The organism is Streptomyces sp. NPDC005262 (assembly GCF_042872425.1).
Taxonomy (GTDB): domain Bacteria; phylum Actinomycetota; class Actinomycetes; order Streptomycetales; family Streptomycetaceae; genus Streptomyces.
This window is the reverse complement of sequence record NZ_JBIAKK010000010.1, coordinates 1-56,334: the sequence shown is the minus strand read 5'-3', so window position 1 is coordinate 56,334 and position 56,334 is coordinate 1. Positions and strand designations below refer to the sequence as shown.

Genomic DNA, 56,334 nt, shown 5'->3' with positions numbered 1-56,334 from the left:
AGCCGCGCCACCGTTGTCAGCCGCGCCACCGTTGTCAGCCGCACCGCCGTTGTCAGCCGCACCGCCGTTGTCAGCCGCACCGCCGTTGTCAGCCGCACCGCCGTTGTCGGCCGCGCCACCGTTGTCAGCCGCGCCACCGTTGTCAGCCGCACCGCCGTTGTCAGCCGCACCGCCGTTGTCAGCCGCACCGCCGTTGTCAGCCGCGCCACCGTTGTCGGCCGCACCGCCGTTGTCAGCCGCACCGCCGGTGTCGACACCGCCGGCCACATCGCCGCCCTGGACACCCAGGCCGACATCGAGACCGTCCTCATTGGCCTCGGCCGTGGCCGAGAGCCCGCCGATGTTGACACCGATGCCGACGGCCTGCGCCGCACCGGCAGCGGTCAGCGAAGCACCCGCGGCGATTACCGCACCCGCGGCTATCCGCGCGACGCGGACTCGCGTCTTCTTGGTCATCTGCTGCTACCCCCAGTAGCTGTTCTCGTCAATGGAGCAGCCATATGCGGGCTCACGGCTCTGCCAGGGGTTGCGCTCTCGGCCTGCCGGGCCACGTAGTGCCGTAGCCAAGCCGCCCTCCCCCGCCCACACCCGTCCCAGACATACGCATGCTGCAGTAGCACCCTGTCCAGAGTTAAGGACTACGTCAAGCCTGTTCCGTGCAATGTGCACCGTTTTGCGAGCAGTTGACCGCCAATCAGAATCACGACTGTGACGCACCCACCACGGTGCCTAAGCAACTCGCGGCCCCAACTCCCTTTCGGGCGACGGAATTCCGCACGCGCCACGGTGTCCGCCGGGTACCGAAAACGGCGGTGCCGGAACCCTGTGGGGCCCCGGCACCGCCGTACACGCGCGAACTGGTTGTTACTTCTCCCGCTGCTTGCGCCAGCGGATGCCCGCCTCCAGGAAGCCGTCGATCTCGCCGTTGAAGACCGCTTCCGGGTTGCCGATCTCGAACTCCGTACGCAGGTCCTTGACCATCTGGTACGGGTGGAGGACGTACGAACGCATCTGGTTGCCCCAGGAGTTGCCGCCGTCGCCCTTGAGCGCGTCCATCTTCGCCTGCTCCTCCTGACGGCGGCGCTCAAGGAGCTTCGCCTGGAGGACGTTCATCGCGGACGCCTTGTTCTGGATCTGCGAGCGCTCGTTCTGGCAGGAGACGACGATGCCGGTCGGCAGGTGGGTCAGGCGCACCGCCGAGTCGGTCGTGTTGACGCCCTGGCCTCCGGGGCCGGAGGAGCGGTACACGTCGACGCGCAGCTCGGACTCGTCGATCTCGATGTGGTCGGTCGTCTCGACCACCGGCAGCACCTCGACGCCCGCGAAGGACGTCTGGCGGCGGCCCTGGTTGTCGAAGGGTGAGATCCGGACGAGCCGGTGGGTGCCCTGCTCGACGGAGAGCGTGCCGTAGGCGTACGGCACCTGCACGGCGAAGGTGGTCGACTTGATGCCGGCCTCTTCCGCGTACGACGTCTCGTAGACCTCGGTCTTGTAGCCGTGCCGCTCGGCCCAGCGGATGTACATGCGCTGGAGTTTCTCGGCGAAGTCGGCGGCGTCGACGCCACCGGCCTCGGCCCGGATGTTGACCAGCGCCTCACGGGAGTCGTACTCGCCGGAGAGGAGGGTACGGACCTCCATCTCGTCGAGCGCCTTCCTGACGGACTCCAGCTCCGCCTCGGCCTCGGCGAGCGTGTCGGCGTCGGCCTCGTCCTGGGCGAGCTCGAAGAGAACCCCGAGATCGTCGATGCGGCCGCGCAGGGCCTCGGTCTTGCGGACCTCGGCCTGGAGGTGCGAAAGCTTGCTGGTGATCTTCTGTGCCGCGTCCGGGTCGTCCCAGAGGGACGGCGCCGCCGCCTGCTCCTCGAGCGCGGCGATGTCCGCCCTCAGCGCATCCAGGTCCAGGACGGCCTCGATCGACCCCATGGTCGAGGAGAGGGACTTCAGCTCTTCGGAAATATCGACGACTGCCACGGGTCCAGCGTAACGGCTGTCGGCGCGGACCTGCCCCGGGCTGCTTGATCACCGCCCGGAATCCTTGCGCACGGGGCCGCCGGGCCGCCCCGGCGGCCGGCCCCAAGGTGTCCGGGACCACAGCGGCCGGACCCGTTCGGTCTTCCGGATGCCTACGGCACCGCCGGTGCCGAGTTCCCCGGGTCCTGTGGTGTCGCGCCCGCGTCGTCACCGCTCAGAGCCATCCAGCCGCCGACGCCCAGTGCCGCGCACAGCACTATCGCCGCCGCGCCGAGCGTGATGCGGCGTTTGCGGATGGCGGCTGATTTGTTGCGGGCCGAGCCGGGGCGGGGCTGGCCCGGGGCGCGCGGGGCCCGGGCTGTTCCCCTGGGGCCGCCGGAGAGTTCGTCCGGGGCCGGGACGCGCATGCTCGTGTGGGTGTCGCGGTTGGAGTCGGGAGCCGCGCCGGGGACCAGCGGGACCGCGCCGCGGCGGCGCGGTTCCTCGGGGTTGGGGGTGTACTGCTGCTCGTCGTACGGCTGCGGCTCCGGTTCGGTGTCCGGCTCGTCGACGTCGAGGGGCGGGATGCCGGCCAGGTGCGGGAGCTGTTCGCGCAGGCGGGCCGCGAGCTCGGAGGCGCGCAGCCGGGAGGCCGGGGCCTTGGCCAGGCATTGGACCAGGAGCTGCCAGAGTTCCTCGGGGATGCCGGGGAGCGGGACCACCGTCTCCGTGACATGGCGGCGCAGCACCGCACCGGGGTGGCCGCCGCCGAACGGCGTGAAGCCCGCGAGCAGCTCGTACAGGACCGTCGCGAGGGCGTAGATGTCCACGGCTGCGCGCGGCGGGAGACCCTCGACGATCTCGGGGGCCAGATAGTCCGGCGTACCGATGATCTTCGTGGCCTTGGTGCGGCGCGGGGTGTCGATGAGCTTCGCGACGCCGAAGTCCGTGAGCAGGGCCGGATGCGAGCCGCCCGGGCCGAGCGGGCCCTCCATGTCGAGCAGGATGTTCTCCGGCTTGACGTCGCGGTGCACCACTCCGGCGGCATGCGCGGCGGCCAGGCCGTCGGCCACGTCCGCGATGATCGCGACCGCTGCCTCGGGGGCGAGGCGGCGCTCGCGGTCGAGACGGGTGCGCAGATCCGTGCCGCGTACCAGGTTCATGACCAGCGCCAGGTCGTTGCCGTCCACGACGAGGTCGCGGACGCCGACGATGTGCGGATGGTCGAGCTTGAGCAGGGCGGCGCGCTCCTGGACGAAGCGTCCGACCAGCTCCTGGTCGGACGCGAGGTCCTCACGGAGGAGCTTTATGGCCACGGGGCCCTCAGGACCCTCACCGAGCCACACCGTGCCGGCGCTGCCGCGCCCCAGGATCTGGTGGGCGGTGTACCGGCTGCCGATATTCCGTGCCAAGACTGCTCCCTCAGCGGCTGGCGATGGACCTCGCTCACTAACCCCCGGTCGACAAAGTTACGCGTCGATCGGGGTGCTGCGTGCCCTGCATGGCGCCAACCTTCACTTCTACGGGCGAAATTGCCCCGCAGAAGTCGACAAAGCCACGAAGTCGGGTTGCGCGCGCTCTCAGTTGGCGCCGCTGTCGCCCAGTTTGGAGAGCCAGTCGGTGGCGGCCGAGATCCCGTCACCGATCGCCTGCCAGTAGCTCTTGCCCTGGGCCACCCAGTCCTGCAGCGGCGTCAGTTCCCAGATGAGCCAGCTTGCGACGAACAGCAGCACCAGGGTGAACAGACATCCCTTGAGGCAACCGAGGCCCGGGATCTTCGTCGGGTTGGCGCTGCGCTGCCTCGGCTCGCGGGGCTGGCGCGGGGCCGGCTGCTGGGGCGGCGGCTGCTGCGGGGGCGCGTACTGCTGTCGTTGCGGCTGCTGTTGCGGGTATTGCTGCTGGTGGCGCTGAGGGTACTGCTGCTGGGGCTGCTGCCCGTACTGCTGGTGCTGCGGCCGCTGCTGCTGGGGCTGCTGGGACCGCGGCTGCTGGCGCTGGGGGCGGCGGCGCAACGGGTCCTGGCTCGGGTCGAGGTACTGGACCTGCGTCTGCTCGTTGCGGTCGCGGGCCGCCTGCAGCTGGGACTGCCACGGGTGCGGGCCCTCGGGCTGCGGCGGACCTTCCGGGCGCGTCGGCACGGGCGGCATGACCGCGGTCGGGTCGGCGTACCCGCCCTGGCCCTGCCCGTATCCCTGGCCGGGGGCGTGCTGCATCACACTGGTCGCGGCGTTCGGGTCGTACGCACCCGCGTTGCTCGGCAGCACCTGTGTCGGGTCGGCCGCACCCTGGGTCCCCGGGACGGCCGGGGGCGCCGGGTCGGGGGCGAGCAGGGCGCCCACCCCGTCGGCGGCGGCGATCTGGGCCGAGTTGGCGTGCACGCCGATGCCGGCCGCGACGGTACGCAGTCCACGGGCCAGGTTCTCGGCGCTGGGCCGCCGGTCCGGGTCCTTGCTCAGGCAGCGCTCTATGACCGTCCACAGCGGCGCCGGGACGGTGGTGGGGCGGCGGGGCTCCTCGCTGAGGTGCCGTTGCAGCACTTCGAGGGCGGTGCCGCCGGCGAACGGCGGTCGCCCGGTGACCAGCTCGTACAGCAGGATGCCCGCACCGTAGATGTCGACCGCGGACGTCTGCGGCCGGCCCTCGGCGGACTCCGGTGCCACATAGGCGGGCGTGCCGACGAACTCATGGGTCCGGGTCAGTCCCGGGGAGTCGGCGAGCCGCGCGATGCCGAAGTCGGTGAGCATCGGGTGCATCTGGCCGTCGCGCTCGGAGAGCAGGACGTTGGCCGGCTTCAGGTCGCGGTGGACGACGCCGTCGGCATGGCTGGCGGCGAGCGCGTCCGCGATCTGGGCGGTGAGGAGCGAGGCGGCGACCGGGGTGAGCGGGCCGTTCTCGCGGAGGTAGCGGTGCAGGTCGGGGCCGTCGACCAGGTCCATCACAAGGGCGAGGAGATCGCCCTCCACGACCAGGTCACGGGTGCGCACGATGTTCTCGTGGGTGAGCCGCAGCAGCACGGAACGCTCGCGCAGGAACCGCATCACGACGTCCGCGTCGTTGGCGAGCTCCTCCTTGAGGACCTTGATCGCGACCGTCTCGCCGGGCTGCCCCGCGACGGCCGCCTCGGAACCTGCGGTCTCCCGCTGGCGGGCGCGCCAGACGGTGCCCGTGGCGCCGCGTCCCAGCGGCTCCTCGAGCAGGTACTTGCTGCCTACCGGCCGCACGTCATGCGCTCCCTGCTGATCGTGGTGCTTGCGGTCCCCCGGGGGCCGCCCGGGAGTTCCGGCCCACTCTAGTGCCGCTCAGCGGCCTTCGAACGGGACACCGCTCGGTCGTTCTCCGGTCGTGAACGGCGAGTGAGCCGTCGTGTCCGGAACGTGTGATTCGTCGTGTCCGGAAGAAGACGCGCACGCCGGACGGATGGTTGCCGCGGCGTTGCCGCACAAACGTGCCCATGACCGGTCCCGGGCAGCCGGCCGGTTCTCGTGCGCGGCACCCGGGAACGCCCCAAGCAGGCACTTTTGGGACCACAGCCGTCGCTCCAAGATCAATTCCAGGTGGCCCCCGGGCGTGTTGTCAGTGGCAGGTGCGAGGATGCCTCCAGCACGGAACTGTGGGGTCGCGATCCTCGCGGTACGTGACGACCTGTACCGGACGACGCGTCCGTGCCGGGTGGGGGGAATCACAGGGCGTTTCCCCTGCCGGGCACCCCGCGCAGAAGGGACCGCTGACGGCGATGCAGATCCGGCTGACCGTCCTCGCGCCGCCCAGCGGCCAGACCCCGGCTCGCACCTGTGACGTGCTCGTCACCGCCCCTGCGGGGACGGCGCTCGCCACTGTGGCCTCCAACCTCGCAGCGGCCGTCACCGGGCCGGACGGCTCGCTCGGCGGCGGTGCGGTCGTGCTGTTCGCCGGGCGCGAGCGGCTCGACGCGCAGCGGTGCGCGCTGGGTGAGCCGCCCCTGGTCGACGGGGCGGTGCTGTCGCTCCAGGTCCCGGGCGAGGACGAGGCGGCGGACGATGCCGTACCGGCCCAGCTCCATGTGGTGGCGGGCCCCGACGCGGGCGGCGTCCATCTGCTGCACGGCGGGCAGATCCGGATCGGCCGCTCCGCCGACGCGGACGTTCCGCTCGACGACCCCGATGTGTCCCGGCTGCACTGTGCGGTCACGGTCTCCGAGGACGGCCGGGTCTCGGTCGCCGACCTGGGCTCCACGAACGGCACCTCGCTGGACGGCACGGAGGTCCACGACAGCCCAGTCCGGCTGAAGCCGGGTGCACTGCTGCGGCTCGGCGAGTCGACGCTGCGGCTGGCCTCGGGAGCGCGTACCCCGACGCTGGCCACGACGCCGGACGGCGAGGGCCATCTGCGGGTGGCACGGGCAGCGGGCGGCGCCGGCGAGGACGGGAACTTCCCGGAGGATGCGGAGTCGGAGAAGTCGAGGCCGGGGTCGGGCGGGTACGGCTCCGGTCATGCGTACAGCGCGGGTGTCTCGCCCGGCTTCGGGTCCGGCGAGGGCGTCGCCCATCCGTACGGGAGGGGTACGCCGGCCGAGGCCGGTGACCGGGGCGGGCATGGTCCGGCCGGCCGGGTCACGGACGACGAGGCACCCCGGCGCGGCGGGATAGGAGCCTGGGCCCGCAGGCTGGCGGGCAACAAGGCCGAGCCGGTGCACGAGGCCGCGCCCGATGAGGCGCGCCCGGTGGGCCGACCGGCCCCGTCCTCCGTCGCGGCTTCGCGCCCGTCGTCCGGCTCGCCGGTCGGGGACACCTGGCCCGATCCGGCGGCCGTTCTGCTGACCGCCATAGGACCGGGCCTCCGGCTGTGGGAGCGAGACGCCGAGCATCCGGAGGCTCTGGTGGTCCGGCTCGGCACCACCGACCGGGCCGAGCTGCCCGCGGTACCGGTGACCGTGGGACTGCGGGAGGCCGGTTCGCTCGGGCTCGCAGGACCGCGGGAGCGGCTGACCGGGCTGGCCCGCTCGGTGGTCGCCCAGCTCGCCGCGCTGCACTCCCCGGCCGACCTGGAGATCGTGCTCATCAGTACCGACCGCGCCCGCGACGCGGACGAGCGCAGGCGTCGATGGGCGTGGCTCGGCTGGCTCCCCCATCTGCGGCCGATGCACGGCCAGGACTGCCGGCTGCTGCTCGCCTACGACCGGGAGCAGGCCACCGCCCGTACGACGGAGCTGGTGCGCCGGCTGGACGACGGGCCGCTCGGCACCGGCTGGGCCAGCGTCGACCGGAGCATGGTCACCGAGGCCGCCCGGCGGTACGTGGGGCCGCACACCGTGGTGATCGTCGACGGCGACCCCGGTTCCGCGGTTCTGCGCGAGACCACGGCCCGGCTGGCCGCCGCGGGTGCGGCCGCCGGGATCCATCTGATCTGTCTGGCCGAGACCCCGGCCGCGTCACCCACCTCGCCGGTCCCGGCGACGTACGAGGCGGCCTGCCATGCGTCGATCGCGTTCCGCGAGTGCGGGGCGGTGGCGATGCTGAGCGGCGATGTGGCGACGGCACTGCGGCTGCTGCGCACGGCGGGCGGGCAGGCCGCCGGCCATGGCACGGTGGCGGCGGTGGACGCGGTGTCGGCGGCCTGGGCGGAGCGGTTCGGGCGCGCGCTGGCCCCGTTGCGTACGGACGGTTCGGCGACGGGACCGGGCCGCCGGACGGCTGTGTCCCTCCCGCCGTCCGCCCGCCTGCTGGACGAGCTGGGCCTGGCCAGGGCCACCCCGGCCTCACTGATGGCCCGCTGGGCGTCGACGTCGGACGACCAGCCCGGGGCGACGGTGCACGGGCTCGGCAGTATGAACATGCCGGCCGTCGACACCCACGGTTCCGGCCGCGCGCAGCACCCCGACAGCCCGGGTCCCCGTGTGGGCGCGCAGCGCACGGCCGACGGCGGGCCAGGCGCGCCGTTGCCGCCCGCACGCCCGGCCGGTGCGGGTGCGATCGGCGCCCTGGGGACGGACGACGTGTACGGACCCGGGTCGGGGCGCACGCCGTACCCGGGCGGCGAGTCGTCGCAGTCGGGGCGCACCCCGTACCCGGGCACCTCCGGCTCCGGCGGCACCCCGTACCCCGGCGCGAGCAACGACACCCATGCGGGCACACCACGGCATACATCGGTGCGCGGCGACGGTAGCCTGTCGGGCACCGGATCGGGACGCACCCTGTACCCGGACCCGGACACCCCAGGCCGCACGCCGTACCCAGGAGCGGATGCCTCCGGTTCGGGCCGTACCCCGTACCCCCGCATCGAAGCGACGGACTCCGGACGTACCCCGTACCCCGGCACGGACAACCGCGACTCGGGCCGCACCCTGTACCCCCGCGCCGACGCGTCGGATTCCGGACGCACCCCGTACCCAGGCACGGACACCCCCGGCTCGGGTCGCACCCCGTACCCAGGCACGGACAGCCACGGCTCCGCCCGAACGCCGTACCCCGGGACGGACACCCCGGGCTCAGGCCGCACGCCGTACCCGCGGTCGGATTCCTCCGGTTACGGGCGGCCCCCGTACCAGGCCGGCGACCCGTCCGCCTCGAGCCGCACCCCGTACCCCCGCACCGACGCGGACTCCGGGCGCACCCCGTACCCCGCCGCCCCCCGGATCGGCGCGCAGCGTCACGACCGTGCGGTCGGCGACTCCTCCCGTACTCGGACCGGTCCTGGTGCCGAGCCCGCCGAGCGTGCCGCAAGCCGGGTGAGCGGACCCCGTGGCGGCGATGCGCCGCAGGTCGCCGCTCGGGTGACCGAGGGCGCGAGCTCGGTCGGGGCCGCTGCAGCTTGCACCGCCCCAGCCCCCGACGCCACGGCCGTCGCAGTCGCCGCCCGGCCCGTCGTCGTTCTCGGCGCCGGGCCCCGGGGTGCGCTCAGCGTCGATCTTGTGGACGAAGGGCCCCATCTCCTCATCGAGGGCCCAGCCGGCAGTGGACGCACCGAGTTGCTGCGCGCCGTCGCCGCCTCGCTCGCCGCCGCGGCGCGGCCCGACCGGCTCGGACTGCTGCTCGTCGACGGCGCCGGTGGCGAGCGCGGCGAGAGTCTGCGGCCCTGCGCCGAACTCCCGCACGCGTTCATGAACTTGACGGCGTCCGATCCGCTTAGGATGCGTGAGTTCGCCCAGGCCCTGGGCGGCGAACTGAAGCGGCGGGCCGAGCTGCTCGGGCGGCTCGACTTCGACGACTGGCACGTCCGGCACGAGGTGGCGCAGCGGATGGTCGGCCAGCGGGCACCGAGCGCCGCCGAGCAACGCGGCGATCTGGACCCGGCGACGAGCGGCACGCTCCGGTTGCGGCCGGCCGCCGCGCGGTCCGTGGATCCCGGCCCGTCTCCGCTGCCCCGGCTCGTCGTCCTGGTCGACGACTTCGACGCGCTGGTCGCACCGGCCCTCGGCAGCCCGGGCCGGCCCGCCGCCGGTTCGGTCGTCCGGGCGCTGGAGGCCGTTGCGAGGGACGGCGGCCGACTCGGCGTGCATCTGGTCGCGACGTCAGCCCGCGCCGACCGCACCGAGGACACGGAGCTGGCCCGTGGGGCGCGGCTGCGCGTGGTGCTCGACGCACCCGTCGTGCCGCCCTCGCCGGAGGACCCGCTGCCCGGCCGGGGGAGGCTGGGGCATCCGGACGGGCGCGTGACGCCGTTCCAGGGGGGCCGGGTGACGGGCCGCATTCCGCGTACCGCGACCCTGCGGCCCACCGTCGTCCCGCTGGAGTGGGAGCGGATGGGCGATCCGCCCACCCGGCGCCCGGTCCGCGAGCTGGGCAACGGACCGACGGACCTGGCGCTGCTGGCCAGTGCGCTGGAGCGGGCGGCCCGTTCGGTCAACGCCGAACGAATAGCTCCCCTCGTGGCCCACCACTCCTGAGGCACCCTCACCCCGTCCGGGGCATCCTCGCCGCGGGCGCGATTGCAATTGTTCAGCTATTTCGTCATTTCGTCCTCGATCGCCGGACGGGCTGGGACATGGAACCCGCCCGGCGATCGAAGAGGACTGACCTCACGTCACGAGCCCATCACGATCAACGAGTTGACACCGAGAGCGGTATTGCGGCGCCCGTGCACCCGGCGTAGGACTGTGCGCAAAGGAGCAGACACCCACACGTACAGGCAGGCGCACAGGAGAGACGGGGCACGGATGCGCACAACGCTTCGGATTCGCAGGGCCGCCATGGTGTTCACAGCCATCGGCGCACTGGCCCTCACCGGTTGCGGTGACGACGGTGGCAGCGGAAAGGGAAAGACGGGCGGAGGTTCCAACAGCTCCGAGGAGACGCCTTCGGGCGTCTCACTGCCCAAGCTGGACGGCGAGAAGATCTCGGTCGCGGCGGTCTGGACCGGCCCCGAGCAGGCCAACTTCGTCAAGGTTCTCAAGGAGTTCGAGAAGCGCACGGGCGCCACGGTCACCTTCGTCCCTGCGCAGGACCCGATCGTCAACTTCCTCGGCACGAAGATCGCGGGCGGTCAGCCGCCGGACGTCGCGATGATCCCGCAGGTCGGCGCGATCAAGCAGGCCGCGGAGAAGAAGTGGGCCAAGCCGGTTGGCGCCGACGCCAAGGCCCAGCTGGACAAGAACTACTCGAAGGTCTGGCAGGACCTCGGCGCGGTGGACGGCACCCAGTACGGCGTCTACTTCAAGGCCGCCAACAAGTCCCTGATCTGGTACAACACCAAGGCATTCGAGAACGCGGGGGCGAGCGAGCCGAAGACCTGGAAGGACTTCATGGCGACGGCCGAGACGGTCTCCGCCTCGGGTGTCACGCCGGTCTCGGTCGGCGGGGCGGACGGCTGGACCCTCACCGACTGGTTCGAGAACATCTACCTCTCCCAGGCGGGCCCGGAGAAGTACGACCAGCTGGCCCAGCACAAGATCAAGTGGACTGACCCGTCCGTCAAGGACGCGCTCACGACGCTCGCCGGGCTCTTCGGCAAGCCGTCGCTGATCGCGGGCGGCGCGGACGGCGCGCTGCAGACGGAGTTCCCGGCCTCGGTCACCCAGACGTTCACCGGCGGTGACCAGCCCAAGGGCGCCATGGTCTTCGAGGGCGACTTCGTGGGTATCAACATCGCTCAGACCAAGGCGAAGATCGGTACGGACGCCAAGGTGTTCCCGTTCCCGGCGGTCGGCGCCGAGTCCCCCGTGGTGACGGGCGGCGACGCAGCGGTGGCCCTGAAGGACAGCAAGGGTGCCCAGGCCCTGCTGACCTGGCTGGCCTCGACGGACGCGGCGAAGATCTGGGCCGAGCAGGGCGGGTTCATCTCGCCGAACAAGGCCCTGGACACCGCCGCGTATCCGAACGAGGTGCAGCGCACCATGGCGAAGGCGCTGATCGCCGCCGGTGACGCCGTCCGGTTCGACATGTCCGACCAGGCCCCGCAGTCGTTCGGCGGGACGCCCGGGAAGGGCGAGTGGAAGACCCTCCAGGACTTCCTGAAGAACCCGAAGGACATCGCGGGGACCCAGGCGAAACTGGAGTCCGACGCGGCCAAGGCGTACAAGAGCTGACGGGATGACGACAGCGACAGCGGGGGGCGCCGACGAGGTGCCCCCCGCCGACAAGCGCCCCCCTGAGCGCTCCGAGCGCACTGCGCAGCCGCGCCCCGGCAGAAGCGTGACCGGCACCCGCACGATGGTCGCGACGGCTTTCCTGCTGCCCGCGCTGGTGCTGCTCGGCGCGCTTGTGCTCTATCCGATCGGCTACTCCGTCTACCGGTCGTTCTTCGACCAGTCGGGCACGGGCTTCGCCGGTGTCGACAACTACAAGGCGCTGTTCACGGACGACACCATCCGAACGGCGGTCAAGAACAACGCGATCTGGGTCGTCTTCGCACCGACGATCTCCACCGCGCTCGGGCTGATCTTCGCGGTGCTGACCGAGCGGATCCGCTGGGGTACGGCGTTCAAGCTGATCGTCTTCATGCCGATGGCGATCTCGATGCTGGCTGCGGGCATCATCTTCCGGCTGGTGTACGACCAGGCCCCGGAGCGCGGGGTCGCCAACGCCGTATGGGTGGGTGTGCACGACACGTTCGCCGAGTCGGCCGGCTACCCGAAGGCGCACCCGCTGCCCGTCCACCCGCTCAAGGCGGGCGGTGGCGGATCGTTCGTGACGAAGGTGCCGGTACGGGCCGGCGAACCGGTCCGGTTGCCGCTGGTCGGGGTGGCGCCCGCGAAGATGCCGACCGACGCGAAGCCGGCGAAGGCGGCCACCGCGCAGTCCGGGAAGGTCGCCGGCACCGCGTGGCTGGACTTCACCAAGGGCGGCGGCGGCAAACCCAATGTCATCGACACCAAGGAGCTCGGTCTCAAGGGGCTCGAGGTCGAGGCGGTCAGGAACGGCAAGGTGGTCGCCTCGGCGAAGGCCGCCGCGGACGGTACGTTCGCCCTGCCCGCCTCGGCCGACGGAGCCCTGCTCCGGCTCCCCGCGTCGAACTTCAAGGAGCCGTACAACGGGGTCGACTGGCTCGGCCCGACCCTGGTGACGCCCGGGATCATCGGCAGTTACGTCTGGATGTGGGCGGGCTTCGCGATGGTGCTGATCGCGGCCGGACTCGCGGGTCTGCCGCGTGAACTCCTCGAGGCGGCCCGGGTGGACGGTGCCAACGAGTGGCAGGTGTTCCGCCGGATCACCGTGCCGATGCTCGCGCCCGTGCTCGCGGTCGTGCTGGTCACGCTGATGATCAACGTCCTGAAGATCTTCGACCTGGTCTTCATCATCGCCCCGGGTTCCTCCCAGGACGACGCGAACGTCCTGGCCCTCCAGCTGTACCGGTCCTCGTTCGGCACGGATGCGGACCTCGGGATCGGCAGCGCCATCGCCGTACTCCTGCTGCTGCTGGTGATCCCGGTGATGATCTTCAATATCCGCCGGATGCGGAGGGAGGGGCGCCGATGACGACCCCGTCGACCACGGTCACCTCCGACCGGGGGGCCGAGGGTCGCCCCCCGGAGAAGCACGGCGATGTCCGCCGGATACGGAAGGAGGGGCACCGATGACAACCCCGTCGACGACGGCCGCGGCCACCCGCACGGCTTCGGTCCTGGGCAGCGGCGCGGAGCAGGCGAAGCAGTCCCTCGGTTCACGGATCGCGGCCCGCGCCGGCGGCGGCGTGATGCGGGTCTTCCTCATCCTGGTGGGCCTGTTCTGGCTGATGCCGACCATCGGACTGCTGCTCTCCTCGCTGCGCAGCGGCGAGGAGATCGCGGCGACCGGCTGGTGGAAGGTCTTCACCGCCCCGTCCCAGCTCACCTTCGACAACTACTCCCGGCTGCTGGACAATTCGACCATCACCCACTCCCTCCTGAGCACGGTGATGATCACCGTCCCGGCGACGGTCCTGGTCGTGGTGATCGGCTCGCTCGCCGGGTACGCCTTCGCCTGGATGGACTTCCCGGGCCGCGACTGGTGGTTCCTGCTGGTCGTCGGGTTGCTGGTGGTCCCGGTGCAGGTCGCCCTCATCCCGGTCTCCAAGCTCTTCGGCGAGATCGGGATCTTCGAGACCACCTTCGGTGTAATCCTCTTCCACACGGCGTTCGGCCTGCCCTTCGCGATCTTCCTGCTGAGGAACTTCTTCGCGGAGATCCCGCGCGAACTCCTGGAGGCGGCCCGACTCGACGGGGCGGGCGAGATCCGGCTCTTCACCCGGGTCGTGATGCCGCTGGGCGGTCCGGCGATCGCCTCGCTCGGGATCTTCCAGTTCCTCTGGGTGTGGAACGACATGCTGGTCGCGCTGATCTTCGCGGACTCCGACTCGCCGCCGATCACTGTGGCGTTGCAGCAGCAGGTGCGGCAGTTCGGCAACAACATCGATGTACTGGCGCCCGGCGCCTTCGTGTCGATGGTGATTCCACTTGCCGTGTTCTTCGCCTTCCAGCGCCAGTTCGTCTCCGGCGTGATGGCGGGCGCGGTCAAGTAGCGGCCTCGCACAGAAATCCGTCAACTGTACGTCGACCTGATGTGCGTCAACATGGGGCGTGTCCCGTTACTCCCAACGGGCACGCCCCACCTGGCACTTCGCGCGAATGCCACGTTTCGGCGTAACCATCACGCCCCATCGGCCGTTTGCGGACCACCCGCCCGCACCAGCGAACGACCGATGGATGTGTTGTGCCCAGGTTCAGTGTCATCGTGCCCGCGTACCGGGTTCAGGCGTATCTGCACGAGAGCCTGGACTCGGTGCTGAGCCAGTCGTACGCGGACTTCGAGATCATCGCGGTCGATGACTGCTCCCCCGATTCCTGCGGCGCGATCATCGACGGGTTCGCCGACCGCGACAGCCGGGTGCGAGCCCTGCACCTGCCGGAGAACGTGGGCCTCGGCCTCGCCCGCAACGCCGGGATCGCGCAGGCCACCGGCGACTACCTGATCTTCCTGGACAGCGACGACACCCTCGCCCCCGGCGCCCTGTGGACCATCGCCGACCGGATCGCGCGGACCGGGGAGCCGGACGTCCTGGTCTACGACTACGCCCGTACCTACTGGACGGGCGAGAGCGTGCGCAACGCCTTCGCCGGGCATCTCGCCGAGACCGGCGCCGCCACCTTCGCCCTCGCCGACCGGCCCGGTCTGCTGAAAGTCCTCATGGTCGTCTGGAACAAGGCGTACCGCCGCGAGTTCGTCGAGGCCGAGGGGTTCACCTTCCCGCCCGGCTACTACGAGGACACCCCCTGGACCTATCCGGTGCTGATGGCCGCCGGTTCGATCGCCGTCCTCGACGAGGTGTGCGTCCACTACCGGCAGCGGCGCCAGGGCAACATCCTGTCCACCACCAGCCGCAAGCACTTCGACATCTTCGACCAGTACGACCGGGTCTTCGCGTTCATCGACGCCCGCCCCCGGCTCGCCGGCTGGCGGCCGGTGATCTACCGCCGGATGCTCGACCACTTCTCGACGCTGTTCACCACCCGCGGCAGGCTGCCGCGCGGCAGCCGCGGCGAGTTCTTCCGCCGCGCCCGTGCCCACTGCGGCCGCTACCGCGTCCCCGGCGCCCCTGCCCCGGGCCGCACCCGGCTGCGCCACGGACTGATCCGGCTGGGCGCGCACCGCACCTACCGCGCCCTGTGGACCGCGCGGATGGTGCGGGGGCGGCTGCGCCGGATCGCCGGGGCCGCGCGCCGGGTGGTGCGGGCCGGCGCGCTCCAGGCGTACTACCGCGCTCAGCTCCGGCTGCCCGTGCGCGCGGACCGGGCGGTGTTCGCCGCGTACTGGCACCGCGGCTACGCCTGCAACCCGGCGGCGATCGAGGAGAAGGCCCGCGAACTGGTGCCCGGGCTCCAGACGTCATGGATCTGCCGCGCCGAGGACGAGCACACCGTCCCCACCGGAATCCGTCGGCTCACCCCGGGAACGTACCGCTACTGGCAGGCGCTGGCCCGCTCCAAGTACCTGGTGAACAACGTCAACTTCGACCGGCGGCTGGTCAAGCGGCGCGGCCAGGTGCTGCTCCAGACCCATCACGGCACCCCGTTGAAGACGATGGGCCTGGACCTTCAGGACCGGCCCGCGGCGGCCGGCGCGATGGACTTCGAGCAGGTGCTCGCCAACGTCGACAAGTGGGACTTCTCGCTCTCCGCGAACCGGCACTCCACCCTCGTGTGGGAGAAGGCCTACCCGTCGGGATCCGCCGGCTTGGAGACGCTGGAGTACGGCAGTCCGCGCAACGACCTCTTCCGGCGGGCCACCGTCGCCGATGTGGCCCGGCTTCGCCGGTCGATCGGCATCCCCGAGGGTGCCACCGCCCTGCTGTACGCCCCCACCCACCGCGACTACCGGCGCACCCAGCATCTCGGCCTCGACCTGGAGCGGGTGGTCCGGGCGCTCGGCCCCGACTTCGTGGTCCTGACCCGCGCGCACTACTCGTACGAGGCCCCGCTGGTCCGCGGCACGCACCCGCGGATCATCGACGTCAGCGACCATCCCTCGGTCGAGGCGGTCGCGCTCGCCTCCGACGCACTGGTCACCGACTACTCGTCGCTGATGTTCGACTACGCCAGTCTGGACCGGCCTGTCGTCATCCACAACGGTGACCGGGAGGCGTACGAGGCAGCCCGCGGCACCTACTTCGATCTGCGCTCCTGTCCACCGGGGGCGATCGCCCACAGCGAGGACGAGCTGCTGGACATCTTCGCCACAGGCCACTGGCGCGGCTCCCGCTCCGCGCAGCTGCGGGCGGCGTTCCGGGCGCGGTTCTGCCCGTACGACGACGGACACGCGGCGGAGCGGGTGGTACGCCGGGTGTTCCTGGGCGACACGACCGTGCAGGTGCCGGCGATGTCCGCGGCCTCCCTCGCGGAGCGGCAGCCGGGGCCCGCGCCGGTCCCGGCGTCCGTCCCCGTACCGGCCCTCCTGAGCGGGCCCTCGCCGGGACGCAGTCCGTCAACCGGACCCGACCGCCCGGCCACCTGACCCAGCGGTCTTCCGACTTCCTGTTGTCCCCCGTCTCCCCCGCTGTCTGCGCCCACGGGCGCCAGTGACCGAGAAAGAGCGTGTATGCCCCGGCTGAGTGTCATCATCCCCGTCCGTCGCGCCCGAGGACATCTGCGCGAGTGCCTGGAGTCGGTGCTCTCGCAGTCGTTCACGGATATCGAAGTGATCGGCGTCGACGACGGGGCACCGGACGGCTCGGGCCTGCTGCTGGACGAGTTCGCCGCCCGGGACGACCGGGTGCAGGCCATCCACCTCCCGGTGGGCGAGGGCGTGGGACCCGCCGGGCGGCGCAACGCCGGGGCCGAGCGGGCCGTCGGGAACCATCTGCTCTTCCTGGAGGGGAACTTCATCCTGCTGCCGGGTGCGCTGAAGGCCGTCGCCGACGCGCTGAACGCGGCGGGCGACCCGGAACTGCTGCTGTTCGGCCATCACAAACGGACGTTCCGCGGCAGGCCGCGGCCGACCCGGTCGCTGGAACTGCTGCACGAACTGCCCGCGGGTCCCCTCACCCTCGCCGACCATCCCGAGCTCCTCGACATCGCGCAGGTCTCCTGGAACCGGGCCGTACGCCGCACCCTCCACGAGTCCGAGAAGCTGGCCTTCGGCCCCGGAACGCACGGCGAGCGGATGTACGCGCTCCAGACGCTGGCCGCCGCCGAATCCGTCGCCGTCCTGCCGGTCGCCTGCGTCGAGCACCGCCAGCAGCGCTATCTGCCGGAACTCGCCGACGAGTCGGAGCCGACCGACGGCACGACACCGCTCCAGCTCGTCGAGGCCTACGCGGGGCTGATGACGTTCCTCCGGGACCGGCCGGCCCTCCATCCGCTGCGGGCGCTGCTCTTCGAGCGGGCCGCCCAGGAGCTCCTGGCCGGATACCCGTCGGTGGAGCGACGGCGCAGGCGGTACGTGCGGTCCGTGGCCGCGTTCCACCGCACGCACCGGCCCGAGGGGCACCGGTTCCCGGGCGGCGCCAGGGGGCTGCGGCCACAGCTGATCGGCGGCGGCCGGTTCGCCGCACTGGGCGCCCTCGACATCGCGCTCGCCCTGCGCCGGACGATGCGCTCCGTGCCCGCCGCGCTCCGGGCGCGTGCGAAGCGCACGCTTTCCGCGCGCTACTACTGGTGGCAGCGCAGGCGTCCGCTGGACCGCGGGCTCGCCGTCTACGCCGCTTACTGGAACCGCGGGGTCAGCTGCAACCCGGAGGCGATCTTCCGCAAGGCCCAGGAGCTGGCCCCGCAGGTCCGCGGGGTGTGGGTGGTTTCGAAGAACCAGGTGGACACGGTGCCGCCCGGCATCGACCACGTGGTGCCGGGGACCCGCCGCTACTGGGCCACGCTGGCCCGTGCCACGTACTTCATCAACAACGTCAACTTCCCTGACCACCTGGTCAAACGCCCCGGTCAGATCCATGTGATGACCCACCACGGCACCCCGCTGAAGATCATGGGTCTGGACCAGCAGGACTATCCGGCGGCGGCGCAGGGGCTGAATTTCGACCGGCTGCTGCAGCGCGTCGACCGGTGGGACTGGAGCATCTCCGCCAACCCGCACTCCACGGAGGTGTGGGCCCGCGCCTACCCGAGCGCCGCGCGCTCGCTCGAGACGGGCTACCCGCGCAATGACGTCTTCACCACGGCGACGGCCGGGCAGATCGCTGAGATCCGGGCCGGGCTGGGCATCCGCCCCGGTCAGCGGAGCGTGCTCTACGCGCCGACCCACCGCGACTACGAGGCGTCGTTCACCAGCAGGATCGATCTTGAACAGCTCGCCGAAGCACTCGGCCCCGACACCGTGATCATGGTCCGGGCGCACTACTTCTACGACGGTGCAGGGCTGCCGGACCGTCCGTCGATCGTCGATGTCTGCGACCATCCGCGGATCGAGGAGCTGTGTCTGGCGGCCGACGCGCTGGTGACGGACTACTCGTCGGTGATGTTCGACTACGCCGCTCTGGACCGGCCCATCGTGGTGCACGCCCCGGACTGGGAGATGTACCGCACGGTGCGCGGGGTCTGCTTCGACCTGCTGTCCGGGGAACCGGGAGACACCCCGGGGGCCGTCTCCACGAGCACGGACGAGCTGGCCCGGATCTTCCTCGACGGCAGCTGGAACAGCCCGGAGAACGAGGCACTGCGGGCCGCGTTCCGGGCGAGGTTCTGTCCGTACGACGACGGGCGAGCGGCGGAACGGGTGGTCCGGGCAGTGCTGCTGGGGGAGGAAGGGGCAGCCGGCGGGCGTTAGTCCTCAATCGCCGGACGGGCTCGTTCCTGCCGCCCGGCGATTGATCGCGCACCCGTTCCCGGGACACGTCTCAGCGTTGCTGGCCCGCCATGACCGTGACGAGGCCGATGACCACGAGCAGCGAGCCGCCCCAGGTCCACATCGAGGTCCGCTCGTGCAGCACCGTCGATCCGGCCAGCACGATCAGCAGATAGCCGAGCGCGTTGAACGGGTACGCGATGCTCAGCGGCACCTTGGCGAGCGTCGCCATCCAGGCGAGCGCGGACACCGCGAAGACGAGGAGCCCGAGGACGACCCACGGGCTGGTCGCCGCGCGCATCGCCAGGGATCCGCCCTCACGCCCGACGGTCGCCGCGGCGCCCTTCATCCCGTGCTTGAGCATGATCTGGCCCCCCGCCGACGCGAACACGGCGAACAGCAGCAGCGTCAGACTGGGCAGGGTCAAGGTCTTGCTCCTGACGGGGGCGGCGGGCACCGGCTCGGGGGCACGTGCGGAGTCGGACACCGAGGCGGCGGTGGCCGTCTCAGACTCCGACCCGGCCGGCAGGGACGTACTGTCGGTTGAGGATGTCCTGTACATCGACGTGCTCTCCAGCGATGATCGTCTCGGCCGCATGCGGGGTGAGCAGTGCGACGTGCTGATAGCCGAACAGCGTCGGCCGGACCCTGGTCAGCAGCTTCGACAGGCCGCCGAGGGTCGTGGCGAGCGGTCCGCGACCGCCGAGCAGCGACCAGAACGGCGCCCCGGTGGACGCGATGTCGAGGACGTCGTAGCCGGCGTTCCGGACGGTGCGGCGCAGGCTGGCCCGGGTGAAGAAGCGCAGATGCGTCTCGTCGAGGATGCCGCGCCTGTCGTAGTCGAAGACTCCGAGCGCGACCCGCAGGCGTGAGTACCAGTGACTGAAATTCGGTACGGACAGCAGCACATGGCCGCCCGGCCGGAGCACGGTCGCGGCCTCGGAGAGTACGCGTTCGGGACGGGAGAGGTGCTCGATGACATCGCCGGCGACCACATAGTCGAAGTCGGCGCCGATCTCGTCGGGCAGCCCCTCCTCCAGGTCGGCGAGGTGGAAGTGCGTGCACTTCTCGCGGACGCCCGGGACCTCGATGTAGTCGACGCCGGTCACTTCGTGGCCGAGCGCCTCCAGACGCTGCGCGAACAGACCGCCGGAGCAGCCGAGGTCGAGTACGCGACCGGGCGGCAGAGCTCGCATCTTCTCCAGGATGACGGCGTGCGAGGAGCCGTCGCCCTCCTTGAAGGCGTACTCCACGGGCTTGGGGATCCAGGCGCAGGTGCCGAACCCCTTGATGGCGAGGCGGTATTCGAGGACGTCCTTGACGACGTCCTTCGCGTACTTCAAGCCGTTGACGTAACAGATCTCGTCGCCGTAGTACGTCGGGACGGGGATCTCCTTGATCCGCATCCCTTCGTTGAGCAACTGGACGATGATCTGGGTGTCGAAGTCGAACGCGTCGGTGTTCCGGGCGATGGAAAGTTTCTTGAGGGCCGCGACGCTGTAGGCGCGGTAGCCGGAGTGGAATTCGGTGAGCTTCGAGCCGAGGAGCCGGTTCTCCAGGCGGGTGAGAATGCGATTTCCGAGCCACTTGTACATCGGCATGCCGCCCTTGAGGGCGCTGCCGGACTTCATCATCCGCGAACCGAACACGGCTTCGCATTCACCGCGCTCGATCGGCGCAACCATATCGGGCAGCAGTTCGGGGGCGTACTGTCCGTCGCCGTGCAGCAGCACGATGATGTCCAGTCCGTGTTCGGCGGCCAGCGCGTATCCGGCCTTCTGGTTTCCGCCGTATCCGAGATTCTTGGTGTGCCGCATCACGACGGTCCGCGGCATTCCTTCCGCCAGCGACCAGCGGCATCCTGCGGTGAAGGTCGCATCATGGCTCGCGTCGTCGAGAATGAGGATCTCGGAGACCCGGGACCGGAAATCCTCCGGAATCCGGTCGAGGGTCTTCTCCAGCGTCGTCTCGGCGTTGTACGCGACCACCAGGATGCCGATCCTGGGGCTCGTGCTTTCCTTCACGGGACGTTCTCCAGTGTGCTCGGGTGTGGTCAGTTGACGGCGGAACCGAACGGATGCGAAGTGCGGGGCGCAGAGACCGATGCCGGTTCGGCGGGGGACGCCGGGGGCCCGTCCGGCGGGGCGGCGAGGATCCTGCGGACGCCTCTGACCAGGCAGACCGCGAGCACGAACCAGCCGGCAGTGCCCAGTTGCAGCACCGTCTCGCTCCAGCGCACGGGGGAGCGTCCCTGGTAGCCGAGGATGGCCGTCCAGCCGAGCAGGCAGCTGTACGCCAGCCCTTCCCAGAACCCGATGACGAACATCGCGGCGGCCGCCCAGGTCAGGTACTGCAGGCCGGACGCGGTGGAGAGCAGCAGCAGGAGGCCCGATGTCACGGCGACGACAACGGGCAGCTGCCCGGGCCGCACCCAGGCCAGCCAGACACCGACGGCCACACAGATCAGCACGAAGAGGAAGTGGCCGTCGCCGCGGATGAAGGCGATGAAGGACTCCGGCAGGCCGAGCACATCGGCGAACCGAACGAGGCCCCAGAGGCGGTAGCCGCCCCCCGTGTACTCCAGGACGTTCTCGTTGAGGTTCCCCGGCACGGTCACCAGCACGGGTCCCCAGACGAGCGCGACCAGCACAGTGAACCCCGCGGTGAAGCGGACGAACACCGGCCGGCCGGCCCGCAGCGCGACGACGAAGAGCGCCGGGATCACCACGACCGGGACGAACTTGACGCTGATCGACAGCGCGGCGGCCACCCCGGCGGCCAGCGGCGACCTCCGGTCGGCCAGTAGATACGCGGCGGCGAAGGCGAAAGCGATGGCGACCGCGTCGGTGTTGCCGTGGTAGCCCGAGGTGGCGATCAGCACAGGGCTGAGGGCCACGCCGATCCCGCAGGCGACCGCGGTGCGCAGACTGCGACGCCGCCGGACAATTTCGAACACGATGAGTGTGCAGAAGAAGTCGGCGATCGAAGCAGGTGATCGGATCAACGTTCCGAACGGAATTCCGACTTCAGCGAGTTCGTTCAGCCCGAGGAGCATCCAGCCGGCCAGCGGCGGATGATTGTAGACGGGCAGGCCCGGCAGTGGGTGCTCATAAATACGAACGGGACCGTAAACGGCGACGGCCTTGGCGAAACCCTTGAAGAAGCGCACATCGGCGGGGCCCGACGTGTTCGCCGCGATCAGCATTCTGACCAGCAGCCCTATGGCTGCGGCGACGAACACGACAGCTCTTGCGCGCCGCACGCTCCAGGCGTCGCACCACGTTCGGATACCCATGAAAACGAACGTAGCAACCCGCGGCCGCTATCCAGTGCACCGATCAACATACTTAAGCGAACGAGTGAATCGCTCCCCGCCCATCTGCACGTACACCGGACGGTGCGAATCACTCGAACGGTTCGCTCATCCCCCATTGCGCGGGCACTACCGGTCGTTCACCACCGCTTCACCCGGAGTCCGGTTCCGGTCCCCACGGGCACAGGCGCGGGGACCGGAACTGGAGTCCGGGGTGGACTACCGGGGGTCGGGCTGCAGCATCCGGTCGACCACCCGCTGCGCCGCATGCCCGTCGTCGAGGTCACAGAAGTCCCGGCGAAACGCCTCGTACGCCTGCGCGTGTCCCGCGGTGGCCCGGACCGGGTCGCGCAGCGCCTCGACGAGATCCGCCGAGTCCGGGATCAGCGGACCCGGGGCGCGGTTCTCGAAGTCGAAGCAGAAGCCGCGCAGGGTGTCACGGTAGAGAGCGAGATCGTACGTGTGGAACAGCATCGGGCGGCCGGTCTGGGCGAAATCGAACATCAGCGAGGAGTAGTCGGTGACGAGTGCGTCGCTGATCAGCATCAGCTCGCCGACGTCCCCATAGCGCGAGACGTCCCGCACGAAGCCGCTGCCGGTGTCCGGGAGCCGGTCGGTGACCAGGTAGTGGCGCCGCACCAGCAGCACGGTGTCGGAGGCGAGTTCGCGTTCGGCGGCGGCCAGGTCGAGCTGGAGGTCGAGAGCGTATCTGCCGCCGCCCTGCGGCCGGTCCTCACGCCATGTCGGCGCGTACAGCACGACCCGCTTGCCCGCGGGGATCCCCAGCCGCTCCCGTACCGCGGCGGCCACCTTGGTGCGGTCCGAGGCGTGGAAGAGGTCGTTGCGGGGATAGCCACACTCCAGCATCTCCCCCCGATAGCCGAAGGAGCGCCGCAGGACGGGGGTGGAGAAGCTGTTCGGGGAGACCAGGACGCTCCACTGGCCGGCGCGCTGTTCGATGGTGGCGATGTAGGCGGCATTGGCCTGCGCCGTGCCCGCGAGGTCGAGGCCGATGCGCTTGAGCGGCGTGCCGTGCCAGGTCTGGACGACGGTCTGGCCGTCGCGCCGTTCGAACCATTCGGGCAGCTGGGTGTTGGTGACGATGTGGCGGCTGCGGGCCAGCGCCTCGTGCCAGGCGGCGGAGCCGTGGACGACGGCGGTGGCACCCGCGGGGATCCGGGCCTGCTGATCGCGTACCACCCACAGGTGCTCGAACGCGGTGGTACGGGCGGCCAGTTCCTCGTAGATCGCGCGCGGCGAGTCGGAGTACTGGCGGCCGTCGAAGCTGCTGTGCAGGACGGTGTCGCGCAGGGGGGCGGTGCGCCGTCCGGCGTACGCCTCGCGCAGCAGCCGCTTGCCACGGGCGCCACGCTCCGCCGGAGTGAGCATGGACGCGGCGTTGACGAGCAGCTGGTCGTGGTAGCGCCGCTCGATGACATAGGTACGGCCTGCGAGCGTACGGGCGGCGGGAAGGGTGCGGTGGGCGGCGGCCGGGATGCGCAGCGGCATATCGCCCGTGTCGTCGGCTGAGCCCTTCGGGCGGAGGAAGAAGTACCAGTGGCCCTCCCCCAGCGGCAGCGGGCCGCCGGGCGCTTCGACGGCGTCGGGCCGCAGCTCGGCCCGGAACCGCCGGGCCTGCGCGGGCCCGGAGAACACCACCGGGAAGACGGCCTCCTCGTGATGACCGCTGTGCCGGGCCACCAGCTCGACGGGCCGGTCGGGGTCGGCGGGGAAGGTGCCCTCCAGGAGCAGCAGCCCGTCCTCCGTCCAGCTCGCCAGCTCGCAGGCGGGCTGCACGGGCCGGTCGCTGATCAGCAGATTGCCCCGGGAGCTGGCGGTGAGCGCGAGCTCACGCGGCTCGTCGCCGCCCGCTTCCGGTGCGGGCGAACCGATCGGGTAGCGGCCCGGCGGAACGGGCCCCGGCACGTCGACCGGTGTCCTGCGGCCGTCCGGTCCGACCAGATGCAGGCTGTACGCGACGGAGGCCGCCTCCGTCGTCGGCCGTGCGTCGGTGACCGCTGCGAGCGGGATCGCGGCGGTGAAGCGACGCCAGCCCGACGCCGACGGCACGGCGCCCTCGTGCACGGTGGCGGGGAAGTCGAGGGAGGTGCCGGAGGGACGGTGGGTGAGACCGAGGCGGAGCGGCCCCTTGCCGAGACGGTCGCGGATCATGCCACTGATCACCACGGTGGCGGTCCCGTCGCCCGCGTCGCCCGCCCGGTGCGTCTCGAACCGGGCGTCGATCCGCTCCGCGTGCACCACCAGCTTGCCGCTCTCGAAGACGGGGACGATGCGGTGGTCGCCGTCCGGCCGGTGCACGGGCGGCGCCGCCGCGGCCACGTCGGTGGAGACGTCGGAGCGGCGCAGCATCCCGTGTCCGGCGATACCGACTTCGAGGCGCCAGGTGAGCCGTTCGGTGTCACCGTCGGCGGAGATCCGGAGCCGGGCCGGGTCGATGACCGTCTCGAAGCCGGACCGGTCGTAGTCGTGCAGGCTCTGCCGGGAGCGGGCGGTGGCCTCCGGCTCGTCGACCGTACGCAGCCGCAGCGGCACCACGTGCCGGCGCCCGGCCCGCAGCCAGCCGGCCCGGAACTCGCTGTGCCACGAGTCGGCGGGCAGGTTGCGGATGTACGCGTACCCCCTGAGGTGCAGCTTGCCGCCCTGCCAGTGCGCCTCGCGCAGCCGGGCGGTGAGCGGCAGGTCCCGGTCACCGACCCGTAGCACCGAGCGCGGTACCGGCCCGGTGAGGGCCGGGTACGAGGCGATGTGGCGCCGCACGCCCCGTACCTCGAAGGCACCCGGTTCGGCCTTGTCGTGGGCGAGCAGCTCCAGGAGTTCGCCGGTGCGCCGTTCGCGTACGAGATGCCACATCAGCCGTAGCCGCAGCGGCAGCCCGTCGAGGACGGCCGGGTCGACCTGGTCGGTGAACTCGTTGGCGTACGTGAGGAAGGCCCGGCGGTACTCGTCGTCCCCGTCGGGCAGCGCCTCCATGAAGTACCAGAGGTCGTTGGCGAGGACATGCGCCTCGTATCGGCGTTTGTCGGCGGCGCTGCGGTGCTCTTCGAGGAAGGTGGAGACGCCCAGTACGTGCGAGGCCCGGTCCCGGATGCCGCGGACGACGGCGCGGCGGGTGGTGATCGAGCCGGCCCGGTCGCGCCAGTGGTAGACGGCGTCCTTGACGACGTCGACGGAGCGGGCCAGGAAGTGGGCGGGGAGGACGACGGGGATGTCCTCGTACAGGGTGCCGACCGGGAAGGCGAAGGCGTGTTCGTCCCAGAAGGACCGTCGGAAGACCTTGTTGCAGGCGATCCGGTCGGCGGCGAGGTCCCAGTCGCGGGAGATGTGGGTGCGCAGCCGGGTGGTCGCCATGGGCTTTCGGAAGTTGGGCGACTGCTGGAGCTTGCCGGAGGCCCGCAGCCGGAGCACGTTGCCGGATGCGATGTCCGATCCCGTCTCGTCGAGCGCGCCGACGAGGAGTTCATACGCCCGGGGCGGCACGATGTCGTCGCTGTCGACGAAGGCGACGTAGCGGCTGTCCGGGTCGCAGTTGCGGACCCCGCTGTTGCGGGCGTGCCCGAGGCCGCCGTTCTTCTGGCTCACCAGCCGGAACCGGCTGTCCTGTTCGGCGAAGGCAGCGGCCAGGGCGGCGCTGCCGTCGGTGGACCCGTCGTCGACCATCACCACCTCCAGGTCGTCCATGGTCTGCTCCGCGAGGGACTTCAGGCAGTCCGTCAGATAGAGCTCCACGTTGTACACGGGGACGACGACACTGAGCCGTGGCGGCATGTTGAGCACGTCCGTTCATCGGGGGCCTGGTTGTCCGTATGGCTCAACCGCGTGAACGGCCGGGGGTCACCGGTTACGGCCTCGAACGAGTGACATCGCGAGCCGTTCAGGAACACCATCGCACCACGCGGTCGGCGACGTGGCCGCCATGGTGCGGACGGAAGGGCTCCCGGACACGCCCCGGGGGCCCGGCCGCCCGCTGTGACCTCCGCTCCCCGGTCGGCAGACCCCAGCAGCTCGCCCCCGGTGGAGGCGTCAGCTCCGGGGGTGTCGCCGGGGTGCGGGGCCGGGCAGCAGGCCGCGTACGCGCCGTGCCGGCCCGGTGGGCGGACCGGTCCCGACGCAGCCGATGGCCAGGCGGTCAGTTCTTCTTGAGGGCGGCGACGGCCGATTCGGCCAGATCGTCCAGATAGCCCTTGGGCAGATCGCCGCGGACCACGGCGAGCCGCCAGTAGAGCGGGCCGACGATCAGATCCAGGGCGCGGTCCGGGTCACTGTCGTCAGGCAGCTCACCGCGGGCGACGGCGTCCCGGACGACCACGGCGGCGATGCCCTGCTGCGGGTCCAGCAGGGCCGACTTGATCGTGTCGGAGATCTCCGGGTTGCGCGCCGCCTCGACCAGCAGGTCCGGGATGACCTGCGAGGCGACCGGGTGGCGCAGCGCATAGGCGGCCAACTGGAGCACGGCGCGGACATCCCCGTACAGCGAGCCGGTGGCCGGCGCCGGCATGCCCTGGACCGCGACGGCGGAGACCAGGTCGAGGACGAGGGCCAGCTTGGACTTCCAGCGGCGGTAGACGGCGGTCTTCCCGACGCCCGCGCGCCGGGCGATGCCCTCGATCGACATCCGGGCGAAGCCGACCGCCGCCAGCTCCTCGAAGACGGCGCTGCGGATGGCATCGGTCACGTCCTCGCGCAGCACTGCGGCTCCGGCGGGGACGCGACGGCGGGTTCCCGGGTCGGTGGTCATGACCCGAATGATAGTCCGTAACGACGAAACGGTTGCGTTGCGACGTGGTCACGTCCTACTCTCGGCGTTGCGACGATACGGTTCCGTTCCGGCGTTCGCGATGGTTCCTGTCCTCCCGTCGAAAGCGATCGTGGTGAGCCAGACAACAGCCCCGCCGACCACCCCGCCGGTGACCGACGCAGCCCCCACCCCCCTCCTCCCGGTCTACGAGCCGGGTGAGCTCGCCGCGCTCGCGGCCCGGCACGGGCTGACCGTGAGCGGGGCACGGCCGACGCTCGGCGCGTACGTCCGGCAGCTGTGGGGCCGCCGGCACTTCATCACGGCGTTCGCCACCGCCAAGCTCACCGCCCAGTACAGCCAGGCGAAGCTCGGCCAGATCTGGCAGATCATGACCCCGCTGCTCAACGCGACGGTCTACTACTTCATCTTCGGCGTCCTGCTGCACCAGAAGAAGAACGTCGAGGACTTCGTTCCGTTCCTCATCACGGGCGTGTTCATCTGGACCTTCACCGCCAGCTCGATCACCGCGGGCACCCGCGCGATCAGCGGGAACCTCGGCCTCGTCCGGGCGCTGCACTTCCCGCGCGCATCCCTGCCCGTCGCACTGGCGCTGCAGCAGCTCCAGCAGCTGCTGTTCTCACTGGGCGCGCTGGTCCTGATCCTGGTCGCGTTCGGGCAGTTCCCCCAGCCGTCGTGGCTGCTGGCGATCCCGGCGCTGCTCCTGCAGGCCGTCTTCAACACCGGGCTCTCGATGGTCGTGGCGCGGCTGGCCGCCCGGACCCCGGACATCTCGCAGCTGACGCCGTTCGTCCTGCGCACCTGGATGTACACGTCGGGCGTCATGTTCAGCCTCGACGAACACCTGAAGGGGGACACGGTTCCGCACCTCGTGAAGGTGGCGCTGGAGTGCAATCCGGCCGCCGTCTTCATCGACCTGATGCGGTTCGCACTCATCGACAGCTTCAGCGGGGCGCAGCTGCCCCCGCATGTGTGGGCCGTCGCCACGGGCTGGGCGCTCGTGTGCGGAGTGGGCGGCTTCGTGTACTTCTGGAAGGCCGAGGAGCTGTACGGACGTGGCTGAGAACATGACCGGCAACAACGGGCGGGTACCCACCGTCGTCGTCGACGACGTCCACATCACCTACAAGGTCAACGGCGCGCGCACCGGAAAGGGCAGCGCCACCTCGGCCCTCAGCCGGATCGCCTCCCGGCGGCAGGCCCCCGGCGTGCGCGAGGTGCATGCCGTGAAGGGCGTCAGCTTCGCCGCGTACAAGGGCGAGGCGATCGGCCTGATCGGTTCCAACGGCTCGGGGAAGTCGACGCTGCTGAAGGCGATCGCCGGTCTGCTCCCGCCGTCGAAGGGCCAGGTGCACACCGAGGGGCAGCCGTCGCTGCTCGGCGTGAACGCCGCGCTGATGAGCGATCTGACCGGCGAGCGGAACGTCATCCTCGGTGGGCTGGCGATGGGCATGACGCGCGACGAGATCCGCGAGCGCTACCAGGCGATCGTCGACTTCTCCGGCATCAACGAGAAGGGCGACTTCATCACGCTGCCGATGCGTACGTACTCGTCGGGCATGGGAGCCAGGCTCCGGTTCTCCATCGCCGCCGCCAAGAGCCATGACGTTCTGCTGATCGACGAGGCACTGTCCACGGGCGACGCCAAGTTCCAGCGGCGCAGCAAGGAGCGGATCATCGAGCTGCGCAAGGCGGCGGGCACGGTGTTCCTGGTCAGCCACAGCAACAAGTCGATCACCGAGACATGTGACCGGGCGCTGTGGCTGGAGGCGGGGACGCTGCGGATGGACGGCCCGGCGAAGGAAGTCGTCGCCGCGTACGAGAAGTTCACCACCAAGAAGTGAGGTCCGCCGCCGGGAAGTAGGGCCGGGGGCGGCGCGGTCACCTCACGGGCCTGCTCCCCCACAGCCGCAGCAGCCCGCTCCCGGGGTCGCCGCACGCCGGCCAGAGCGCCCCTCCGTGCCCAGCGGGCGGGCGGCACCCGTGACCGGTGCGGGAATCAAGCCGGTCCGGCGATCGAGGACACACGCACCGCCGGACGGTCGGGCATCCCATTCAGCCCCGTCCGGCGTTCGAGGGGGGAGCGGCCGCCGGACGCCCCGGCAGCCGCTCCCCCCTCAGACCACTACGCGTGCGTACGCAGCAACGTCCGCATGGTCCGCATGGCCACCGACAGGTTCGCCAGATCGAACGAGTCCGAACTCCGGATCTCCTCCAGCGTGGTGCGCGAACGCGTCAGGATCGCCGCGTTCTTGTCCTCCCAGGCCGCAAACCGTTCCTCCGGCGTCGACGTCCCGTTGCCCGCACTCAGCACATCCCCGGTGAGCGCGGCATGCGCGGCGTACAGGTCCTCGCGGATGGAGGCGCGGGCCATGGACTGCCAGCGGTCGTTCCGCGGCAGTTCGATGATCCGGTCCATCAGCTGGGAGACGCCCAGCCGGTCGGCGAGGTCGTAGTAGACCTCGGCGACGGCAAGGGGGTCCTTGCCGATGCGCTCGGCGATCGCCACGATGTCGAGCGCCGGGAAGGCGGACGAGAATCCCGCGACGCGCTGCGCCAGCTCGTCCGGGACGCCCGCCTCGGTGAGCTCGTCCAGGATCGCCTGGTACCACTCCTGGTCGGCGCCCTTCAGCATCTTGGGCAGTTCGGCCCAGACCTGGTCGACGCCGTCCTTGAAGAAGCCGATCGTCTCGGCGATCTCCAGCGGCTGCGGCCGGTTGCCGAGCAGCCAACGCGAACCGCGCTCGACGAGCCGGCGCGAGTGCAGCCGGATCCGGGTCTGCACATCGGCGGAGACCTTGTTGTCGAGCGCCTCGACGGCGTCCCACACCTGGCCGAGGCCGAAGATCTCGCGGGCCGCGGCCTGGGCCCGCACGATCTCCTCGATCGACGCGCCGGTCTCCTCCCGCAGCCGGTGCAGGAAGGTCGAACCACCGGTGTTCACCGTGTCGTTGACCAGCACCGTGGTGATGATCTCGCGGCGCAGCGCGTGCCCGTCGACCGCCTCGGGGAACTGCGCGCGCAGCTGTGTCGGGAAGTAGGCGTACAGCAGCTTCTGCAGGTACGGGTCGTCCGGCAGGCTGGTCTTGATCAGCTCGTCGGACGCGGTGATCTTGGTGTAGGCGATCAGCACGGCGAGCTCGGGCTGGCTGAGCCCCTTGCCGCCGTTCAGCAGCTCGCGGATCTGCCGGTCGCTGGGCAGGAACTCCAGCGCCCGGTCGAGGTGTCCGTCGCGGCCGAGACGGCGCATGAAGCGCTGCTGGGCGTGGAGCAGAGAGGCGGACTGGGCGACGGAATTGGCGAGCGCGGTGTTCTGGGCGTAGTTGTTGCGCAGCACCAGACGGCCGATCTCGTCGGTCATCTCGGCAAGCAGCTTGTTGCGCTGCTTGACGGTCATGTCGCCGTCCCGGACCAGGCCGTTGAGCAGGATCTTGATGTTCACCTCGTGGTCGGAGGTGTCCACACCGGCGCTGTTGTCGATCGCGTCGGTGTTGATCCGGCCGCCGCCCCGGGCGAATTCGATCCGGCCGAGCTGGGTGGCACCGAGGTTGCCGCCCTCGCCGACGACCTTGGCCCGCAGGTCCTCGCCGTTGACGCGGATCGCGTCGTTGGCCTTGTCGCCGACGTCCGCGTTCGACTCGGTGGACGACTTGATGTACGTACCGATGCCGCCGTTCCACACCAGGTCGACGCGGGCCTTGAGGATGGTCTTCATCAGGTCGGCAGGCGTCATCTTGGTGACACCCGACTCGATGCCGAGCGCCTCGCGGACGTGCGCGTTGACCGGGATCGACTTCGCGGTACGGGGGTGGATGCCACCGCCCGCGGAGAGCAGTTCCTTGTTGTAGTCGGCCCAGGAGCTGCGCGGCAGGTCGAAGAGCCGGCGCCGTTCGGCGTACGAGGTGGCGGCGTCCGGGGTCGGGTCGAGGAAGATGTGCCGGTGGTCGAAGGCTGCGACGAGCCGGATGTGCTCGGACAGCAGCATGCCGTTGCCGAACACGTCACCGGACATGTCGCCGACGCCGACGACCGTGAAGTCCTCGGTCTGGGTGTCGTGGCCGAGCTCGCGGAAGTGCCGCTTGACGGACTCCCAGGCACCGCGGGCGGTGATGCCCATGCCCTTGTGGTCGTATCCGGCGGAGCCACCGGAGGCGAACGCGTCGCCGAGCCAGAAGCCGTACGAGACGGCCACCTCGTTGGCGATGTCGGAGAAGCTCGCGGTGCCCTTGTCCGCGGCGACGACGAGATAGGTGTCGTCCTCGTCGTGCCGGACGACGCCGACGGGCGGCACGACCTCGCCGGCCACCAGGTTGTCGGTGATGTCGAGCAGCGCCGAGACGAACGTCCGGTACGCGGCGATGCCCTCGGCCATCCACGCGTCGCGGTCGGCTGCCGGATCCGGCAGCTGCTTGGCGACGAAGCCACCCTTGGCGCCGACCGGCACGATGACGGTGTTCTTCACCATCTGTGCCTTGACCAGGCCGAGGATCTCCGTACGGAAGTCCTCCCGCCGGTCCGACCAGCGCAGGCCACCGCGGGCGACCTTGCCGAAGCGCAGGTGGACGCCCTCGACACGCGGCGAGTACACCCAGATCTCGAACGCCGGGCGGGGCGCCGGCAGATCCGGGATGGCCTGCGGGTCGAACTTCATCGAGACGTAGGAATGCGGCTTGCCGCTCTTCGCCTGCTGGAAGAAGTTGGTGCGCAGGGTGGCCTTGATGACGGTGAGGAAGGATCGCAGGATCCGGTCCTCGTCGAGCGAGGCGACCTGGTCGAGTGCCCCGTCGAGCTCTTCGAGGAGACCGTCGATCAGCTCCGTGCCGGCGCTCTGCCGGCCCGGTGACATCCGGGCCTCGAAGAGGGAGACCAGTAGACGGGTGGTGTGGACGTTGTTACGGAGGGTGTCCTCCATGTAGTCCTGGCTGAAGGTCGAACCGGCCTGCCGCAGGTACTTCGCGTAGGCGCGCAGCACCATCGCCTGCCGCCAGTTCAGACCTGCGCCGAGCACCAGGGAGTTGAAGCCGTCGTTCTCGGCCTCACCGGTCCACACCGCGGCGAACGCGTCCTGGAAGCGGTCGCGGGCATCGTCGGCGAGGTAGTTGCCACTGCCGTTGACCTGCGGCATCCGCAGACCGAAGTCGTAGATCCAGGCGTGCGTACGGTCGGCGCAGCGCAGCTCGTAGGGACGCTCGTCGACGACCTCTACACCGAGCCGCTGGAGCGCCGGGAGGACGGCGGAGAGGGAGACCTGCTCGCCGGTCCGGTAGATCTTGAAGCGGCGCTCGCCCGGGGCGGCGCCGACCGGCTCGTACAGGCTGAGCGCGAAATCCTTCTCGTCCTGCTTGAGCGCTTCGAGGTGGACCAGGTCGGCGACGGCGGAGCGCGGCGAGTGGTCGGCCTTGTAGCCCTCGGGGAACGAGTGACCGTATCGCCGCAGCAGCTCGGCGGCACGCTCCTCGCCGCACTCGGCGTTCAGCGCCTCCTGGAAGCCGTCGGCCCAGGAGCGGGCGGCCTCGACGAGACGGGCCTCGATGCGGTCCTTCTCGGCATCGGTGAGGTCGGGCAGCTCGGTGCCGGGTGCGACACGGACGACGAAGTGCAGCCGGGACAGGATCGACTCGGTGTTCCAGGCGGTGAAGTCGACGCTGGTGCCGCCGAGCTCCTCCTTCAGGATGTCGATCAGCCGGAGCCGCACGCCGGTGGTGTAGCGGTCACGCGGCAGGTAGACGATCGCGGAGTAGTAGCGCCCGTACTCGTCCTGGCGCAGGTACAGCCGCAGCCGGCGCCGCTCCTGGAGGTAGAGCACGGAGGTGACGACGGAGCGCAGCTGGTCGACGGGCGTCTGGAAGAGCTCGTCGCGCGGGTACGTCTCCAGGATCTGCAGCAGGTCGCGGCCGTCGTGGCTGTGGGGCGAGAAGCCCGCGCCCTCCAGCACCTCGGCGACCTTGCGGCGGATGACGGGCACCCGGCGCACGGACTCGGTGTAGGCGGCGGACGAGAACAGTCCGAGGAAGCGGCGCTCACCGATGACATTGCCGTCGGCGTCGAACTTCTTCACCCCGACGTAATCGAGGTAGCTGGGACGGTGCACGGTCGACCGGCTGTTCGCCTTGGTCAGGATGAGCAGCTTGCGCTCGCGGGCCTTGGCGCGGGCGTCGGCGGGCAGCCGGTCGAAGGACGGGCTGACCGGGTGTGCCTCGTCCTCGCTGTGGTGCGGGTCGGAGCGCAGGATGCCGAGGCCGGTGCCGGGGACGGCAGCCAGTGCGTCGGTCTCCCTCAGTTCGTACTCGCGGTAGCCGAGGAAGGTGAAGTGGTCGGCGGCGAGCCAGCGCAGCAGCTCCCGCGCCTCGTTCACCTCTTCGTCGGCGAGGGCGTCGAGCGGCTCACCGGGCAGGTCGTCGGCGATGCGCAGCGCGGCGTCACGCATCTTCTCCCAGTCCTCGACGGTCTCCCGTACGTCGGACAGCACCCGGAGCAGGTTCTCGGAGATCTGCTTGAGGTCGGAGCGGTCGGTCTCGCGGTCGATCTCGACGTGGATCCAGGACTCGACGACCGCGTCGTGCGGCAGCGCGGTCCCGGTCGCCTTGGTCCCGTCGGCGCCCTTGCGGGCCTGCGGGGCCGCCGAGAGGCCGTTGCCCTCGGCGAGGACCTCGATGAGCTTGCCGGTGACATCGCGGCGGACGACGATCTGCGGGTGGATCACGACATGGATGCCGCGCCCCTGCCGGGACAGCTCGTTGGTGACGGAGTCGACCAGGAACGGCATGTCGTCCGTGACGACCTCGACCACGGAGTGGCTGGACGTCCAGCCGTTCTCCTCGACGGTCGGGGTGTGCACCCGGACGTTCGCGGTGCCCTGCGGGCGGTTCTCCGCGAGCCGGTAGTGGGAGGAAGCGGCGCCGAAGACATCGACCGGGTCGCGGCCCGCGATGTCCTCCGGAGCGGTGTGCAGGTAGTAGCGCTGGAGGTAGGAGAGCAGCACATCCTGGCCGGGACGCTCGTCCTGCCCGGCACCGGTGCCCTCGGCCCCGGTGCCTGCAACCTGCACCCGGGTGGTACCGCCCGGGCCGCCGACACCACCCCCCGGGCCGTTGTCAGCTACCTTGGCGGCCCGTGCGAGCAGCTCGGCCTTGGCTTCGTCCAGCTTGGTCTGCATGTCCTCTGGCTCCTGTCGCGCGCCGTTGCGTGACGTAGGTGAAAAAGGCGACGTACCGCCACGACACGGGGTTTCCGGTCTGAGACGACGCTATGCCGCTATGAAAGATGCCCGGGACCTTATTGGCCATTTTTGGCAGAGGGTCCGGGCTGAGGGGATCAGTCATGGCCCGGGCACGTTGGCACTCCGGGCGCAGGCCGGGGGCTTCGCTGCCCCCGAGGCATATCGCGCTGATCACGGGGTCCAGGCTATCTCGCCGGTACCCGGAACCGTCATGAGCCGTATGTGTACAAAAGATGGTCCCGAACTTTGACACTCTGGACAGCGCGCAACGGACAGATGCAGGCTTATGGGAGACCGTCCGCGCGAGGGGAGCCGCACCATGGCACCGAAGGTCCTGATCGTCACCGGCGACGCCGCCGAGTCCCTGGAGGTCCTCTACCCGTACCAGCGGCTGCGCGAGGAGGGGTACGACGTCCACATCGCGGCCCCCGCCCGCAAGACTCTCCGCTTCGTGATCCACGACTTCGAGCCCGGCTTCGACACGTACACCGAGAAGCCCGGCTACACCTGGCCGGCCGACCTGGCGTTCTCCGAGGTGGACGCCGGTGACTACGTCGCCCTGGTCATCCCCGGCGGACGCGCCCCCGAGTACCTGCGCAACGACGCCGAGCTCCGCAAGATCCTCAAGGCCTTCTTCGACACGGACAAGCCGGTGGCCCAGATCTGCCACGGCCCCCTGCTGACGGCGGCGATCGGCGAGCTGGGCGGCCGCCGCGTCACGGCCTATCCCGCACTGGAACTCGACATGCAGGCGGCAGGCGCCAGCTTCGAGGACCACGAAGCGGTGGTCGACGGCAACCTGATCTCGTCCCGCGCCTGGCCGGACCACTCGGCCTGGATGCGCGAATTCCTGAAGGTCCTGCGCACCACGGCCCCGGCGGTCTAAGGGCTGTCCCGCAATCCCTGGCGGGCGCACGACGACAGCTACGGCACCTCGCTGCGTTGTCGGAACGCCCGGATACGTCCAGTATGAGGACGCCCCTCCGCCTTGCGATGCACCGCATCTGACGCCGCGCGCCGATCCACCAGGGATTTCGGGACAGCCCTTGGGCCCCTCCCTCACGGATCATTCCGGGCCTTTTCGGATCATTTCCGGCCCGGCGGTCCCGCCGCTCAGACGGCCATCTGCTCGGCGAGCGCCACAGCCTCGTCCAGACTGTCCACCACCGGCACCCCGGCCGCCTCCAGGCTGCTCCGGCTGTGCGACCCCCCGGTGTAGAGCACCGCGCGCGCACCGACATGGGCCGCGGCCACCGCGTCGTCCACCGCGTCACCGATCACCACCGTGCGCTCGGGAGACACCCCGTCCATCGCGGCGAGATGCCGCTCCATGTGCTGCGCCTTGCTGCCGCCGGACGGCCCGGTGCGGCCGTCGACCCGGGTGAAGTGCCGCTCGATCCCGTATCCCCGCACCACCGGAACCAGCTGCTCGTGGACGTACATGCTGAGCAGCGACTGGCTACGGCCGGCCAGCTGCCACTGGGCGAGCAGTTCCTCGGCACCCGCGGTGAGACCGCAGACGACCCGCTGCTCCGTGTAGTACCGGTGGAAGCTCCCGTCCATCCGCTCCCACTCGGCCTCGGTGGGCAGTCGGCCCATCAGCCGCTCGTAGAAGCGCGGGATAGGGATGCAGTACATCTCGCGGTACTGCTCGAGCGTGATCGGCTCCAGGCCGACCTCGGCGAACGCGGCGTTCGTCGCGCCGATGACCGCTGTGTTGTCGTCGAGCAGTGTGCCGTTCCAGTCCCAGACCAGATGCGTGCGGTGCTTACCGTTCGTCCCCATGGAATGAAAATACCCGCCGGGTACGACAACGGGTCCGCGCCCTCGGCGTCCGCGCCCGTCAGCCGATCAGGTTCGGAATCTCCTGCACCCCGAACCAGAGCAGCTCATGGTCCTCCGCACCGTCCACGACGAACTGCGCGTCGTCGTCGCCGAGGTCCGCTGCGCCGAGCACCGACGCGGCCGCCGCCACGTCCTTCTCCGCGTCGTCCGCGTCGACATGCACCGCGGCCGCCTTCGCCAGCGCCACCGCGGAAGCGATGCGCACCTCGCCGAGCGACGAGGGGTCCAGACTGTGGTCGGGGTCGGCTACCGCTTGCCCGTCCGGGACGTCGACGGCGACGACCGCTCGCCTGCGCACCGCACCGGGGTCCCCGGCGATCAGGCGCAGCGAAGCGGCCGCGGCCCGGTTGAGCGCCGCGTACTCCAGCTCCTCGATGTCGTCGGAGACGTACCACTCACGCAGCGCGGGAGTCACCGCGTACGCGGTGAGCGGACCGGGGCCGATTTCGCCCGCCCGGTGCGCCGCTGCGAGACCGGAGAGGGTCAGGGGGACGTACACGCGCATGGCTGGCCGCTTTCGTAGTCGGAGACGCCCTCAGGATACGTGCGCGTCCCCCTTCGGGGTTACGAGTACGGCCGCCGGCCCGTCCACCCGGCAACCGCCCGTCACCCTCCCCACGCCTTCCCAGAGCCTTGCGGCACCGGGCCCGCCACCCGGATAGGTGAACTTCACGCACCGCGCCACGCGACCCCTCGTCGCTTGCGGCCGCGTCCGCCGCCCCCGTAGAAGATCCACAGCAGAAGTTACCGCCCGGTATCAGCCGGGCTCGGATCACGGGGGCGATCAACGATGAGCATGAACAGGACCCGGCCCGCCGGACGCCACGACCGGCGCAGGCCCGAGACCGTACCGTCGCAGCGCCGGACACCTCAGCGGGTGCTGCGCCCGCACCACTGGTTCGCGGAGCGCCTCCTGGCGGTCCTCAGCGGCCACCGCCCGGTGCACTGGATGCTCGGCCACACAATCGGCGAGGCGTACGACCAGCTCGCCGAACTGGCCCCGGCCACCCCGCTGAGGGCCCGCGGCGCCCGCCCGGTGGTACGCCAGTGCCACGGTGCGCAACCCGCCCCGGGCGTGGTGGAGGCCTGCGCGAGCATCGCGGCGGGCGAACAGGTACGGGCAATGGCATTCCGCCTGGAGCAGGGCCCCGACCTCCGCTGGCGCTGCGCCGCGGTGGAACTCGGCATCCCCGCCCCGCCCACCGAATCAAACCCGTCCACCACCCCGGGGCCGCCCGGCGATTGAGACAAGGCGCCCCGGCGCCCCGGCACCCCCGCCCCGCCCCACACACACGGCTGGGGCCGGACACCTCTCGGTGCCCGGCCCCAGCCGCCCTGCTACACAGACCCACGTCAAAGAGCCGCGGGCGCCGCAGCAACCGCAAACTACTTCTTGCGGCGCCGCCCGCCACCACCGTTCTTCTGCGCCTTGCGCCGCTCCGCCCTGGTCAGCCCGTCCGACTCCGACACCACTCCACCGTCACCGTTGGAGAAGTCGCCCTCGACGACGCCGCCCTCCCCGTCCACCGTGGGAGCGGAGAAGTGCAGCCGGTCGGGACGCTGCGGAGCGTCCAGCCCCTTGGCGCGGATCTCCGGACGCGCCCCGGCCGGAACCGTGGCGTCCTCCTTGGACAGCGACGGCCGCTCGGCCGCGTCCTGCACCGGAACTTCCTCGACCTGCTGCTCGACCTGGACCTCCAGGTTGAACAGGTAGCCGACGGACTCTTCCTTGATGCCCTCCATCATGGCGTTGAACATGTCGAAGCCCTCGCGCTGGTACTCGACCAGCGGGTCCTTCTGCGCCATGGCCCGCAGGCCGATGCCCTCCTGGAGGTAGTCCATCTCGTAGAGGTGCTCACGCCACTTGCGGTCCAGGACGGACAGCACCACGCGTCGCTCGAGCTCACGCATGATGTCCGAGCCGAGCTGCTTCTCACGCTCGTCGTACTGCTCGTGGATGTCGTCCTTGATGGACTCGCCGATGAACTCGGCGGTGATCCCCGCCCGGTCCCCGGCAGCGTCCTCGAGCTCGTCGACGGTGACCTTCACCGGGTAGAGCTGCTTGAACGCACCCCACAGCCGGTCGAGGTCCCACTCCTCGGCGAAGCCCTCGGCGGTCTCCTGCCGGATGTAGTCGTCGATGGTGTCGTCCATGAAGTGACGGATCTGCTCCTGCAGGTCCTCACCCTCGAGGACGCGACGGCGCTCGCCATAGATGACCTCACGCTGCCGGTTGAGCACCTCGTCGTACTTCAGGACGTTCTTACGCGTCTCGAAGTTCTGCTGCTCGACCTGCGACTGCGCGGACGCGATGGCCCGCGTCACCATCTTGTTCTCGATCGGCACGTCGTCCGGCACATTCGCCATCGACATGACGCGCTCGACCATCTGCGCCTTGAACAGCCGCATCAGGTCGTCACCCAGCGACAGGTAGAAGCGGGACTCGCCCGGGTCGCCCTGACGGCCGGAACGACCGCGCAGCTGGTTGTCGATACGCCGCGACTCGTGCCGCTCGGTACCGAGCACGTACAGCCCGCCGAGCTCCTTGACCTCTTCGAACTCCGCCCTCACGGCCTGCTCGGCCCTGGCCAGCGCGGCGGGCAGCGCGGCCGCCCACTCCTCGACGTGCTCGACGGGGTCGAGGCCGCGCTGGCGCAGCTCCGCCTCGGCGAGGTCGTCGGGGTTGCCGCCGAGCTTGATGTCCGTACCGCGGCCGGCCATGTTCGTCGCGACCGTGACGGCGCCCTTGCGGCCGGCCTGGGCGACGATCGTCGCCTCACGGTCGTGCTGCTTGGCGTTGAGGACCTCGTGCTGCACACCGCGCTTGGAGAGCTGCTGCGAGAGGTACTCGGACTTCTCGACCGAGGTGGTGCCGACCAGGATCGGCTGGCCCTTCTCGTGCTTCTCGGCGATGTCGTCGACGACCGCGGCGAACTTCGCGACCTCGGTCCGGTAGATCAGGTCGGACTGGTCCTGCCGGACCATCGGCCGGTTCGTCGGGATCGGCACGACGCCCAGCTTGTAGATCTGGTGGAACTCGGCGGCCTCGGTCATCGCCGTACCGGTCATACCGGAGAGCTTGCCGTAGAGGCGGAAGAAGTTCTGCAGGGTGATCGTGGCGAGAGTCTGGTTCTCGTCCTTGATGTCCACCCCTTCCTTCGCCTCGATCGCCTGGTGCATGCCCTCGTTGTAGCGGCGGCCGGCGAGGATACGGCCGGTGTGCTCGTCGACGATCATGACTTCGCCGTCGATGACGACGTAGTCCTTGTCCTTCTTGAAGAGCTCCTTGGCCTTGATGGCGTTGTTGAGGTACCCGACGAGAGGGGTGTTCACCGACTCGTAGAGGTTCTCGATGCCGAGCCAGTCCTCGACCTTCGCGACACCGGGCTCATGGATGGCGACGGTCCGCTTCTTCTCGTCGACCTCGTAGTCGCCGGTCTCCTCGATGCCCTTGAGCGGGTTGCCGGCCTCGCCCTTGGTCAGACGCGTGACCAGCTTGGCGAAGTCGCCGTACCACTTGGTGGCCTGGTCGGCCGGACCGGAGATGATCAGCGGGGTACGGGCCTCGTCGACGAGGATCGAGTCGACCTCGTCGACCACGGCGAAGTTGTGGCCCCGCTGGACGAGCTCGTCCGCGGACCACGCCATGTTGTCGCGGAGGTAGTCGAAGCCGAACTCGTTGTTCGTGCCGTACGTGATGTCGCAGCGGTACTGCTCGCGGCGCTGGGCCGGCGTCATGTTGGCCAGGATGCATCCGACGGTCAGGCCCAGGAACTTGTGGACCCGGCCCATCATTTCGGAGTCTCGTTCGGCCAGATAGTCATTGACCGTGATCAGGTGCACGCCCTTGCCGGAGAGCGCGTTGAGATACGCGGGCAGGGTGCCGACGAGGGTCTTGCCCTCACCGGTCTTCATCTCGGCGACATAGCCGAGGTGCAGGGCAGCGCCGCCCATCATCTGGACGTCGTAATGGCGCTGTCCGAGGACACGCTTCGCGGCCTCTCGGACCGTTGCGAATGCCTCGGGAAGCAGGTCGTCCAGGCTCTCGCCGTCCGCGTACCGTTCCTTGTACTCGTCGGTGAGCGCCCGCAGCTCGGCGTCGGAGAGGTTGACGAAGTCCTCTTCGATGGAGCTGACCTGGTCCGCGATGCGGTGCAGTTTGCGCAGGATCTTGCCTTCGCCTGCACGCATGAGCTTGTTGAAGACGGACACTGAGGCTGGTCTCCTTGCCGGTCGGGCCTGGCACTGGGTCGTGTTATGGACGCTGGCGCGGGCACGGCAGGTGGGCCCCACCGCAACGGCCATCGTAAGCGAGGACCCCGCCGCGCCGGGAGGGCTGCCGCCGCGTTGCCCCCACTGGGCCCCTTCGAGTCAACGGACGGAGGGCCCCGAAGGTGCCGGGAACCCCGAAAAGTGTTCGCTTCACTGTCGGCGCCCACCAGAATCCGTACATGGAGCCGATCACTCTCACCACCGAGCGTCTGCTGCTGCGGCCCTTCCACGGGGGTGACGCGGAAGAGGTGCACGCCGCCTGCCAGGACCCGGACATCCAGCGCTGGACGGTCGTCCCCTCCCCGTACACCCACGCCGACGCGGAACTCTTCACCCGAAAGCTGTCCCCCGGCGGCTGGCAGGACGACTCGATGTACAACTTCGCGGTGGTTCTGCGCGACGGCGGGGCCGTGACAGGCGCGCTCGGCATCAACCGCCGCAACCTGCACGGCACGTACGAGGTGGGGTTCTGGACCGCGAAGGAGCACCGCGGTCTCGGTTACATGACGGAGGCGGTACGGGCCGCGGCCCGCTGGACCTTCACCTCGCTCGGCGGGGACCGGCTGGAGTGGCGGGCCGAGGTGGGCAACGAGCCCTCGCGGGCCGTGGCGCGGCGAGCGGGCTTCCGCATGGAGGGCGAGCAGCGGTCGGGGCTGCTGAACAAAGGGGTGCGGCGGGACATCTGGGTCGGCGCGCTGCTCCCTTCCGACCTCGGTCTGCCGGGCGCCCACCCGTATCTCCCGGCCACGCCCCCCACCGCCGGTCCCTCGGCCGCCCTCCCCTCCGGTGCGGTCCCCGGTCTCCCCACGGGTCTGTCCGGTGCACCGTGAACGGATGTCAGTGGCGCCCTCTAGGGTGCGAGACATGACGCCAGTGCCGCCTCCCGCAGCCGAACTCTCCGCCGACCAGGCTCGCAGAATCGCCCTGCGCGCCCAGGGTTTCCTCGGCGCGCCGGACCGCCGGGCCGGGGTGCCGGGCGTGCTGCGGCACCTCGGTGCCGTACAGCTCGACACGATCTCGGTGCTGGCCCGCTCGCACGAACTGATCCCGTACGCACGTCTCGGCGCCGTCGGCCGGCGCACGGTCGAGGACGCGTACTGGTCGGCCGGCCGCAGCTTCGAGTACTGGTCGCATGCGGCGTGCATCCTGCCGGTCGAGGAGTGGCCGCACTTCGCGTTCCGCCGCCGCGCATACCGCTCGCGCCCGCACTGGCACCACGACCTGCCGGACGGGGCCTACGACGCGGTGATCAAGCAGCTGCGCGCCGAGGGCCCGCTGACGGCGACGGAGCTGGGCGGCGCGAAGAACGGCGGGGAGTGGTGGGACTGGTCCGCGTCGAAGGTCGCCGTCGAGCGAGCCCTGATGTACGGCGAGGTGGTGTGCACCGAGCGGCGCAGTTGGAAGCGGGTGTACGACCTCGCCGAGCGCGCCCTGCCCGACGCCGTACTCCACGACGATCTGGACGACAGGGAGTGCCTGCGGCGGCTGGTCACGCTCGCGGGCCGGTCCCTGGGGGTCGGCACCCGTGCCGACATCGCGGACTACCACCGACTCAAGGGCGAGCAGTTCGATGCGGTGGTGGCGGACTCCGGTCTGGTACCGGTGACGGTGGAGGGCTGGGCGAAGCCTGCCTGGGCCGACCCCGCGGCGCTGGCCTCGGAGCCCCGGGGACGGCACCGTACGACGCTGCTGTCGCCGTTCGACTCACTGATCTGGGAGCGTGCCCGGACGGAGCGGATATTCGCCTTCACGCATCGCCTGGAGGCCTACGTCCCCAAGCCCAAGCGGATCCACGGCTATTTCGCGATGCCGCTGCTGGCCGGCGGCAAGCTGCAGGGCCGGGTCGATCCGGCGCGCGAGGGCACCACGCTGGTCGCCCGGCAGGTGTCCCTGGCGGGCAGGAAGGCCGTGCCGCCGATGGCCGAGGCCCTGGTGGAAGCGGCGTCCTGGGTCGGTTGTACGGACGTACGACTGGAGCGAGTCGACGCACCGGAGCTGCGCGAGCCGCTCGCCCAGGAAATCGCCCGCGCCCTCAATTGACCATGCCCTCGCTTTACCTGATCTCGAGGATCTTCTCGCGCATGGCATAGACCACTGCTTCCATCCTGGAGTGCAGCTGCAGCTTCTCCAGAATGTTGCGCACGTGGTTCTTCACGGTGTTCTCGGAAATGAACAGTTCCTTCGCGATATCGCGATTGTTCATGCCCGTGGCAACCAGTTTGAGGACTTCGAGCTCCCGGTCGGTCAGCCGCGGCGCCGGCACCAGTCGGCGCTCGTCGGTCCGCTGGATCATCGACTTGAACTCGGTGAGCAATTTGGACGCCATGGACGGGCTGATCTGGGACTGCCCGTCGGCGACCGCACGGATCGCCGTGGCCACCTCGTCCGTGGAGATCTCCTTGAGGAGATAGCCGGTGGCGCCCGCCTTGATCGCGTCGTAGAGGTCCGCCTCCTCGTCGCTGATCGTCAGCATGATGATCTTCGCGCTGGGGGCCACCTCCTTGATGGACGTGCAGGCCTCGATGCCGCCCCGCTTGGGCATGCGCACATCCATCAGCACGATGTCCGGCAGCAGATCGGCCGCCTTGTCGACCGCCTCCGCCCCGTCACCCGCCTCACCGACGACCTGGATGTCCTCCTCCTGGGCGAGGACGATCTCCAGACCTCTGCGGAAGAGCGCATGGTCGTCCACCACCAGGACGCGGATCGGCTCCTTGCACGAACCGCTGTCCGCGTCAGCACCGGTATCGGCACCGGCAGGGTCGTCTCCACCGTCATTCGCATCGCGCACGGGCCCGAAGGTGTCCGCCATCGTTCCTCCCCCTGAAGGCCATGGCCTGAAGTTCATAAACGCTCCGCCAACGGCAGTTCACAGAGCACCGATTGGCTTGGGGCGCCATGCTTTCATGCCTGGACGTCAGAGCGGTGGTTCTGTCGTCGCACGCGGGTGCCCCTGGCGCGAATTACGCCCCAGGGGCACCACCGATGCGGGGCGTCAGCCGCCGAGCGCACCGCCCGCGCCGCCCGCCCCGTCAGCGGCCAGCGGGTCGGTCCTCAGATGAATGACACCGTAGTCGTAAGCATGCCGCCGGTAGACGACACTGGGCTCCTTCGTCTCGGAGTCGACGAACAGATAGAAGTCGTGCCCGACCAGCTCCATCTCGTAGAGCGCCTGGTCGAGCGTCATCGGCGCCGCGACGTGCGTCTTCTCGCGCATCACCAGCGGCCCTTCGCCCTGTACCTCGAGCGTGCCGATCCTGGTGACGGGTACAGACGGGCCGGCGCCGTCGCCGGCCAGGTCGCCCTCGCTGTTGAAGGACGCCGTACCCGGCACCGTCTCGGCGACTTCGGCAGCGGGAATCCGGCCGTTTCCACGGCGGCTGAAGCGCTTGTCGTGCTGCTTGCGCAGCCGTGCCTCCAGCTTTCCGGTGGCCAGGTCCAGCGCTGCGTACGGGTCGCCTGCGGCCGCTTCAGCACGGATTACCGGCCCACGCGAGCGGAGCGTGATCTCCACTCGGTCCGAGCGGTCTGCCTGACGGGGGTTTGGCTCCTTGGACACCTCGACGTCGAGGCTGATCACCTTGCCGTCGAACTTCTGGATCTTGTCCAGCTTCAGCTTCTCGGCCACGTGCTTGCGGAACCGCTCGGGCACCTCGGTCTTGCGGCCCTTGACGACGATGTCCACGCAGAACTCCGTTCCCGGATCGCTCCGCTCAGCGGCGGAGCATCTCCCTTTTGCACCAGGCCCCGGTGGTCGCCGGAGCCGCGGACTCGGTGACTTCCACCTCCTCCTCCCCCGTCGGGGAGGTATCCACCCCACCGATCTCTTTGAACGTCTGGCCTACCGGTGAGTCGCCTGCCCGAAACCTGGTGGTGCACTCGTCGAGGTCTGGCATTCACCATTCCTCACAACCGAACATAGCCTGATCGGCCGGATGTCGGCACCCGCTACTCGCACGTACCTCCGTTCAGGGCCCTTTACCCACTCACTACCTGCAACGATGCAAGTCCACTAGCAGTTCCGGTTTATTGCGAAGGCAGTCGGAGACGCTGCGACAACGGCCGCCTGCCCCGTTCCGGAACCCGGTCTTCTCCGCCCGCTCGCGGCTTCGACCGCCCGTGCAGCCTCCGTCAGCGAGGCCCCGGTCGTCATGAGGTCGTCCACGAGTACTACCCGTTCGGCCGCAAGCAGCCGCTCACCACCGGACACCACCTCCAGCGCACCCGCCAGATTCGCCTGCCGCTGCCAGGCACCGAGCCCCGACTGATCGGTCACCGGGCGTCGTTGCCGCAGCACCGGAACCACTCTGGCCGGAATCCCACCGCGCCTCAGCTCGCCCGCTGCGGCCAGCGCGATCCGGAGTGTCGGATCATGCCCGCGCGCCGCAACGGCCCGCCGCGCCGACGGCACGGGGACGAGCAGCGGCCCCGGACCGCCCGCCTGCCCCGTCCCGGTGCGCACAGCCCCCGCCAGCGCCCTGCCGAGCACCCGCGACAGAGGAAGCGCGCCACGCTCCTTGTGTGCCAGAAGCACCGCCCGTACCGCGTCCTCGTACGCGGCGGCGGCATGCACCACCGGCAGCCCCGCGGGCTCCGGCGAGGGTCTCACCCGCTGCGGGGTCGCTCCGTACAGCACCGCCCGACAGTCCTCGCACAGCTCGCTCCGCGGCCTGCCGCAGCCACCACAGGCCACCGGCAGCACCAGTCCGGCGATCTCCCGCCACCACCCCCGCATATCTCCACTGTGCCCCCGGCCCGCGAACCCGGCCACCCCTGTGGAAAACGCGGGCGCCCTCGCGCATGGCCCGTCGTCGACCCACCTGCACAGGCCTCAGCCCGGGTAGACCAGCGACGAGCCTTCCTTGAGCACCGTCTGCCAGTTGTCGCCCGGCGACAGCTTCACTATCCCGTCACCCTCGGTGTCCGCCATCAGCGGCAACTGCTCGTCGTCCGCCGCCGCGACCGCCGACACCTGGTTCACCCCGGGCAGCACACCCGAGGCCGGTGCCGAACCATCCGCCTGGACATAGCGCACTTGCTGCACGCCGCCCTGTTCCTTGCCGACCACCACGAGACGGCTCCGGCCCGACCAGGACATCGCGGTGACATCCGCCAGCTGCGGCGCGGCCTGCCGCAGCTCCACGACGGAGACCTCCTGCTTCGAGTCCGGTCCCTGACGCTCGATCCGGCCGATTTTCAGCGTGGTGCGCCCGTCCTTTGTCAGCAGCAGTGCGATCCGCACCCCGTCCGCCGACAGCCGCAACGCCTCCAGCCGCGCTCCGTCCAGGCTCGGCACCGTGACCTCCGACGGCTTACCGGCACCCGCGGCCAGTCGCAGCAGCCGGGAGTTCTCCGGGTCCCGGTCGGCCACCCAGAGATCGCCCCGCCCGTCCCAGCTGGGTGCCGACAGACGGTCGTTCAGATTCTTGCCGCTGCTGGTCACCGCGGGCGCGGGCAGCTCACCCTCCGAGACGATGGAGGACACGTACAGGGACTCGTTGTTCTGCGAGACCGCTGCCGCCAGCTGCTCGTCACGGGCCACGCCGACCGCGCTCATCCGCACCGGTCCGTCACCGAACGGGCCGGTGACCGGCTCCGGATCGCCGCTGCCCCCGGTGGATCCCGGGATGCACTCGACATGCCCCTTGGCATCGACGAAGTACTGGCTGTCGGGCCCGCCCGACGAACCGTCCGGAGCGAACTCCTCCGCCTGATCGGCGCCCAGCACACACAGCGGCGAGCTGTCGGACCGCTGCAGCTCCACCTGCTCGACCCGGGCGGACGTCAGGTCTCGCACGGTGTAGAGCACCTGAGAGGCCATCATGCGGCAGGAGCGCTGTCCGACGTTGTCCGCCCTCTTGTTCAGCGGAACCTTCAGGACGCTGCGGTCGTCGGGCGCCAGCGAGGTGACGCCCTTGCGCAGCGCCGTACTGGTGGGGAAGCGGGAGTCGACCACCGGCCGCAGCCAGCTGGTCGGCCCCTCGATGAGACTGCGGACCGTCTGCGTCACCGTGTCCATCCCTGTGACGGGATCCGTCCGGTTGCGTACGTAGACGGGGTCGGCAACCAGCGTGGACTGTCCTGCAGTCCGCCCGGCGGCGAAGTAGTACTTGTTGACGGAACGGTAGAGGCGCTTGAAGTCGGACTGGCCGAGCAGCAGACCGTCCGGCACGAGGTCGATGCGCCACTCCTTGCCGTCCGGCCCGTTCTGCCGCACCAGATGCAGGGTCCGGCTGAACTCCGTGGGTGCGACCGGCTGGTAGGCGCTCTGCGCGTCGACCGTCGCCACCTTCTCGCCGGTCAGCGTGTAGCTGAGCTCCGTGCTGCCGCGGTCGCCGTCGTGGACCGGGCGGTCGCTGCGGTTCGGCGCCTTGGAGAGGACCGTGGTGAACGCGCTCGGCTTCCAGGTGCCGGCCGCCTTCTTCGTCAGGTACTTGCGGGTGGTCCTGAAGCCGGGGTCGTCGCTGGTCATGGACTCCAGGAAGCCGTCGACCACCTCGCTGGGAGTGGCGTTGTCACGCGGCGCCACCGCGTACACCTGGACCTGGGAGTCGCCCGGCTGCGAGGCGTCGACCGCCTTGACGTCCCCGGTGACGGGCATCGAGCCGCATGCGGACAGCAGCACGATGCCGCACCCCAGCAACGCGGTCAGCCCCACCGCACGTCCATGGCCGTCCTGACGACGGTCAGTGCCCACGAGTCGTGTCCTCCTGCTCCGGGTGGTGTGCAGCAGATTCGATGTCGCCACCCGGCCGGTCGTCGGCGGGGCGGGCGACCACCCGGGCGCCGCTGCCCGGCAGAGCCGCCGGATGCACCGAAGCGGGCGCCGTGCGGGGAGCGACGGAGTTACGCGCCGGCACGGGCAGCGGCGACCGGTCCGGGCCGGCCTGCTGGGCCGGGACCGAGGTCAGCCGGTGCTCGCTGCCGGTCGTGACGCCGTCCGCAGCCCGCTCCCGGTTCTCCCGGTTGCGGCGCGAGTCCTCGGGCTCCAGCGGTATCGGCGATCCGCGCAGCGGCTCGTCCGCCGTACGCGGCAGGGTGAGGCGGAACTGCGAGCCACCGCCCGGCTCGCCCCACGCCTGCAGCCAGCCGCCGTGCAGCCGGGCGTCCTCGACGGCGATCGACAGCCCGAGACCGGTGCCGCCCGTCGTCCGGGCCCGCGCCGGGTCGGCGCGCCAGAAGCGGTTGAACACCCGGGTCGCCTCCCCCGGCTTGAGACCCACGCCGTAGTCCCGGACGGCGACGGCGACCGCTCCTCCGGCCACCCCCATCCGCACCACGACATCCCGGCCCTCGCCGTGCTCGACGGCGTTGACGACGAGGTTGCGCAGCACACGCTCGACCCGCCGTGCGTCGGCCTCCGCGATCACCGGCTGCTCGTCACCGACCACCCGGATCCGGGTGCCCTTGCGCTCGGCGAGCGGCTCGGCACCGCCGATCACCCGTCGTACGACCTGCCGCAGGTCTATCGGCTCGGCCTCCAGCGCCGCGGCGCCCGCGTCGAACCGGCTGATCTCCAGCAGGTCGGAGAGCAGCGACTCGAACCGGTCGAGCTGGTCCCCGAGGAGCTCGGCGGAGCGCGCCGTCACGGGGTCGAAGTCGACGCGCGCCTCATGGATGACATCGGCGGCCATCCGCACTGTCGTCAGCGGGGTCCGCAGCTCGTGCGATACGTCCGATACGAAGCGCCGCTGCATCCGGGAGAGCTCCTCCAGCTGCTGGATCTTCAGCTGGAGGTTCTGCGCCATCTTGTTGAAGGCCTCACCGAGCCGGGCGATGTCGTCCTCGCCGGTGACCTTCATCCGCTCCTGGAGCCGGCCCGCGGAGAGCCGCTCGGCGATTCCCGCCGCCATCCGAACGGGTGTGACGACCTGCCGCACCACGAACCAGGCGATGGCCCCGAGCAGCACGACCACGAACAGTCCCGCGGTCGCCAGGGTGCCCTTGACCAGGGTCAGTGACTTCTCCTCCTGCGTCAGCGGGAAGAGGTAGTAGAGCTGGTACGGATTGTGGTCGATGTCGTACAGGCGCTTGCCCACGACGAGCCCCGGCTGCGACTCCTGCCCGTTCGCATACCTGATCAGCGAGTACGTCTGGAACGCGCCCGGCCCCTTGTCCACGGCCTCCCGCAGGCTCTGCGGGATGCTGGCTGCTTCCACGCTGCCCGAGCCTCGCGGCGCACGGGTGCCGTCGTCGGCGCTGAGCGCCACCACGTTGAACGCGTTCTTGCCGCCGCTGGCGAGCTGATCGACGAGCTCGGTCCGCCACGAGTTGTTGGCCGTCGCCCCGTCACCGGCATCGCCTCCCTGCCCACCGGGGGTGAGCGGAAAGTTCGCCTTGTCCTGGGCCGCCGCGAAACCGCCGGCAGCCTGTGTCTGAGCAGCCTTGCCCTTCGCGTCGAGCAGGCCGTTGCGCACCTGCCCGATCACGACCAGGCCGAGCAGCAGGACCACACCGAGCGACATGAGCAGCGTGCCCGCGACGACCCGCAGCTGGAGATTGCGCCGCCACAGCCGGACGGCGGGCAGCAGCGGACGCCGCACCCACCGCATCAGCAGTCGCGGCACGGGGCCGCCGGGCGCCCGGTCGTGGAACAACCGGCCGCCCCGCAGAAGCGTCCCCAACGACGAAGGCCCACGTCCTGAACCGGCAGCCCGCCCCGTACGGACTCCCGGCCCCCCGGGCTTCGGAGCAGCGCTACCCAGGGACATGTCAGCTCGGTCCGGCCTTGTAACCGACACCTCGGACGGTCACCACGATCTCCGGCCGCTCCGGGTCCTTCTCGACCTTGGAACGCAGCCGCTGGACATGCACATTCACCAGACGGGTGTCGGCGGCATGGCGATACCCCCACACCTGCTCGAGCAGTACTTCACGGGTGAAGACCTGCCACGGCTTACGGGCGAGCGCGACCAGTAGGTCGAACTCCAGCGGGGTCAGAGCGATGGACTGCCCCTCCCGCTTCACCGAGTGACCGGCCACATCGATGACCAGGTCCCCGATGGTCAGCTGTTCCGGTGCCGGCTCCTCCGACCTGCGCAAACGTGCCCTGATCCGGGCAACCAACTCCTTAGGTTTGAACGGTTTGACGATGTAGTCGTCGGCCCCGGACTCCAGGCCCACCACCACATCGACCGTGTCGCTCTTAGCCGTGAGCATGACGATCGGCACACCCGACTCGGCCCTGATCAGCCTGCAGACCTCGATGCCGTCCCGTCCGGGCAGCATGAGATCCAGCAGGACCAGGTCCGGCTTGGCCTCACGAAATGCGGCAAGTGCCTTGTCGCCGTCCGCTACGAACGACGGCTCGAACCCTTCACCACGCAGCACAATCCCGAGCATCTCGGCCAGTGCGGTGTCGTCGTCGACGACAAGGACGCGTCCCTTCATAATCGACATCATCCCATTAGCTAATCGTTATCTGCGATGACCTGGCACACAGCTCTGCCAGTCCGACCCCCGTGACCGGGGAAACTGCACCCTCCTCCGTGACGATCGCCGTGATCAGTTCCGGCGGCGTGATGTCGAATGCGGGGTTGTACGCCTGGGTTCCCAGCGGTGCCACGAGCAGTCCGCCCGCATCCTCGCCGCCCGGTCCGACCTGTGGAGATGTGAGCTCCGTCACCTCTCGGGCGGGGCGCTGCTCCACAATGATCGACGCCCCGTCCGTGGTCTCCAGATCCACGGTCGTGGTCGGCGCCACCACAATGAACGGCACATGGTGGTATTTGGCAAGCACCGCCAGCGGATAACTCCCGACTTTGTTCGCCACGGATCCGTCCGCCGCGATGCGGTCGGCGCCTATGAGCACGGCATCGACCTCCCCCGCGGCGAACAGCGAACCCGCCGCGTTGTCCGTGAGCAGGCTGTATGCCATCCCGTTGCGCGCCGCCTCATAAGCGGTCAGCCGAGCCCCCTGCAACAGCGGACGCGTCTCGTCCACCCAGAGCCTTCGCAGCCGTCCTGCCCGGTGCGCGCGGAGCGCCACAGCGAAGGCCGTGCCCTCCCCGCCCGAGACGAGTGCCCCCGAATTGCAGTGGGTGAGCAGCTGATGCCCGTCGCCCGGCAGCAGCTCGTCGAGCAACGCGAGCCCGTACTGCGCCATGCGCCGACTGGCCTCGGCGTCCTCCCGGTGCAGCGCCTTGGCCTCCGCCAGCGCCGCCGCGGCCGCCCGCTGCGGATCCGCACCTTTGTCCAGCGCCGCCCAGTACGCCGCCGCCGCACGCCGCACCCCGTATCCGAGGTTCACGGCGGTGGGCCGCGCCCGCTCCAGCAGCCCCGCGGCCTCCTCGACGTCATGGCCCCGGACAGCGGCCAGCGCCACCCCGTAGGCCCCGGCAATGCCCAGCAACGGCGCCCCGCGCACAGCCAGCGTCTGGATCGCCCGCACCAGCGCGGGCACATCCGCACACACCCGCCCGACCTCCTCGGCAGGAAGCCGCGTCTGGTCGAGGAGCACCAGCACAGGCCCTTCCGGAGGCTCGTCCCAGCGGATGGAGGGAAGCGCGGGAGGCTCGATGCCCACCGGCGATTGCGCGTCCTGATCAGCCATCCGCCCAGTCTGCCCGGTGAGCCGCCCACAAATGAAGGTGCGAAGGAGATCGGGCACCCGGCCCGTACAGGACCAACGCGTGGCACGATGGCTGCCAACCTGCCGCCCCGATGAGCGGACAGGACCGTGAAGGAGCGAGAATGAACGACACTCCGGGCTGGGCCTCGCCCGGATCTGCCCCCTCCGACAGCCAGGAGGCGGGCGTCCCCCAGCCTTCCGCGCCCACGGACGGCGACGGCAACGCCGGGAACTGGTCTCCCACGCAGCCGCCCGCAGGGCAGTGGTCCCCACCGAGCATCCCCGGTCACGGCGCACCGCCGCCCGCCCCCGGCTGGGGCAGCAGGCCGCAGGGATCCGGCTGGGGTCAGCCACCTGCGGCAAAGCCCGGTGTCATCCCGCTCCGCCCGCTCGGCGCCGGGGAGATCCTCGACGGTGCGGTCTCCGCGATGCGCGCGCACTGGCGCACGGTCCTCGGACTCACACTCACCGTTTCCGTGATCGCCCAGATCGCCATCATCCTCGTGCAGCGCTACCTGCTGCCGGAACGAGCGTCGGTCGACCCGAACGCGACCGGCGCGGAGGCGCTCCGCCAGGCCGCCGACTCCGCCCAGTCCTCCCTGATCTACAGCGCCCCGTCCACGCTCATCAGCCTGATCGCGACGCTCTTCACCACTGCCATGCTCACCGTGGTGATCAGCCGTTCGGTACTGGGCCGCTCCGTGACGCTCTCCGAAGCGTGGGCCGAGGCCCGGCCCCGCCTGCTCCAGCTGCTGGGCCTGACCCTGCTGCTGGCGTTGATGGCCGCCGGAATCATGGCAGTGGGCGTGCTGCCCGGTGCACTGATGGGCTCCACCGCAGGCGTCGCCCTCATCCTTATCGGCTTCATGGCCGCCTGTGCCGTCGTCATCTGGCTGATGGTCCGCTTCTGCCTCGCCTCGCCGGCGCTGATGCTGGAACGGCAGTCGATCACCGTCTCGATGCGCCGGTCCGCAAAGCTGGTCCGGGGCGCCTGGTGGCGGATGTTCGGCATCCTGCTCCTCACCTGGCTCCTGACACTCATCGTGACCCTGATCATCGCGATCCCGTTCGGCATCATCGCGATGATCGTGGACGGCGATGGGCTGGGCACCTTCCTCACCGGCGAGTCCACCGGATTCGGCTGGCCGTTCCTGATCATCTCCGGCATCGGCGAGGTCATCATCTCCACGATCACCTACCCGCTCTCCGCCGGTGTGATGGCTCTGCTCTACGTGGACCAGCGCATCCGCCGAGAAGCACTCGACCTCGAACTCGCCAGGGCCGCAGGCCTGCCCGGCTACGACACCAGGAGCTGATGCCGTGTCGGGGGCGGGCGGCACCACAACAGCACGGCTACTGATCCACGCAAGCAGCGACGTACCGGTGGACACTCCGCGCGTCCCCGCCCGTGAGGCGGCGAAGCACGAGCTGTCCCATCCGATGTACCACGAGAACGACCCGAACCTCCTGCAGCGCGGTCTCGACCGCCTGTGGGGGTGGCTCGGCGATCTCTTCGCCACGGCCTCGAACGCCGCACCCGGCGGACCGCTCGGGCTGATCGTCCTCGTACTGGTGGTCATCGGCCTGGCCGTCGCTCTCTGGTGGCGCCTGGGCACCCCGCAGCGCACCCTCCGCACCACGGACGCACTCTTCGACGACAGCCCCCGCAGCGCGGCCGAACACCGCACGGCCGCCGAGGCCCACGCAGCCGCCCAGCGCTGGAACGAAGCCGTCCAGGAACGCATGCGCGCCATCGTGCGCTCCCTCGAAGAACGCGCGCTCCTCGACCCACGTCCTGGCCGCACGGCCGACGAGGCCGCCGCCGAGGCGGGCCGCTCACTGCCCGGCCACGAGATAGCGCTTCGCACCGCCGCTCGCGACTTCGACGACGTCACATACGGCGGCCGGACCGCCGACCAGCAGACGTATCTGACCGTGCAGGCCCTCGACCGCGACCTCGAGAACGCCAAGCCCCTGCTGACCGCCGCGGTCCCGGGAGCCGCCGAATGACCGCAGCCGTCACCGCCACCACCTCGTCCCACACCTCGGCCTCCCCCTCTCCCCGCCAGGTCTGGGCGCGCACCCGCGGTCTGCTGTTCGCCCTCCTTCTTCTTGTAGCGGCCGGAATCGTGCTGGCCACCGCGCGATCCGGCGATCAGCACGGCCGACTCGACCCCCGCTCCGCCGACCAGCACGGCAGCCGGGCCGTCGCCGAACTCCTCAAGGACCGCGGCGTCTCCATCCGCGTGGCCACCACGCTCGACGACGCCATCGCAGCGACCGGCCCCGACACCACTCTGCTCGTCACCGCCCCGAACCTGCTGACGCCGCACCAGCAGAACGAACTCCATGCCGCTGCCACCGACTCGGCCGGCCGCACCGTCCTCCTCGCGGCAGACCCCCTGTCCGTGGATGCACTGGCCCCCGGCGTCCACGCGAGCTCCTCCGGCCCGGTGGCCGCCCGCACACCGCAGTGCCCCCTGCCCGCAGCCCGCACGGCGGGCGACGCCGACACGGGAGGCTTCCGGTACACGGCGAACGGCCTCGACACCATCGGCTGCTACCCGAGCGGCAACCTCCCCACCGTGCTCCTCGTCCAGGAGAAGAGCGCCGGCGACACCGTCCTCCTCGGCTCCCCCGATCTGCTCTACAACAACCGGCTCGCCGGCCACGGCAACGCCTCCCTGGCCTTGCAGCTCCTCGGCTCCCGCCCGCATCTGGTCTGGTACCTCCCCTCGCTCGCTGATCCCTCCGCCGCACGCAGCGACAAAGGTGTCGACGACGGCTCGGGCGACGGTTCGGGCGACCAGCGCAGCTTCGTCGACCTCATCCCGTCGGGCTGGCTCTGGGGCACCCTGCAGCTCGCAGTCGCCGCCGTACTCGCAGCCATCTGGCGCGCCCGCCGACTGGGCCCCCTGGTCACCGAACGGCTGCCCGTAGCTGTTCGCGCCTCGGAATCCACTGAGGGCCGCGCTCGCCTCTATCGCAAGGCGAACGCCCGCGACCGGGCCGCCTCCTCACTGCGCTCTGCCGCCCGCACCCGTATCGCACCCCTCCTCGGCGTCTCTCCACGCGATGCCCACTCCCCCTCCGTACTCCTCCCCGCCGTCTCCGCGCGCCTCGGCACCGCTGGAGGCGGCCTGGACACCCTGCTCTTCGGACAGGAGCCGGCCGACGACGCCACCCTTGTCCGTCTGGCAGACCAACTCGACACCCTCGAAAGAGAGGTACGCACTTCATGAGTGCCCTGCCCCCAGTGCCCGCCGGGACGACCGAGACCGTCGGGAACGACGACACAGCCCGCGCATCCCTGGAAGCTCTGCGCTCCGAGATCGCCAAGGCCGTAGTCGGTCAGGACCCGGCCGTAACCGGACTGGTCGTCGCACTGCTCTGCCGAGGCCACGTGCTCCTCGAAGGCGTCCCCGGCGTGGCCAAGACCCTCTTGGTCCGTGCCCTGGCCGCCTCACTCGAACTCGACACGAAGCGGGTCCAGTTCACCCCCGACCTGATGCCGAGCGACGTCACCGGATCCCTCGTCTACGACGCCCGCACGGCCGAGTTCTCCTTCCAGCCCGGCCCGGTCTTCACCAACCTTCTCCTGGCCGACGAAATCAACCGCACGCCCCCCAAAACGCAGTCCTCCCTCCTGGAGGCAATGGAGGAGCGTCAGGTCACCGTCGACGGAACCCCTCGCCCTCTGCCGGACCCTTTCCTGGTCGCCGCCACCCAGAACCCTGTCGAGTACGAGGGCACGTACCCGCTCCCCGAGGCCCAGCTGGACCGCTTCCTCCTCAAGCTGACGGTGCCGCTACCGTCCCGCGACGAGGAGATCAACGTCCTGACCCGCCATGCCGATGGTTTCGATCCCCGCGACCTGACGTCAGCAGGCGTACGCCCCGTCGCAGGCCCCGCCGACCTGGAGACCGCCCGCACCGCAGTGGCCAAGACCACGGTCTCCCCCGAGATCGCCGGCTATGTCGTCGATATCTGCCGTGCCACGCGCGAATCCCCCTCGCTCTCCCTCGGTGTGTCCCCTCGAGGCGCAACCGCCCTGCTCTCCACGGCCCGCGCTTGGGCCTGGCTCACCGGCCGCGACTACGTCATCCCGGATGACGTGAAAGCCCTGGCACTCCCCACGCTCCGTCATCGCATCCAGCTGCGGCCCGAGGCAGAGATGGAGGGAGTCACCCCCGACTCCGTCATCACCGCTGTCCTCGCCCACGTACCCGTACCCCGATGAGGCGGTGAAGGTGGCCCTCACCGGACGAACCGCGCTGCTTGCCGCTCTGGGGTCACTCCCCGTAGGCATCCTGGCCCCGAGCTGGACAGGCATGCTTGCGGTCAACGCCCCGCTCTCTCTAGCAATTCTGTGCGACTACGCCCTGGCAGCGCCAGTGCGAACGCTCCAGTTCACCCGATCCGGCGACACAACCGTTCGACTCGGTGACGGCGCAGAAGTGCAACTGACCGTAACCAATCCCTCGCGTCGTCGGCTGCGCGCGCACCTCCGCGACGCCTGGCCGCCCAGCAGTTGGCTCACCGGCACGGAGCAGGCCGCGTCCCGTCACACCTTGGACATCCCGGCCGGCGAACGCCGTCGCGTCACCACGCTCCTGCGCCCCACCCGTCGCGGCGACCGTCGAGCCGAGCGAGTCACCGTCCGCTCCTACGGACCGCTGGGTCTGGCAGCCCGGCAGGGAAATCATCACGTCCCCTGGACGGTGCGCGTCCTTCCGCCCTTCACCAGCCGCAAGCATCTACCGTCCCGCCTTGCCAGACTCCGCGAGCTCGACGGTCGCACCAGTGTCCTCACCCGTGGCGAAGGGACGGAGTTCGACAGTCTGCGTGCCTACGTTCCCGGCGACGACACCCGCTCCATCGACTGGCGGGCAACAGCGCGCCAGTCGGCCGTCGCGGTCCGCACGTGGCGCCCTGAGCGGGACCGACACATCCTGATCGTTCTCGATACTGGCCGTACCTCTGCGGGCCGGGTCGGCGATGTGCCCCGGCTCGACGCGGCAATGGATGCGGCACTGCTCCTCACCGCTCTCGCCACACGCGCCGGCGACCGCGTCGACCTGCTGGCCCATGACCGCCGCACCCGCGCCCAGGTTCAGGGCCGCGCCGCAGGGGAAGTTCTGTCGGCCATGGTCACGGCCATGGCTCCGCTCGAACCAGAACTCGTGGAAACAGACGTCCGGGGACTCAGCGCCACTGCCCTGGCAAGCGCCCCTCGTCGCTCTCTGATCGTGCTTCTCACCAGTCTGGAGGCGGCCCCCGTCGAAGAAGGACTGCTCCCCGCCCTGCCCCAACTGACCCAGCGCCATACGGTGCTGGTGGCCGCGGTGGCCGACCCGCACATCGAAGAGATGGCCGGCGCCCGAGGCACAGTGGACGCGGTTTACGAAGCCGCAGCGGCGACACAAGCCCAAGCACAGCGACGCCGCACTGCGGAACAGCTCCAGCGGCATGGCGTGGTGGTCGTCGATGCCACTCCCGACAATCTCGCCCCGGCTCTCGCCGACGCCTATCTCGCCCTCAAGGCAGCTGGCCGGCTCTGATCCCCCGCGGCCACCATGGAGTCACGCCGAGGCGTCATGGTGGCCGATCCCCGTCACTAAACGCAGAAAAGCCCCGCACCAGAGGTGCGGGGCTTTCCCGGAATAATTGTTCGGCGGCGTCCTACTCTCCCACAGGGTCCCCCCTGCAGTA

The 56,334-nt window shown here is 70.3% G+C and carries 36 protein-coding genes and 1 pseudogene; 17 read left to right on the top strand and 20 right to left on the bottom strand.

The features are described from left to right. The 4 genes and pseudogenes from ACFYP5_RS23765 to ACFYP5_RS23750 form a co-directional block, all read right to left on the bottom strand. A pseudogene (locus tag ACFYP5_RS23765) lies at positions 1-456 on the bottom strand (hypothetical protein); the annotation flags it as partial. Between the two features lie 408 nt (positions 457-864). After that, positions 865-1,971 carry a peptide chain release factor 2 gene (prfB, locus tag ACFYP5_RS23760; protein WP_030922913.1) on the bottom strand — a complete coding sequence of 369 codons (1,107 nt, stop codon included), beginning with the start codon at positions 1,969-1,971 and terminating at the stop codon, positions 865-867. Positions 1,972-2,123: 152 nt separating this feature from the next. Continuing rightward, entirely contained in the window at positions 2,124-3,362 is a 1,239-nt protein-coding gene (locus ACFYP5_RS23755; protein WP_389039398.1) for a serine/threonine-protein kinase, read from the bottom strand. Between the two features lie 168 nt (positions 3,363-3,530). Next, the gene (locus ACFYP5_RS23750; RefSeq protein ID WP_389039395.1) at positions 3,531-5,171 is read right to left on the bottom strand and encodes a serine/threonine-protein kinase; all 1,641 of its coding nucleotides are present in this window, start codon (positions 5,169-5,171) and stop codon (positions 3,531-3,533) included. Positions 5,172-5,683: 512 nt separating this feature from the next. Here ACFYP5_RS23750 and ACFYP5_RS23745 point away from each other — a divergent pair. The 6 genes from ACFYP5_RS23745 to ACFYP5_RS23720 all read left to right on the top strand — a co-directional run bounded on the left by ACFYP5_RS23745 (position 5,684) and on the right by ACFYP5_RS23720 (position 18,611). Further along, a complete protein-coding gene (locus ACFYP5_RS23745) occupies positions 5,684-9,811 on the top strand; it encodes an FHA domain-containing protein (RefSeq protein WP_389039391.1) in 4,128 nt (1,375 codons plus the stop codon). A gap of 270 nt (positions 9,812-10,081) precedes the next feature. Next, complete coding sequence (locus ACFYP5_RS23740; protein ID WP_389039388.1) at positions 10,082-11,449, top strand: ABC transporter substrate-binding protein; 1,368 nt, start codon at positions 10,082-10,084, stop codon at positions 11,447-11,449. 4 nt (positions 11,450-11,453) lie between these two features. Then, a complete protein-coding gene (locus ACFYP5_RS23735) occupies positions 11,454-12,839 on the top strand; it encodes a carbohydrate ABC transporter permease (protein ID WP_389039385.1) in 1,386 nt (461 codons plus the stop codon). A 97-nt stretch (positions 12,840-12,936) separates the two neighbouring features. Beyond that, positions 12,937-13,860, top strand: a complete 924-nt coding sequence (locus tag ACFYP5_RS23730) for a carbohydrate ABC transporter permease (protein ID WP_389039382.1) — start codon at positions 12,937-12,939, stop codon at positions 13,858-13,860. Positions 13,861-14,051: 191 nt separating this feature from the next. Continuing rightward, the gene (locus tag ACFYP5_RS23725; RefSeq protein WP_389039379.1) at positions 14,052-16,349 is read left to right on the top strand and encodes a CDP-glycerol glycerophosphotransferase family protein; all 2,298 of its coding nucleotides are present in this window, start codon (positions 14,052-14,054) and stop codon (positions 16,347-16,349) included. A gap of 84 nt (positions 16,350-16,433) precedes the next feature. After that, the gene (locus ACFYP5_RS23720) at positions 16,434-18,611 is read left to right on the top strand and encodes a CDP-glycerol glycerophosphotransferase family protein (RefSeq protein ID WP_389039376.1); all 2,178 of its coding nucleotides are present in this window, start codon (positions 16,434-16,436) and stop codon (positions 18,609-18,611) included. A gap of 70 nt (positions 18,612-18,681) precedes the next feature. Here ACFYP5_RS23720 and ACFYP5_RS23715 read toward each other — a convergent pair whose 3' ends face one another. From ACFYP5_RS23715 to ACFYP5_RS23695, 5 genes are all read right to left on the bottom strand, one after another. Then, positions 18,682-19,056, bottom strand: a complete 375-nt coding sequence (locus tag ACFYP5_RS23715) for a hypothetical protein (protein WP_030922887.1) — start codon at positions 19,054-19,056, stop codon at positions 18,682-18,684. Positions 19,057-19,135: 79 nt separating this feature from the next. Further along, positions 19,136-20,653 carry a methyltransferase domain-containing protein gene (locus tag ACFYP5_RS23710; RefSeq protein WP_389039373.1) on the bottom strand — a complete coding sequence of 506 codons (1,518 nt, stop codon included), beginning with the start codon at positions 20,651-20,653 and terminating at the stop codon, positions 19,136-19,138. A gap of 29 nt (positions 20,654-20,682) precedes the next feature. Beyond that, positions 20,683-21,924: a glycosyltransferase family 39 protein gene (locus ACFYP5_RS23705; protein ID WP_389039370.1), complete on the bottom strand. Its 1,242-nt coding sequence runs from the start codon at positions 21,922-21,924 to the stop codon at positions 20,683-20,685. Positions 21,925-22,161: 237 nt separating this feature from the next. Next, positions 22,162-25,728, bottom strand: coding sequence for a CDP-glycerol glycerophosphotransferase family protein (locus tag ACFYP5_RS23700; RefSeq protein ID WP_389039871.1), 3,567 nt, complete (start codon positions 25,726-25,728; stop codon positions 22,162-22,164). 361 nt (positions 25,729-26,089) lie between these two features. Then, on the bottom strand, positions 26,090-26,698 hold the full coding sequence (locus tag ACFYP5_RS23695) for a TetR/AcrR family transcriptional regulator (RefSeq protein WP_389039367.1): 609 nt from the start codon (positions 26,696-26,698) through the stop codon (positions 26,090-26,092). A 130-nt stretch (positions 26,699-26,828) separates the two neighbouring features. Between ACFYP5_RS23695 and ACFYP5_RS23690 the strand changes: the two genes are divergently transcribed. Next, complete coding sequence (locus tag ACFYP5_RS23690) at positions 26,829-27,779, top strand: ABC transporter permease (protein ID WP_389039364.1); 951 nt, start codon at positions 26,829-26,831, stop codon at positions 27,777-27,779. A gap of 4 nt (positions 27,780-27,783) precedes the next feature. After that, on the top strand, positions 27,784-28,560 hold the full coding sequence (locus ACFYP5_RS23685; protein ID WP_389039868.1) for an ABC transporter ATP-binding protein: 777 nt from the start codon (positions 27,784-27,786) through the stop codon (positions 28,558-28,560). 281 nt (positions 28,561-28,841) lie between these two features. Here the strand turns inward: ACFYP5_RS23685 and ACFYP5_RS23680 are convergent, their stop codons facing one another. Further along, positions 28,842-33,872, bottom strand: a complete 5,031-nt coding sequence (locus ACFYP5_RS23680) for an NAD-glutamate dehydrogenase (RefSeq protein WP_389039361.1) — start codon at positions 33,870-33,872, stop codon at positions 28,842-28,844. Between the two features lie 382 nt (positions 33,873-34,254). Here ACFYP5_RS23680 and ACFYP5_RS23675 point away from each other — a divergent pair, with 382 nt between their 5' ends. Beyond that, positions 34,255-34,821 carry a DJ-1/PfpI family protein gene (locus tag ACFYP5_RS23675; RefSeq protein ID WP_389039359.1) on the top strand — a complete coding sequence of 189 codons (567 nt, stop codon included), beginning with the start codon at positions 34,255-34,257 and terminating at the stop codon, positions 34,819-34,821. A 227-nt stretch (positions 34,822-35,048) separates the two neighbouring features. Here ACFYP5_RS23675 and ACFYP5_RS23670 read toward each other — a convergent pair whose 3' ends face one another. Together ACFYP5_RS23670 and ACFYP5_RS23665 are read right to left on the bottom strand one after the other, a co-directional pair. Then, positions 35,049-35,720 carry an HAD family hydrolase gene (locus ACFYP5_RS23670; RefSeq protein WP_389039356.1) on the bottom strand — a complete coding sequence of 224 codons (672 nt, stop codon included), beginning with the start codon at positions 35,718-35,720 and terminating at the stop codon, positions 35,049-35,051. A gap of 58 nt (positions 35,721-35,778) precedes the next feature. Next, positions 35,779-36,285 (bottom strand): DUF6912 family protein, encoded by a 507-nt coding sequence (locus ACFYP5_RS23665; RefSeq protein ID WP_030922857.1) that lies wholly within the window; start codon positions 36,283-36,285, stop codon positions 35,779-35,781. Positions 36,286-36,570: 285 nt separating this feature from the next. Between ACFYP5_RS23665 and ACFYP5_RS23660 the strand changes: the two genes are divergently transcribed. Continuing rightward, complete coding sequence (locus tag ACFYP5_RS23660; protein ID WP_389039353.1) at positions 36,571-37,026, top strand: Rv3235 family protein; 456 nt, start codon at positions 36,571-36,573, stop codon at positions 37,024-37,026. 140 nt (positions 37,027-37,166) lie between these two features. On the opposite strand, the gene secA is transcribed toward ACFYP5_RS23660, so the two are convergent. Then, positions 37,167-39,992 (bottom strand): preprotein translocase subunit SecA, encoded by a 2,826-nt coding sequence (gene secA, locus ACFYP5_RS23655; RefSeq protein ID WP_389039350.1) that lies wholly within the window; start codon positions 39,990-39,992, stop codon positions 37,167-37,169. Positions 39,993-40,231: 239 nt separating this feature from the next. On the opposite strand from secA, the gene ACFYP5_RS23650 reads away from it, so the two are divergent. Together ACFYP5_RS23650 and ACFYP5_RS23645 are read left to right on the top strand one after the other, a co-directional pair. Next, positions 40,232-40,882: a GNAT family N-acetyltransferase gene (locus ACFYP5_RS23650; RefSeq protein WP_389039347.1), complete on the top strand. Its 651-nt coding sequence runs from the start codon at positions 40,232-40,234 to the stop codon at positions 40,880-40,882. Between the two features lie 34 nt (positions 40,883-40,916). Continuing rightward, positions 40,917-42,092, top strand: coding sequence for a winged helix-turn-helix domain-containing protein (locus ACFYP5_RS23645; protein WP_389039344.1), 1,176 nt, complete (start codon positions 40,917-40,919; stop codon positions 42,090-42,092). Between the two features lie 13 nt (positions 42,093-42,105). On the opposite strand, the gene ACFYP5_RS23640 is transcribed toward ACFYP5_RS23645, so the two are convergent. The 7 genes from ACFYP5_RS23640 to mtnA form a co-directional block, all read right to left on the bottom strand. After that, positions 42,106-42,864: a response regulator gene (locus ACFYP5_RS23640; RefSeq protein WP_389039341.1), complete on the bottom strand. Its 759-nt coding sequence runs from the start codon at positions 42,862-42,864 to the stop codon at positions 42,106-42,108. Positions 42,865-43,047: 183 nt separating this feature from the next. Then, positions 43,048-43,737, bottom strand: coding sequence for a ribosome hibernation-promoting factor, HPF/YfiA family (gene hpf / locus ACFYP5_RS23635; RefSeq protein ID WP_389039337.1), 690 nt, complete (start codon positions 43,735-43,737; stop codon positions 43,048-43,050). A gap of 327 nt (positions 43,738-44,064) precedes the next feature. Further along, entirely contained in the window at positions 44,065-44,787 is a 723-nt protein-coding gene (locus ACFYP5_RS23630) for a ComF family protein (protein WP_389039334.1), read from the bottom strand. Positions 44,788-44,883: 96 nt separating this feature from the next. Beyond that, positions 44,884-46,749, bottom strand: a complete 1,866-nt coding sequence (locus ACFYP5_RS23625) for an LpqB family beta-propeller domain-containing protein (RefSeq protein ID WP_389039332.1) — start codon at positions 46,747-46,749, stop codon at positions 44,884-44,886. Then, on the bottom strand, positions 46,739-48,763 hold the full coding sequence (mtrB, locus tag ACFYP5_RS23620; RefSeq protein WP_389039329.1) for an MtrAB system histidine kinase MtrB: 2,025 nt from the start codon (positions 48,761-48,763) through the stop codon (positions 46,739-46,741). The genes ACFYP5_RS23625 and mtrB overlap by 11 nt, the downstream gene beginning before the upstream one ends. Before the next feature lies 1 nt (position 48,764). Next, positions 48,765-49,454, bottom strand: a complete 690-nt coding sequence (mtrA, locus tag ACFYP5_RS23615; RefSeq protein WP_007448372.1) for a two-component system response regulator MtrA — start codon at positions 49,452-49,454, stop codon at positions 48,765-48,767. 4 nt (positions 49,455-49,458) lie between these two features. Continuing rightward, positions 49,459-50,604 (bottom strand): S-methyl-5-thioribose-1-phosphate isomerase, encoded by a 1,146-nt coding sequence (mtnA, locus tag ACFYP5_RS23610; protein ID WP_389039326.1) that lies wholly within the window; start codon positions 50,602-50,604, stop codon positions 49,459-49,461. A 140-nt stretch (positions 50,605-50,744) separates the two neighbouring features. Here mtnA and ACFYP5_RS23605 point away from each other — a divergent pair, with 140 nt between their 5' ends. Genes ACFYP5_RS23605 through ACFYP5_RS23585 form a run of 5 tightly spaced genes read left to right on the top strand, consistent with a single transcriptional unit; the run spans position 50,745 to position 56,183 of the window. Further along, the gene (locus tag ACFYP5_RS23605) at positions 50,745-51,938 is read left to right on the top strand and encodes a glycerophosphoryl diester phosphodiesterase membrane domain-containing protein (protein ID WP_389039323.1); all 1,194 of its coding nucleotides are present in this window, start codon (positions 50,745-50,747) and stop codon (positions 51,936-51,938) included. 4 nt (positions 51,939-51,942) lie between these two features. Next, the gene (locus ACFYP5_RS23600; RefSeq protein WP_389039321.1) at positions 51,943-52,632 is read left to right on the top strand and encodes a DUF4129 domain-containing protein; all 690 of its coding nucleotides are present in this window, start codon (positions 51,943-51,945) and stop codon (positions 52,630-52,632) included. Further along, on the top strand, positions 52,629-53,864 hold the full coding sequence (locus tag ACFYP5_RS23595) for a DUF4350 domain-containing protein (RefSeq protein ID WP_389039319.1): 1,236 nt from the start codon (positions 52,629-52,631) through the stop codon (positions 53,862-53,864). Before ACFYP5_RS23600 ends, ACFYP5_RS23595 begins: the two co-directional genes overlap by 4 nt. Continuing rightward, positions 53,861-54,862 (top strand): AAA family ATPase, encoded by a 1,002-nt coding sequence (locus ACFYP5_RS23590; RefSeq protein WP_389039317.1) that lies wholly within the window; start codon positions 53,861-53,863, stop codon positions 54,860-54,862. The genes ACFYP5_RS23595 and ACFYP5_RS23590 overlap by 4 nt, the downstream gene beginning before the upstream one ends. A gap of 10 nt (positions 54,863-54,872) precedes the next feature. Continuing rightward, positions 54,873-56,183, top strand: a complete 1,311-nt coding sequence (locus ACFYP5_RS23585) for a DUF58 domain-containing protein (protein ID WP_389039314.1) — start codon at positions 54,873-54,875, stop codon at positions 56,181-56,183. Positions 56,184-56,334: the final 151 nt, after the last annotated feature.

What these genes read in the sequence shown, in the direction of transcription:
- ACFYP5_RS23745 (WP_389039391.1), top strand. Translation starts at nt 5,684, where the DNA reads ATGCAGATCCGGCTGACCGTCCTCGCGCCGCCCAGCGGCCAGACCCCG.
- ACFYP5_RS23740 (WP_389039388.1), top strand. Translation starts at nt 10,082, where the DNA reads ATGCGCACAACGCTTCGGATTCGCAGGGCCGCCATGGTGTTCACAGCC.
- ACFYP5_RS23735 (WP_389039385.1), top strand. Translation starts at nt 11,454, where the DNA reads ATGACGACAGCGACAGCGGGGGGCGCCGACGAGGTGCCCCCCGCCGAC.
- ACFYP5_RS23730 (WP_389039382.1), top strand. Translation starts at nt 12,937, where the DNA reads ATGACAACCCCGTCGACGACGGCCGCGGCCACCCGCACGGCTTCGGTC.
- ACFYP5_RS23720 (WP_389039376.1), top strand. Translation starts at nt 16,434, where the DNA reads ATGCCCCGGCTGAGTGTCATCATCCCCGTCCGTCGCGCCCGAGGACAT.
- ACFYP5_RS23705 (WP_389039370.1), bottom strand. Translation starts at nt 21,924, where the DNA reads ATGGGTATCCGAACGTGGTGCGACGCCTGGAGCGTGCGGCGCGCAAGA.
- ACFYP5_RS23700 (WP_389039871.1), bottom strand. Translation starts at nt 25,728, where the DNA reads ATGCCGCCACGGCTCAGTGTCGTCGTCCCCGTGTACAACGTGGAGCTC.
- ACFYP5_RS23695 (WP_389039367.1), bottom strand. Translation starts at nt 26,698, where the DNA reads ATGACCACCGACCCGGGAACCCGCCGTCGCGTCCCCGCCGGAGCCGCA.
- ACFYP5_RS23685 (WP_389039868.1), top strand. Translation starts at nt 27,784, where the DNA reads ATGACCGGCAACAACGGGCGGGTACCCACCGTCGTCGTCGACGACGTC.
- ACFYP5_RS23680 (WP_389039361.1), bottom strand. Translation starts at nt 33,872, where the DNA reads ATGCAGACCAAGCTGGACGAAGCCAAGGCCGAGCTGCTCGCACGGGCC.
- ACFYP5_RS23675 (WP_389039359.1), top strand. Translation starts at nt 34,255, where the DNA reads ATGGCACCGAAGGTCCTGATCGTCACCGGCGACGCCGCCGAGTCCCTG.
- ACFYP5_RS23670 (WP_389039356.1), bottom strand. Translation starts at nt 35,720, where the DNA reads ATGGGGACGAACGGTAAGCACCGCACGCATCTGGTCTGGGACTGGAAC.
- ACFYP5_RS23665 (WP_030922857.1), bottom strand. Translation starts at nt 36,285, where the DNA reads ATGCGCGTGTACGTCCCCCTGACCCTCTCCGGTCTCGCAGCGGCGCAC.
- ACFYP5_RS23660 (WP_389039353.1), top strand. Translation starts at nt 36,571, where the DNA reads ATGAGCATGAACAGGACCCGGCCCGCCGGACGCCACGACCGGCGCAGG.
- ACFYP5_RS23650 (WP_389039347.1), top strand. Translation starts at nt 40,232, where the DNA reads ATGGAGCCGATCACTCTCACCACCGAGCGTCTGCTGCTGCGGCCCTTC.
- ACFYP5_RS23645 (WP_389039344.1), top strand. Translation starts at nt 40,917, where the DNA reads ATGACGCCAGTGCCGCCTCCCGCAGCCGAACTCTCCGCCGACCAGGCT.
- ACFYP5_RS23640 (WP_389039341.1), bottom strand. Translation starts at nt 42,864, where the DNA reads ATGGCGGACACCTTCGGGCCCGTGCGCGATGCGAATGACGGTGGAGAC.
- ACFYP5_RS23630 (WP_389039334.1), bottom strand. Translation starts at nt 44,787, where the DNA reads ATGCGGGGGTGGTGGCGGGAGATCGCCGGACTGGTGCTGCCGGTGGCC.
- mtrB (WP_389039329.1), bottom strand. Translation starts at nt 48,763, where the DNA reads ATGTCCCTGGGTAGCGCTGCTCCGAAGCCCGGGGGGCCGGGAGTCCGT.
- mtrA (WP_007448372.1), bottom strand. Translation starts at nt 49,454, where the DNA reads ATGATGTCGATTATGAAGGGACGCGTCCTTGTCGTCGACGACGACACC.
- mtnA (WP_389039326.1), bottom strand. Translation starts at nt 50,604, where the DNA reads ATGGCTGATCAGGACGCGCAATCGCCGGTGGGCATCGAGCCTCCCGCG.
- ACFYP5_RS23605 (WP_389039323.1), top strand. Translation starts at nt 50,745, where the DNA reads ATGAACGACACTCCGGGCTGGGCCTCGCCCGGATCTGCCCCCTCCGAC.
- ACFYP5_RS23595 (WP_389039319.1), top strand. Translation starts at nt 52,629, where the DNA reads ATGACCGCAGCCGTCACCGCCACCACCTCGTCCCACACCTCGGCCTCC.
- ACFYP5_RS23590 (WP_389039317.1), top strand. Translation starts at nt 53,861, where the DNA reads ATGAGTGCCCTGCCCCCAGTGCCCGCCGGGACGACCGAGACCGTCGGG.